We start from the raw sequence: 45,199 nt of genomic DNA, 5'->3' as shown, positions 1-45,199 counted from the left end.
CAGGTTATGCTGAACAATTTGTCCAAAAATTCGGATTAAATTTGCAATCTACCGACCAATTATAAATAAAGTTATTAAGGCGAACTACTTAACAAAATAGAGAAGTTTCTGAGGTTTTTTCAGAAAAGCCGCTGAAACTATCATTTAGATGAACCAAGCCGGGAAAACTGTGGGTATCACGCGGGTTTTTAAAGCAAAATCGCAGCTAAAAGAATGGCAAATTTCTTTTAGCTGCGATTGATTGCTATTTAGTTACTTGTGACGAAGCACCCGTCCGCCCAGTAAGCCTAACAAGAGTCCTAACCAGCCGAACGTCATGGTGAAATTGCTAATTTGAATCAGCCAACCGACGATTGGAAAAACAATAATCATGACGACGCTGAAAAGCATGCTGGCAACACTCAACAAGGTCGCACGTTGGGCGCTTGGAATTAACGCATTGTAATAATTTGAAAGTAACGGCTCAACAATGGCCATTAACATATTAATTAATAAATAACCCATGACTAGTTCGGGCAGCGTTGACCAAAGTGCGGTCACTAAGATGATGGTCAATAGAATCGACAAGCCCCGTAGTAACGCGAGTTGGGGCCATTTTTGTTGTAACCACGGCGTTAGTTGGACGCCAGCGATATTTAGAATTGCCGTGGCGACTAAAATACCCGAAATTAAAGGTCCGCTGAAACCGTGGGCCGTCATGACGGCTTGGAAATAGTAATAATAGGTCGTCCCGATGGCCGTAAAGGTGGCATGGAAAACCATTAAGTTACGCAGTTGCGGTAATTTTTTGAGCCAATGACCAGCAGCTTTGACAATTTGCCAAACTGAACTTTGTTGGGCAGTCGTTGCGGGTGCTCGGCGTGGTTCATGCAAACTAACGACACTAATAATTGCGATGATCGCAGCAATGATATAACCCCAGTAGCTGAACTTCAAATAGCCGTGGATTAACCAGCCAGCTATTAAAACACCTAAAGTATCGGCAAATTCAATGGTAGTGTTCATAGTTTTAGTCACTTGCGGGTATTGGGCGGTGGCGTGACCTTCAGCTAATGATTCGTACAGTAAAGCTTCAATCGTTCCAGATTGTAAATTATAGGCCCACGCTTGTAAGACGAAGCCGAGCGCGAACCACCAAAAACTGTGCGCGGTCAACATAATAGTGGCGTGTAAGATTGCCGCAATGCGGCCACCAATCAGGACGGTTTTGTAACTGAAGCGGTCGGCTAAGATACCCGAGGGAACTTCCGATAAAAAACTTGTTAAGTGGAAGATACTTTCACATAGGCCAATTTCAACTAACGAGAGACCTTGTTGTTGCAAGAAAATGACCCACAAGCTTGTAATGCCAAAAAAGGCTAGCCCGGTATAGGTATAACCGAGTCGTAAATTACGGAATATTATTTTATTCATAACTAACTCCTTCAAGGGTGCTGACGGCACAAAAAAAGACGGCGCCTAAAAAGCGCCGTCTAAAGGCTGTCTTTTAGGTGAGAACATGCAGATAATGATTGGTTAAAAGGGCAGACTGGTCCCCTTGAAGGTTTTTGGTAAAAATAATATCAGACTTGCTATTTAACCAACTGAGCATCATTGTTTGCATGTCGTTCACCACTTTTCGTAAATTTTAATCTTAATTATAGCAATTTCTCATTAATTTGCAAATGGCCGAAATGTTTGATGCTTGGTTTCGTATTCGGTCAGTTGACAAATGCGGCCATCGTGAAAGTCAATCACCGAATTGCCGTCGAAGTTCGTCAAGACGTCAGTTTGGGCTTGAAAGTTCCACGTGACCACGTAACAAGTCGTACTGACTGGTAAGAATCGTTCAATCGTCCAACTGGTAACGACTTGGGTTTGCAACTGGTGTTCAATCCAAGCTTGCAATTCGGGTAGACCATGATAGCGCGCACCGTAGCATTCACGGTAGTCACAATCGGTCGTAAAAAAAGTCGTTAGCGGTGGGAATTGGCGTTGGACCCAGCAGTCGAAATAAGTACGAATTAAGTTTTCAGGAGTCATCAACGGCACCTCATTTCGGAAAGTTTTCTTCAATTAATTTGGTCAAAATTTGAATACCGCGTTCAAAACGTTCAGTCGATTCAAAGGAGAAGCTTAACCGAATATACTGGTTGGGCTTGAAATCATAGATGTTGCCCGGATTAAAGAGCACGTTTTGCGCCGTCGCTAAGTCAAATAGTTTTTTGATGTTAATGCGGTCAGCTAGACGTACCCACAAATAAAAGCCACCGGTCGGCGCATCAAAAGTGGCGATACCGTCATCCCAATAATGATGCAAGATGGCTTGCGCCGCGGTGGCTTTTTGGGCCAGGACCGCCCGGAAGTTCGCCTGATAAGTGTCATATTCCGGATTAGCCAAGATTTCAGCTAAAACGAGTTGCGACAAAGAACTGGCGCCATAATCGGTTTGCATCCGGACATCAGTCAAGCGATCAATCACGGGTTTAGTCGCAACCGTCCAGCCAATCCGCAAACCGGGAGCTAATGATTTTGAGATGCTACCAAAGTAAATGACGTTACCGGTCTCATCAAGGGCTTTCAGCGGCTGAGGCGGTTGTTGGTCAAACCAAACGTCTTGATAGGCGGCGTCTTCTAAAATCGGCATTTGATGTTCTTGGGCGTATTGCAAAATTTGTTGGCGTCGCGCCTGGCTCATCACGATACCGGTCGGATTATTGAACGTCGGAATCGTATACATAATTGCTTGTGAGCCGTTTGTTGGTGGTGTCATTTGCCAATAAGCCATGCCTTGATTATCCATCGGCACGCCCGCTAAATGCGTGTTTGCTGATTGGAAAACTTGTAAAGATTTGACATAGGTCGGTGCTTCGGTATAGATGGTCGCATCTTTGGGGAACAAGGATAACGAAACAAGCTGCAGGGCTTGTAACGAGCCGGAAGTAATCAAGATATTTTCCGGTTGGGTCTGAATGCCGACTTTTTGCAAGTGGCGGGCGATTTGCTCGCGTAATGCTAAGATACCAGCTGGTTCGGTGTAATTTAAACTCGTTAAATGTTGGCCTAAGTGGTCGAAGGCTTTTTGAAATAATACCCGCGGAAATTGCTCGGGGGCCGGTTCACCCGTGCTCAAGCGAATCACGTCATCGGTTTCGAATTGATTGATTTTTTGAATGGCATGACTATTAGGCTTAAACTGGCCGGCCTTGACGTATTGAGACCAGTTAACGTGTTCGGCGAGTAAGCTCGACCAGTGATTACCAGAAACTGCCATCCCAGATCCAGGGTTACTAGTAATCAAACCGACCGCAATCAGTTCGTCGAGCGCCGTAATTAACGTACTACGATTGACACCAAATTGGGGGGCCAGTTTGCGTTGGGACGGCAGTTTGGCACCCATCGGCCAGTCACCGCTGGCAATGGCATGTTGAAAATAATTAGTGATTTGCTGATAAATCGGCACACTGGATGTTTTATCAGGTTGCCAGTCAATATGTAAAGTTGTCATACAAAAACCTCCTAATGGTTGGGCGAAAACATTTGAATTGGTTGGGGACAACGGCAATTGTCTCTATTATAATCATCTCATGAATTAAAGCCAGTTAAGAATGTTAGTTTTTTAATATCGGCAATTGGTTGGATAGTGAGGTTAAAATGGATGCAAGTATTTTTACAAGGATTATTATTCGGAATTGCGTATATCGCGCCCATCGGCATGCAAAATTTATTCGTAGTCTCAACGGCGATTGAACAGCCGCGTAAGCGGGCCTTTCAAGTGGCGTTAATCGTGATTCTTTTTGACACGTCGTTATCATTAGCGTGCTTTTATGGGGTCGGGAAACTATTACAGACGACACCATGGCTGGAACTGGCCGTATTATTAATCGGGAGTTTACTAGTCTTTTACATTGGCTGGGGCTTGATCCGCCAAAAAGAGGTTGCCATGGGGACGATGGATACAACCTTTTCATATAAAGCGGCAGTGATTACCGCTTTTTCAGTAGCTTGGTTGAATCCACAAGCGTTGATTGACGGTTCCGTCTTGTTGGGCGCTTTTCGAGTGTCGTTACCGGCTAATTTAACGCACTTTTTCATGTTAGGTGTGATTATTTCTTCTATTATTTGGTTCATGGGACTAACGGGTCTCATTAGCAAGTTCAAACATTTAATGCAACCCCGGGTTTTGTTGTGGGTCAACCGGGTCTGCGGGGCTGTTATCATCTTATACGGGGTGAAATTACTCGCGACCTTTATCACGAAAATATAGTTGCCAACCATTGCGACAATCGGTATGCTAGTCATATTGGACTTTTTAGTGAAGGGAACGATTCGCAATGGAAATTGCCGGTTTTGGTGTCGAGGCTTGGTTGAATGAATTTGAAAAGACCGCCACGACTGATATTAGTCAAAGCTCGATTGCTGCGCTAACCATGCAGGCGGTGACGGCTTTAGATGGCCAGCAAGGGCAAAAATTTTACGCGCAACTGAATGCGACCCGCTTAGATTACGGCTGGATTGAAGGCTCACCGGAATTTAAGCAGCAAGTTAGTGGGTTATACCAACACGTGCCTGCTGACAATGTGTTACAAACCAATGGCGCGACGGGTGCGAATCATTTAGCGATTTATAGTTTGATTAATCCCGGCGACCACGTCATCGCGCTGTATCCGAGTTACCAACAGCTCTACGACATACCGAAGTCCCTCGGGGCGACCGTCGATTTTTGGCATATTCAAGAAGATCACGCCTGGTTGCCGGATATCGACGAATTGGCCCAGTTGATTCGGCCGGAAACGAAGATGATTTTGTTGAATAATGCGGTTAATCCGACCGGTAGTTTGTTGGATGAAGCGTTATTGAAGCAAGTCGTTACTTTGGCCCGTTCGGTCGGCGCTTACGTTTTGGCCGATGAAGTTTACGAGCCGTTGGACGATACGCCGTTTGTGTCGATTGCCGACTTATATGAAAAGGGCATTGCGGTCAACAGTTTATCCAAAACTTACTCAGCGCCAGGTGTGCGGATTGGGTGGACGGCCACACCATCTGTTGAGATTACGGAGATATTTCGCAAGTATCGGGACTATACAATGATTTGTGGCGGGGGCTTCAATGACCAGTTAGCCGTCTTGATTTTGCAACATCGCGCCGAAATCTTGGCGCGTAACCGTGAAATTGTGCGTCGCAATTTAAAAATTTATACCGATTGGGTCGCTCAAGAACCCCGCGTGACTTTAATTGCGCCGCATGGTATTTCGGTGTCATGTCCGCGGTTGGATATTCCAGTCGATGATGAAAAGTTTTGTCGGGACTTGCTGGCCCAAACTGGGACATTACTCGTACCGGGGTCACGGTTTGACTTACCCGGTCACGTGCGGCTGGGGTATTGTACCGATACCGAAACGTTACAAAGAGGGTTGCACCATTTGAGTCAATTCTTACGACAATATGATGCGGACTAATTAATAGTTATTCAGTTTGCAAGCATATTTAACCGCGCAGTAGGGCGGCTAAATATGCTTTTTTGCGTGTAATCGTAGTTTGCCTGATGAATATTTGCTATAATGTACTCATAATTTATCAGGGAGGTCCCACGAAAATGAAAAAAACGGATCGACAAGCGGCCATTGAACAATTAATTAACCAATATCCGATTGCCACGCAAGAAGATTTGATGGCGCGGCTTAAAGCTGACGGCATTGCGGCGACCCAAGCAACCATTTCGCGGGACATCCGTGAGATGCAGATTGTGAAGTCGCCCGATGAAAATGGGCATGCGCGCTACACAATTTTTAAAGAAAATGGCAAAAATGAACAAGACCGGCTCTACGAAAGTTTGCATGATGTGGTGACCGGAGTGGACCGCGTTGAATTTATGAATATCATCCATACTTTGCCGAGCAATGGGAACTTGTTAGCAGCCATTATTGATGATTTACATTTGCCAGAAGTCAGCGGCACGTTAGCTGGCCACGATACCATCTTTGTGGTCAGTCCCAGTGTGGCAGTCGCTGAAAGTTTCCATGATATGGTTTTGAGTCATGTGCGGACAGAAGATGAACTGTAACATGAAAAAAGTCGTCTAACTAGGCGGCTTTTTTGCATTATGTGCGCGGACAGCTTATAGTAGGTAAGATAAAAGCAGCTGAAAAGGTGGTGAAATCATGAAATATACGAAAAAACGAACGGATCGTAAAAGTCAGTCGAAGCGCGATGCGACTTTTGAAAAATTCCGTAAACAACAAAATGAACTCAATGCGAATCGACGCGGCGTGCGTCGGAAATAAGCTTGCGACCTTGGTCGAGGGCTTTTTTATTTTGAACCAAAATGATTAATCGACAAACCAAAGAAGGCGTCAATCGCTGCGCGGATAGCTAATGGCCAGACATGCAGCGTGTTCAAGTTAGTGCGGTGGTGATGCGGGTGCCAATTAGATTTGAACATGGCAATCACTCCCTTCAACTGTAATGCTAGTCAAGAATAACGCGTATCGCGATAATTTCGACCGTTGTGAGTGACTTTAATGGGTAATGGCAACACTTGGTTGGTTTTTAAATTTTTTGTACATAGTTCAAATGAATCACTGGTGATTTACGTAGTTATTAAGTGTAAGGGTCTTTCCCAATATTGCCGCAATTGGCTGACCGTAATTCCATCGTCCTGGGACCGGCCCAAGCCTGAGAAACGTCTTGAATCGATCTTTTGAGCCTAAAAAGCAAGTCTCAAAAGACGCCCGTGGTGTAAACGGCCCAAAAACGCCCGTTAACGCCATTTTCAGGACGATTCCATTACGGTCAGCCAATTGCTAATTTCATCCTAGCTTCAAAACGACATTAAGCATATGAAACTTTGCCTGAACATTTTCAATGGCAGCTAGTTTAATTAAAAATAGCCGTTGATAACCGACTTGTAAGAAAGAACGGCCAAAGATGTCGGTGGTGTAAGTTTGAAAGAGAAGGCCGCACTAACGTTACTTACACCGCAACTTTCATTGTTGTTGACTCATAACTAAATAGATTTTGCCATCAGAAACGTAGTAACTGCCAACGTGGTGATTAATTGGTTGATCAGTGATTTGGCTGTATCGGTTATGCTAGTTGTAGCGTCACCAATGGATGGTAAGACACTGACGTTTCGTTATTTTTCAGTTTCGCCAGGTAGTACGTTATGATGGTCATACCGCACTTTTTGGGTTTAGCAGCGGGTTAAGTCTGATAAAAACATTGACTCTGAGTGAGGGCAATTTTGAAGATTTCATCAAGCTTCTATGCAAAAAATGAGTAATTTTAAATTTATGATACAATTATCGAAGCTAACAAGTAACGAACGTGGCATGGCTGATTTTAGTGACGGCTAGAATTGGACATTTGAGGGGCAATTGACGCCCTCGCCACCTTCTGAACAAGGGGAAGATTATGCAAAATAATGGTTTTTGGGCCACCATCAAAGATGGCTTACACGTAATCGGCCGCTGGCTCCATCCGTATTGGCAGCGATTTGCGGCCGTCGTCGGGTATCAATGGCATCGCCGGCAGATCACGCGTTGGCTGATTATTTTAATTTTGACGGTAGTCTTAGTCGGTAGTGCTTATTTAACCTTTGAGGCCAAAACGGCCAAAATTGGGAATTTGCAAGCCGAATTAGAAAAAACGACGACCATCTATGACGCTAGTGACAAGAAGGCGGGGTCCCTGTATTCACAAAAAGGGACTTACGTGCATTTGAGTAAGATTTCCAAAAACTTACAAAATGCGGTCATTTCGACAGAAGATCGGAATTTTTACAAAGAACATGGTTTTTCAGTGAAAGGGATTGGCCGGGCCTTTGTGCTCTTGGTCATGAATAAGTTGATGGGCCGCGACTACATTAGTGGTGGTGGGAGTACCTTGACGCAACAGTTAGTTAAAAATGCGTACTTAACTCAGCAACAGACCTTCTCTCGGAAACTGCGCGAAATTTTCTTATCAATCGAAACTGAAAATGTTTATTCCAAGCACCAAATTTTGGCGATGTATTTGAATAACGCCTACTTTGGTCATGGGGTTTGGGGCGCGGAAGATGCCGCTGAACGGTACTTCGGGGTCCACGCATCGCAACTGACGGTCGACCAAGCGGCCACGCTGGCGGGGATGTTGAGTTCGCCAAGTGGATATGATCCGATTAACCATCCTAAAGCTTCCACGGCGCGGCGGAATGTGGTCTTGAACAACATGGTTGAAAATAATAAGTTGACTAAAGCCGAATACACTAAATATTCGCAAGTCACGATGACCCTCAAAAATAATTATCATTATAATAGTGGGTACAATTATCCGTATTATTTTGATGCGGTGATTGATGAAGCGATTAATAAGTACGGGTTGACGGAATCCGACATTATGAACCGTGGTTATAAGATTTATACTTCATTAAATCAAAGTGACCAAACACAGATGCAAGATTCGTTTAAGAATTCTACCTTATTCCCGGCTAACGCTTCTGATGGGACTAAAGTTCAAGGCGCTTCCATCGCAGTCGACCCATCGACTGGGGGCGTTTTAGCCGTCGTTGGGGGCCGCGGGACGCACGTCTTTCGGGGCTTTAACCGGGCCACACAAATTAAGCGACAACCCGGTTCGACGATTAAACCACTAGCGGTCTACACGCCCGCCTTAGAAAGTGGCTACACGTACGATTCGGAGCTCTCTAATAAGAAGCAGAGCTTTGGGGCCAATAAATATTCGCCGAAAAACTATGACAATGTGTACTCTAAAGAAGTACCGATGTATACGGCACTCGCACAAAGTATGAACGTGCCGGCCGTTTGGTTACTCAATAAGATTGGTGTTAATAAAGGGTACAAGTCCGTTAAGAAATTCGGTTTGCCGGTAACGAAGTCCGATGACAACTTGGCATTAGCCTTAGGTGGCTTAACGACGGGGGTCTCACCAGAACAGATGGCGAGTGCTTATACCGCGTTTGCCAATAGCGGTAAGAAAACGACCGCCCACTTCATTACGAAGATTGTGGATGCTAGCGGTAAGACGATCGTTGACAACACCAAGACGTCTAGCAAGCGGATCATGTCGGCCAGTGTCGCTAAAGAAATGACGAGTATGATGCTCGGCACTTACAATAGTGGGACCGGGGCGGCGGCCAAACCATATGGCTACAAGGTGGCTGGTAAGACTGGGAGTACTCAGGCCGATTACAGCACGGGTTCTGGGACGAAAGACCAGTGGATGATCGCCTATACACCGGACATCGTCGTCACGACGTGGATTGGGTTTGATACGACTAATAGTACTCATTACTTGAAGAGTTTGTCGGAAAATCAATTATCGTCACTCTTTAAGAACGAATTGGAAAATATCTTGCCAAACACGAAGAATACGAGCTTTAATACGACCGACGCCGCGACCTTGGCTAATGCCAGTTCTAGCAGCAGTGATAGCTCATCCAGCAGCAGTAGCGGTGACACTTGGAAACAAGTGGAACAAGGGGCTTCTAAAGTTGGCAAGGCGGTTAAAGACACGGCGAAGAGTTGGTTCTCACAAGCCAAGAGTTTGCTTGGAAACTAACGCTAATGCTATTCAAGTAACGGTAAAAATGCTAAAATAATTAAGACACATATTCGAGGAGGAAACTGATGATGGCCGTAAACATCTACGATACTGCGAACCAATTAGAACAAGAATTACGTGAAACGAAAGAATTTAAAGAATTAAAGGCCGCTTATGCGACGATGCACGAAAATCAAAGTGCCTTTGATTTGTTCAAACAATTCCAAGAAATTCAAATGCAATTGTCACAAAAGCAAATGAATGGCGAAGAACTTACGGATGATGAAGTTTCCAAAGCGCATGACCTTGCTGATCAAGTTGGCAATGTCGATGAAATTAAAGCCTTGATGGGTAAAGAACGTAACTTGAACCAATTGATGAATGATTTGAATCAAATCATCACTAAACCGGTCCAAGAATTATACGCCAACTAATTCCTAACTCGGTGATAAGAGGCAATGACGGAAGACTTTTTCGTGATTGTCTCTTTTTTTGATTGGAGGAACCACATGAAATTTTTACACGCGGCGGACCTACATTTGGATACGCCATTTAGTGGGTTGTCGGCCTTGCCAGCACCACTACAGCAACGGCTCATTGCCGCTCCGGCCGCTGCTTTGACTAAGCTCGTGGACTTAGCCTTGGCCGAACACGTCGACTTTGTTTTATTAGTCGGGGACTTATTTGACCAAGCCAGTCAAAGTGTGCAGGCCCAGGCCCAATTATTAACGCAATTAGAACGGTTGAATACCGCCCAGATTCCGGTCGTGCTCTCATTCGGTAATCATGACTTTCAGCCGGATACGGCCAGCTGGCCCTTTCCAGCGAATGTGCATGCGTTTGGGGCCCAAGTCGAAACCGTTACTTTGACGACCGCCCAGCAAGAAAAAGTCGCGATTAGTGGCTTTAGCTACGACCAGCGCTGGGTGACCACGCCCATGATTGACCATTATCCGTTGAAAAACCCCACCGCCGATTATCATATTGGCATGCTCCATGGTCAAGTGGGGGTGGTAGGCGACCACTATGCGCCCTTTAGCGTCAGTGCATTATTAAGTAAGCATTACGACTATTGGGCACTCGGTCATATCCATCAACGACAGGCGCTAAATGAGCAACCACCAGTCGTCTATCCGGGTAATATTCAAGGTCGGCATGCGGGGGAAACCGGCGCCAAAGGGTGTCTAATTGTCACGAGTGATGACCAACGGCGCTTAACCCCAACATTTCACGCTTTAACGGCGATTACTTGGCGCACTTGGACGCCTGACTTGACGGGCGAGTTGAACCGGGCGGACTTATTAACCGCCTTAACGAGTGGCATGACCACTCAAGGCGAGACGGGCTTACAGCTCATCTCCATCACGTTACCAGCGACATTGCAACTAACGACAGCCGCTGAATTAGCATGGACGCAAGGCGCCTTGTTAGCCCAGTTGCAGGCCAACGTTGACAGTCAGCACGTTTGGCCCGTTGCGATTCAAATGGCCAGTGCCCCTGATGCGACACCGTTATTCGGCTTAGATGCAGCGGCCTGGGAAGCGGCTGGGCAACAAGTGGTGACGTCCGAAAAAATTGCAGCGTTAGCTGACCATCTGATTACGACGGAATTTTTAAATACCGCGTTGTTAGAAGACATGTCACCTGAGGCTTGGCGCGCGCAAATTATGCGCTTGCTGGCCGACCAATATCATTTGACCACGGAAGGAGCCGCCACTGATGCAGATTAAACGAATTGAAATCGCCGGTTTCGGCCAATTCGTCCAACAGACGTTTGACTTTTCCGCGGGGTTACAAGTGATTTATGGGGAAAATGAATCCGGCAAGTCGACGCTTCGAGCGTTTATTTTAGGAATGTTATTTGGCTTTCCGACCCGGCGCCATTTAACCGCCCGCTATGAACCCAAGGAAACTACGCAATATGGTGGGAGCATGGATTTGGTCGTTGACGGCACCACGTATCGGTTGACGCGCTTAGGCGACCAACCAGCAACGTTACGCAACCTCACGACTCAAGCGGAACAACCCATGAGTTTATTAGACCATTGGTTGGCCCCATATGATGAAATGCAGTATAAGCAATTATTTACGTTTAACCAGGCCGAACTGACGGCCTTAAAAACGTTGAGTGCGACTGATTTAAATCAACAACTACAACAGGTTGGCACGTTAGGCAGTGCCCCGTGGCGTGCGACCGCGGCCGCATTACGGGCGAGTGCGGATGAGTTGTATAAACCGCGGGGCCGTAAACCGGAGTTGAACCAAGCGTTACAACAATATCAAGCCATGACGACCCAAGTCGCCGCGGCCCGTGCTCAGTACCCGCAATACCAACAATTACAACGAGAAATTCAGCAATTACAAGCGGACCAAGCGCGCCAGCAACGCGACCTCCAAGCGACTGAACAACGCCAACAAACTTTGGCAAATTTGCGGAATCAATGGCCGGTATATCAGCAGTTACAACAATTACGTCCGGCCGCTGCTGCGCAACCACTCTCGTCCGCGGTAGTTGCGCAATATGAACAATTAACGCAAACTCAAACTGAATTGCAGCATACGTTAGCGAGCGCCCGGCAACAGTTAACGCAACAACCAGTGGATACGGCCTCACAAGGAGTCCTAGGCTTTTATTTGCAACATCAAACGGAATTTACGACCTTGCAAGGGCAGTTGCCACAGTTGCAACAAGCGCTGGGGCAGTATCAAACGTTGACACAACAAGTGACGACGGCCCAAGCAACCTATGACCAGCAAACCCAAGCGCATCCGGAGTTAGTTGCTTGTTTGTCACCGAATAAGCAGGCGGCCTTAGATCAGCTGAAAACTAAGTTACGAGCGGCCGCAACTGCATCAACCACGGCGCCCGGATTTACGGCCGATTGGCGGTTGTATGCCGGTGGGATTGGCTTAGTCGCCGGTGTTGTGTTACCGTTAGGCGGTTTCAAATGGGTCTTAATGTTGATTGGTCTTGGCTTATTAGGGTGGTTTGGATGGAACCAGTTAGCGGTACCGAATGCTAACAATCACGATAATTTGACCGATGACTTGGTGGCAGCCGGCTTCGCACCAAATTTGGATCGGACCGCCGCTTTGGAAAAACTTGATTTGGTGGCAGCTTTACAGCGCGCCCAAGCAACGATTACCACCGCGGAGCAACAAGCCGCTGCCCAAGCAAGTCACGTCTGGCAGTTATTGCAAGCCTACGATTTTGCTGCGGCTTGGATTCCGGTAGACCAGGCGCAACTGGTGATTAGCGTGACCCGAGTCACCCAATTTTATGAACAAATTCAGCAACTGCAACAAACCGAAAGCATGTCTGGACCTGATTTTGCCTATGCCCAACGGCAAGTTACCCAGTTAACGGCCCAAGTTCGTGAAATCACGGACCAGTTACAGCAGTTGGCGCAGTCACAGCAATTAGCCGACATCGATGCGTTAGCCGCCGCAATTACCCAGCAGGCCCAACAAACGGCCAACGCGGCCAGTGCCGAACAATTGCAGCGCCAATTAACGGCCGCTGACCAACAAGCCTTGGCGCAATACACCGACATTACGGATTTGCAAGCGGCGATTGCGACACAACGTCAGCAACAAACCACGCAACAAACGCAACTGACGGCGACCACCAGCGCCCTTGTGACCGCCCAAACGCAATTGCAACGCTTAACTGAGGATGGCCGCTATGCCGAGTTACGGCAACACCAAGCCAACCAACAGACCGAACTAACGGTGATGGCCCGGCAATGGGTGACCCGTCAATTAGGGGCGGCGTGGATTGATGAAGCCTTGCAAACCCTCACGAGTCAACAGTTACCGGCAATTTTAACGCAAGCGACGTCGTACTTCGCGCAACTGACACGACAGCGGTATAATGAGATTAGTTTAGACGATGATGAGTTGGTCGTGCACGATGCCGCCAATTTGCATTTTAAGTTGGTCGAGCTATCGACGGCCACCAAAGAACAATTGTATTTGGCGTTGCGGTTAGCGTTAATCGCCAAATTAGGCGACCAAGCGCAATTGCCACTAATGATTGATGATGGGTTCGTGAATTTTGATGATACCCGGCGTCAAGTCGCCTGGCAGCTATTAGCCAAGGTTGCGAAACAACATCAAGTCTTATATTTCACTAATGAAACGGCGGCCTTAACGGAAATGTTAGCCACGGCCGTCCATCACTTAACTTAATGGGGGTCAAACAATGGCAAAAAAATTATTTGATTATCAATTAGATGAACCGGTTGAGGGCTTTTTCTTATTAAAAGATGCTGAAGTTCGGATTGCGAAAAATGGTAAAAAGTTTTTAGCGATTAATTTTCAAGATACTTCCGGTGAAATTTCGGGGAAGTTCTGGGACGCTAACGACCAAGATGTCGAGAATTTTCAAGCTGGCCGGGTCATTCATTTAAAAGGCAAGCGGGAGAATTATCAAGGTAATCCGCAAATTAAGATTCAACAAATGCGTTTAACCCATCCGGGTGAACCGCAAGACGTCCAACAATTCGTTGAACACGCGCCGTTAAATACGGCCAAGATGGAAGAAGAATTGAATCAATATGTCTTCGAGATTACTGAACCGAATTGGAATCGGATTGTCCGGCACTTATTGGCGCAATTCCACGATGCGTTCTTCTCATATCCGGCTGCTAAAAAGAATCACCACGCTTTTGCGGGTGGGTTAGCGTATCACACACTTTCTATTTTACGGTTAGCCAAATCAGTGGCGGATGAATACCCGCATGTCAACCGACCGCTATTATATGCTGGGGCGATTTTACATGATATGGGTAAGACGATTGAAATGTCCGGCCCGGTTTCCACGACTTACACGTTAGCCGGTAACTTAGTGGGCCATATTGTGTTGATTGATGAACAGATTGTTAAGGCTTGCCAACAGCTTAAGATTGATGATCAGGATGAATCCGTGTTGATTTTGCGGCATATGATTTTAGCACATCACGGGTTGTTGGAATATGGGTCACCCGTCCGGCCCCATGTCATGGAAGCGGAAATCTTACATGATTTGGACGAACTCGACGCGTCCATTCAAATGATGCAGACGTCAATCGGGCATGCTGAACCCGGTAACTATACGGAACGCATCTTCGCCATGGACGGCCGCAACTTCTTCCGGCCCACGCACGATGCGACTAAGGGCGATTTAGACTCACAAGACTGATAGTGTGAAGTTGCCGTTGGGCGTCTGCGGTAACTCCAGCGGCTGTGGCGACCGGTTCGAAGTAGTTGGTTATATTGCCGCAATTGGCTGACCGTAATTCCATCGTCCCGGGACCGGTCCAAGCCTGAGAAGCGGTCTTGAACCTCGCTTTTGAGCCTGAAACCCAAGTCTCAAAAGACGTCCGTGGTGTAAACGGGCAAACAACGCCCGTTAACGCCACTTTCAGGATGATTCCATTACGGTCGGCCAATTGCTAGTTTCATCACATTTTCAATACAATATTAAGTATATGGAATTGTGGCTCCCGTTACCGCTGATGCCCAACTAAATTGGCTTTAGATTTAACTAGAAAAATATTGACGACTGGTGAAATTGTAGAATTTCATCGGTCGTCATTTTTTGTACTGTATTAAAAGTGTTGGTTATAGGCTGATCTTTAAGTGTTGATTGATTTACTGATAGGCATTAGCTGGCCAACTTTTGGAATGTATCTAGTTGTATTTGTCACTATACCTATATTTAATTTGTGCGGGGATTGCATTCTTTAAATTATTACTCTGCGAATAAAACAACATAACATCTGTACCAGCAAAATAGAGTAGGGTGATTGTGTTTATTTGAATGATAGGTACATTTTAGCTTTGAATTTTTCTCCAAGTTGGTTATTCCCGCATTGAATTAATGATAATTTATCAACGACCAGCAAAATATCGTCCAAAATAATTGGTGTGGAAACAAGACGATGTAGCGACACCATAATCATCAAACGAAATCAATTTAGCTGCCAGCTGACAGCGGCAACTACTAGCAATCAATCATTTGCATTTGTCCAGACGCAATAAAAAAGGCTCCCAGCAAGTATGCTAGGGGCCTTTTTTAACTTAATTGTAAGTTAGTGCTAATTAGTTAGAGCTTGATGAAGATGATGATGAAGTTGACAAGTATGAAGATAAGATGTCCTTCAAGTCACTATCCTTAATTGAGACGTTCCCGCCTTTAAGCACTTTAGAAACCACGTTATGCAAGACCGTTGAGTCGCTCATATCGTTGCTCCAGATTTGTTCTTTCAAATCTTGGGTATGATCAGACATCTTACCCTTACCAGGGTTCTTGATCATCCGGATGATTTCGTAACCATTGCTAGTCTTAACAGCAGTAGTAGTATATTCGCCGTTCTTCAACTTGAAGGCAGCGGTCAAGAATTTAGATGAATAGCTAGTGTTCGTGTTATCAAAGGCTGATAACTTACCACCATCGCTCTTAGAAGTTGAATCAGTTGAATACTTCTTAGCTAATTTGCTGAAGTTTGATTCTGATGAATCCTTCTTCAATTCTTTAAGAACAGTGTCAGCAGTTGCTTTCTTTGATACTAAAATGTGTTGAACCGTGACTTTAGGTTCGTAAGACTTCCATTGCTTCTTCAAAGCAGCGTCAGTGATCTTAACCTTGTCTTTAACGGCTTGTTCCAATAATAAGTTAGAACGGATTTGTTCCTTGAAGGTCTTAGCAGTCAACCCATTTTGAGTCAAGACGGTTGAGAATGAACTCCCGTATTGAGACTTATAAGTGTTGTATTGCTTCGTAACCTTCTTGGAGGAAACTTTTGAACCGTAGTCTTTTTCGAGCACTTTGTTTAAAATCATTTGTTGTAAGACTTGCTTACCAGATGATGTACCCTTCATACTACTATAATATTGACTTTCGGTGATCTTACCACCAGAAGTTGATGCAACTGTCTTGCTACCACAACCGGCAAGCGTAAAGGTTAACAATACACCGGCGAGGGCAATAAGCCATTTTTTCATTCCTATAACACATCCTATTCTTGAAATAGTTCTGCTCTAGCAGACTTACCAGACTACTATACCATAAGTAGCACGGCTTCTGCAGAGTTGTGGAAATCTTTACAAAATTTTCAGACAATTCACAACGTCTTCATAAATTTTAGCGCAAACTGATGGTTATGGGCAGTATCAGCGCATAAATGTTAGGTGAGCGAAGTAATAATTAGTATCAATAACTAATGCCTGTGTTGATTAACAATAATTTGGTTAGTTTCACCGTTGTGTAAAAACAGTGTGAAAATTATTTTACTATCAGTTTGTTCATGTTCAAACACTTATCGAATTAACATCTCAAAAGCGTTATTTTTCCGATTCGACCTTATAGTGATGACATATTCAATAAGAAGGTGGTCATGATGCTAGTACCAGCCAAGTTCAAAGTTAACTGGTTTTATGTGAGTCGGTTAGATGCGACGCTGTTAATTTTGATGACGTTGTTACAGTTTGGCGCGTTCAAAGTCCGTTCGTTATCGGCTACGCGTACTGCGGTGGTCATTGGCATTTTATTAATTAGTTATTTAGTGGCTGTCAGTTGGGTGAAAGTATTCAAGATACCGCTACCGACGATGTTAGCCATACAAAACGATTTATTGGTGATGGTGCTCATCTTTGCCCTGATGTTTTTAATTGTTCCAACGGTTTTTGCTCCCATTGATTTGCAAACGCGGATAGGCGGGATGGGCGTGTTAATCGCGCTGATTACTTTTCCAATGAGTTATACTGCTGCTAATCCGTGGTATGGGGTGCGTTTTCCGTGGGCACGTTCTCAGACGAATCGCCGGCAAACTAATATATTAGGGGCGCGGCTGGGCGTCTTGGTCGGGGTGCTCATTATGCTGATGAGTACGATAAGTTTGGCGGCGGTTTATGTCACGATAATTGTCGGTTTGATCAGTCTAGTTTTGGCCGTGACTTGGTATACGACCTATTTAAGTCGTCGTGGCGTATGATAAATTAAAACATACTAAGCTTCACTCGAAAATTGGTGCCTAATGAAATTTGAATTTCATCAGGCACCAATTTAGTTTTTTATCATTTTTATTGTCGAAACTAACCGCCTTTGGGCACACGCTAATAATTATTCTTTGGGTGTTAAATTATCGAGCGTTTGTTGTAAATGATCCGCATGTTTTTGCATGATGGCTAAATGCGGTTCGATTTTGAATTGAAATTGATCGACTTCATTTTGGATGTCGGCTAAAACGTCGCTGGCATGTTGCATTTCAACGCCTAAATTGCTAGAAGCGTCGCTGAAATCTTCCCGGGCACTTTGTAAGTGGTCGGCGGCGTCTAAGACATCTTGCACATAATCTTTGATGTCAGTGTAGAGTGCTTTGGGCGTTTTGTGATTGACTAACATGTAGGCCGCTGCGCTCAACCCCACACCAATCAGACTGTTACGAATAAATTTGGCCACGTGGGCACCTCCTAGTCGGCTAATTCACCTTTAATGGCATTCTGTAAACGGGTGTAGTCGGTTTCGTCATATTTTTTCGCGTTATCTTTAAAGATCATCCGGAAATCATCTTTATCGCTATAACGAGGAATCAAATGGAAATGTGAGTGGAAGACGGATTGGTAAGCAACCGCGCCGTTGTTATTGACGATATTCATCCCGATAATACGGTCGTCGGACGCTTTGATAGCGCGGGCGATTTTTGGAATCCGGGCGAAGACGGCACTGGCTAAATCCGTGTCGTAAGCAAAAATGTCAGGAACGTGGGTCTTAGGAATGACCAACGTGTGACCGGGTGTTCCTTGAGAAATATCTAAAAATGCTTTAACCATGTCGTCTTCATAAATCGTGTAGCTCGGAATATCACCGTTAATAATCTTGCAAAAAATGCAATCCGCATCGAGTTTAGGTTCAAAAGCTGTCATCTGATAACCTTCTTTTCTAAAATTTAGTTTCATTATACACTACTCTAATTGAAAATGAGGGCGCTTTAATTTTCAAATCAGGCTGGTGGGCATGCCTGGGCCATCCGTCGGGAGAAGCACGGGCGAATTGCCGGGGGAGCTATGCTATAATAGACCCCACTGATAAAAAACAGAAAGAGGTTAACGCTATGGCATTATCGGTTAGCCATTTAGTTGGCGGCTATTCGCAAATTCCAGTTTTAAAAGATATTAGTTTTGACGTGCAAGCCGGTGAATTAGTGGGGTTGATTGGCCTCAATGGGGCCGGTAAATCAACGACGATCAATCATATTATTGGGTTATTGACCCCGATGAAAGGGTCAATTGCCTTAAATGACGTGACATTGGCTAATGATCCCCAAGCGTATAAGCAACAAATTGCTTATATTCCCGAAACACCTATTTTATATGAAGAATTAACTTTAAAAGAACATTTAGAAATGACCATGTTAGCTTATGGCTTGGACCAGACGGCGACTTGGCAACGGGCGAACGAATTATTAAAAATTTTCCGGCTCGATAATAAATTAGACTGGTTCCCGGCGAACTTTTCTAAAGGGATGAAACAAAAAGTGATGATTGTCTGTGCTTTCATCACTAACGCAAAGTTATTTATTATCGACGAACCGTTTTTGGGGCTCGACCCGTTAGCTGTTCACGACTTATTGAACTTGATTGCCGAGGTCAAAAGTCACGGGGCGGCCGTCTTAATGTCGACTCACGTGTTGGATACGGCTGAAAAATTTTGTGACCGCTTTGTCTTGTTACATGCCGGTGAGATTCAAACGCAAGGCACCTTTGAAGAAATCAAGGCTAATTATCCCGATAGTGGCGACTCCTTAAATGACATTTACTTGTCCTTGACTGGGGTGACCCGGGATGAATGAGTTATATACGACCCGGTTACAACGCCACTTACGGCAAATGATGCATTATTTACGCTTAGTTTTTAATGATCATTTTGTCATCGCGTTGATGTTTTTTGTCGGCGGGCTGGGCTTGGCGTATTCGAATTGGTTAAAAACGGTCAGTCCGCAACAGACTTGGATTGTCGTGGTGGTTGGTTTGATTTTATGGCTGGGGTTGTCGATTAGTCGTGTGGCGACCTTACTTGAGCCGGCCGATGCGGTATTCTTATTACCGCGCGAACATGATTTACACGGTTACTTGGTTAAAGCGTGGCGTTATAGTTGGTGGTTGGCGCAAGCGGTCCAAATTTGTTTAGTGGCGTTAACGATGCCAATTCTCATGTTGGTCGACCGGTTGAGTGGGCTGAGTTTGTTAGCCTTATTAGTGACCCAAGTGGCGTTAAAAGACAGCCAGTTGACGTTATATATCACGCATTTGTACCGGTTAACGCCGCAACAAAAGCGGTGGTCACAACTCTTGAACTGGGGGCTAGCGCTGATTACCATCGCGTTGAGCTTGGCAGTTTCCCCATGGCTTGGGCTGGTGTTAGCCTTAGTTATTGCGGCCGGCCAACGGTATTGGCATGCGCAAGTGTGGCCGAAAACGGTAGTTGCTTGGCGTGATGACATTAAGTTAGAAGCTAATCGGATGCTCGGCATTTATCGCTTCTTTAATTTATTTACGGATGTGCCCATGGTCCAAGGCTCGGTCAAGCGGCGCAAGTATTTGGACTGGACGTTGCAATGGTTACCCAAAGACCAGCAACATGCCTTTGGTTACTTATTCAGTCGCGGGATGATTCGCGGCACCGAATTTAGTGGGTTAGTCGCGCGCTTAACGATTATTGGCGCCATCTTGTTGTATTTTAGCGGTCACGGCTGGTTAGCGATGGCCTTAGACGCGGTCTTTCTTTACTTGATTGGCTTTCAGTTGTTGCCGTTTTATAAGCGATACGATAATATAGTCTTTACGCACATTTATCCGCTAGTCGCTAAACAACGGCTGGCGAACTTCCAACGGCTGTTGACGACGATTTTAACGACGACTGCAGTTATTTTCGTGATTGCGGTTTGGTTAAGCAACGCAACGTTGGCTCAAGTTGGCATTTTAGTGGTCATTAACGCAATTGAAATCTATCTCTTAGTTGCTTGGTATGCCAAGCTGAGATTGCGTTAAAACGTTGATGGCACAACGATTAAAAAGACTTGACGGCGACTGCTTTGGTCTTTAAAATGTGATTGTTAAGTCAATTTGAAATAATGATTTTTAAATAATTTGAGAGGAGTGGGGCTGATGGATTTCGAACTTGATGACGGCTGGGATATATATCCGATTTATGGCAATACGAATAAAGCCTTCATGGGCAAAAAGAATCAACAACGGTTGTTCTTGAAACGTAATGCTTCGCCGTTTTTAGCGGCGCTGTCGATGGAAGAAATTACCCCGCGGTTAATCTGGACCAAACGAATCTCAAGTGGAGATACGTTAACCGCCCAAGAATGGCTGAATGGTCAAACTTTAACTAAGCAACAAATGCAGCTACCTGATGTAGCGCATTTATTGGCACGTGTGCACAATTCCAAGTTGCTTCATCGGATGTTACGTAAGGTCGGCGGCCAAGTCGTGCGACCACATGAATTTATTCAACAATATTTAAGCGATTTGCCAGATGATTTACGGCACCATCCTTTGATGGTCCGGATTTTAAACGAGTTAAAAGGCACGTTACCAACGTTGCCAATCTCGGATTATCGGGTCTGTCATGGTGATTTAAACCACAAGAACTGGTTGCGTTCAGAGTCAGAACAACTTTATTTAGTTGACTGGGATTCCGCGCGTTTTGCGGACCCAGCGTCAGATATTAGTATGTTGCTCTGTGAATACGTGCCATTAGCGGACTGGCAAGCGTGGTTCAGTGAATATGGCGAAACGATGACCCCGGATTTACAAACGCGGGTTGTCTGGTACGCTAAGATTAATCTATTGCTGAATATTAAAGATAATTATTATCGTAATCAGTATCACAAAATGAATCATGAAATTATTTTCTTAGAAGAGTTATCGCAATACGAAGTCTAAGAAAAGGTCACTTAGCCGCGAGTCCCACTCGGAATTCGCGGCTGTTTTATGGAATAAGGAGAAAAATTTATGCGTGTACGGAACAAACCATGGGCGCCCAAGTTAATCAACGCTCACCCAGAATTAATTACGGAAACGCCCGCCGATTTGCGGGGCAAGTGGCAAACGCGTTTTGCCAAGCCGCAACCGATTCAAATCGAAGTCGGCAGTGGGAAGGGTCAATTCATTATTGAGATGGCCAAGCAACATCCTGAAATCAACTACATCGCCATTGAAATTCAAACGTCGGTCATTGCGGTGATTTTACGCAAATTGGTTGAAGAACCCTTGCCAAACTTGCAATTGTGCCACGCCGATGGGCAAGCCGTGACGGCCTTTTTCGAACCGAATGAAATTGACCGGTTATACTTGAACTTCTCCGATCCATGGCCTAAATCTCGCCATGAGAAGCGCCGGTTAACGTATAAGTCGTTCTTGGCAGCGTATCAAGAAGTCTTAAAACCAGCCGGCCAGATTGAATTTAAGACCGATAATCGGGGCTTGTTTGAATTCTCATTAACGAGCATGAATAATTTTGGATTACACTTTGAACAGGTGTGGCTCGATTTACATGCGGTCGTGACGCCCGAAGAAAATGTGGAAACGGAATACGAACAAAAATTTAGTATTCATGGGCCAATTTATAAAATTATCGCCACTTTTCCAACTAAATAATTAAGCGAATGGAGTTGCCTGCGGGGGACTCTTTTTTCGTGTGCCGATTAATGGTACGCTTAATGAACTAATTGCGGTGGGGACCGCAAGACTGATTTAAAGGGGAACGGGGAAATTATGACACAACAATTACCAGTAACGATTAAAAAAGTTTGGCTGAGCAGTGCCATCATTAGTGGCCTAGTTGACTTGGTCATTACTGCTGCACTATGGGGCGCCCAGAGTATTTGGCATTGGTGGTGGTGGCTACCACTAGCCGCGCTGATCTTAAGTATTTTAGATGTCGTGGTCGAACTTGCCTTAATACCATATCGTTATGCCTTTTGGCGATATGCGATTACCGAAAATGAAGTTTCGATTCGCCACGGGGTTATTTTCAAACAAACCATCGCGATTCCAATCAGTCGCATTCAGAATGTCACTTTGAACGCCGGACCGCTGTTACAGCTCAATCACTTACAAGCGGTTTCGATTGCGACCGCGGCCGATAGTTATGATATTGATGGCGTTACGCCCACGGTCGCCAATCAATTGCGCGAAAAAATCATGCAATTAGCGCAGGTGTCAGTCGATGAAAACTAAACATTTGTCAGCATGGGCGTTATTACAATTTTTATATGAGAGTGTCCAAATGGCGTTTTTCCTCGCCGTCGGGGTGTTCTGGTTAACCGGATTGTTGCATCTCCGTGATCGGTACTGGCAAGCCGTGCTTGTTGGCATGGGCGCCTTATTTGTGGTGGCCGTCGTCGATGCCGGCTTACGATATTGGTGCTTCACGTATCAAATCACCGCCACTGGTCTCACGATTCATGAAGGCATTATTTTCCGGGAGGTGCATCACTTACCTTATCGTCAAATTCAAGCCGTTCAGCGTCAACAACGCTGGTTCATGCGACCGTTACATTTAGAGCAAGTCACCATTGCCACGGCGGAACGGGTCGATGATGAAGATGGCATCAAGTTGCCGCTAGTGACGCAAACCGTCGGCGATTATTTGGCACAACAGCATGCAATCGCAGTCACGATGAAAGACCGGCCGGATGAGGCAGTGGAAGCGGCCGCGGTGGATACGAAGGTTGAACCAGTCGCTGCAACCAGTGCGACATCACCAGCGATTGAAGTGGCTTGGCATGATTTGAATTTGTACGCTTTAAGCTCAATTGGAATTATTCCCATCGTCATCGCTTTGATTTGGTTAGTGGGTGAGGGTAGTCGTTGGTTGAATGGCCATACTTGGGACATGGTCAGTGGCTTGGTGGCGCATTTTGAACCGTGGGAATGGGGCCTGCTGCTCGTCAGCGTCGTCATACTAGGATTGGTCGCGTCATACTTGAACGTGATTCAAAAGTATTATCATTTTACCTTGGCGGTCACACCGGCTAATTTAACGGTGACGCACGGCTTTTTTGACCGGAATCAAGCTAATATTCGTCGAACTAAGATTCAGGCCGTTAAATTCAAACAGACGGTCTTACGGCAATGGTTACATTTGATGACCGTGCAAGTGTTATCTGCGAGTCAAGTGGGGGCTAGCGACGACGATGATCAATTATTATTGTTACCCGTAGTACCTCAAAATCAGGCATTAGCCGTTTTGCAACCGGTCATTGACTGGTTACCGACCAAGTTACCACCGTTGACTAACTTAACCGGGCGGGCGAAATTTGCATTGATCCGCAATAATGTTATCGCGTGGTTCGGTGTTTTAGCGGTCTTGAGTGGTGGCTTAGCTTGGTGGCGCCCCGTATTTTTAAAGTGGGTACTCATGAGTTGGCCATTATGGCTAGTTTTGGCGTGCTTGCAAGGCTGGTATGCTGGCCACCAAATGGGGGCGGCCACGCTAAATGCCGACTTATTAGTCTTGCAGACGGGGACTTGGTTTCGGCGTCAAGTTTGGCTGGTGCCCCGCGCTAAAGTCCAAGCGGTTGGGGTCCACCAAAGTATTTGGATGGCAAGAACAAATTTGGCGCATTTGAACGTTTCATTGCGCAGTGGCAATGGCGAGGAATTGGTGGAAGTCCGGTACTTGCCCGCGGTGACCGCCCAACAAATTCAGGCCTGGTATTTAGCACATTAAGGATTAGTGAAGCGATTAGGAAAGCTGTTTCGGTTCAGTGGTCAGGATGGTTTGGGACTAGCACCGCATGCGAGCTAGCCCGATGCTGCTGGGGTCCCACTTCCCAGTATCTTAGTATAATTAACATTAGACATGTGGTTAATTGCAAATACGGACTAACCAATTGGGAAGATAGGTGATTTGTTTGAAACGACACGGACAAATAATGGTGAAAGTTATTGGCGGATTGTTGGTGGTCGTGATGTTATGTTTGGGCGGTCTGTCGCTGTCGCCAACGGGGGCCGTTCGAGTGAATTTGATGACGAGTGGTCATCCGATTTTAGCCAGTACGGTACGTATCACGAAAAATGATTATCAAAAAAATCGGACGCCCTGGACAAAGCGCGGCGATTATTTGATCAACCATCCCATTGTGACGGAGACCGGCGCTAAGATTGATGAGTTTTCAATTCAACAGCATGGTATTTTTTATACGGCGACGCAAAATTACCGGGCGTCATTTTGGGCGCTGGGGTCGCAACAGGGTCTTTCTAATAGTTGGTTATTGCCGCAATTGGCTGACCGTAATGGGACCGGTCCGAGCTTGAGAGGCGGTCTTGAATCTCGCTTATGATGATCTTGAAACCCAAGTCTCAAAAGACGTCCGTTAACGCCACTTTCAGGACGATTCCATTACAGTCGGTCGATTGAGTGGTTATTGGGCCCAGTAATATCAGTAGGTCAATTCAAAAATGCGCGTCTGACGAAGTTAAAACTTCATCAGGCGCGCATTGCTATTTTTACGATTTTTATGGACGAAACGGGTGCCAAGCTAATCACCGGGGCACCCGTTTAAATAATTAAAGTCGATAAATATCTAAAATACTACCCGTATTCGCATCGGCTAAAAATTCGTATTGGACTAGTTGGCCGTCTTCATAGCGAGTGATACCGCCATAGTAAACGTCTGTCCGTAAGGCAAATTTTTGTAACGGGGCTTTTTTCATTTCAATCCATGAACCTTCAATGGGCGCTTCTTTTAAGAAAGCCCGTTTGACTTGGTTCAGAATTTGGTTAGGGGTTGGTCGGCGCAGGCGCTTGAGAAGCCCGCCAACGGAAAAACCACCGGCCAGACCAGCCATCCCAACCGCTAATAAGCCGCCATATTGAATTTGTTTGTGCATGTTGCGTGCTCCTTTCGACCAACTCAACTTGGGATATTTTTAAGTTCAGAAATAGTATACCAATGATTCGGGCAAAAATACAAAAAATTATCATATAATTGCGCCGGATAACTACTTTTATGCGTTCACAATCATAAAAATATTAGCGAGGGTGCCGAAAATTCGCCACTGTTGGTCGATAATGTTGGTGTTAGGCTGCTCAAGTCGGCTGACTAGAACGATTAAAAATGCGGGTTCACTAGGTAAAAGGTGACCGGCGTTTTTTTAGTTGGTCGCAAACTTGTCGGCACATGTTTCTAAGAATCGCGGGGGAGTATGCTAAAATAAATAGTGTGTTTTTTAATGCGTGCTTACTAGTGATTAGCATGAATTTGTTAATTAGGTATACCACCAATACTTTTGATAAAGAAAAGTCATAATTAATCAGTAAGAATTAGTCAAAATAGGCTATAATATTAAATTGAACGCTAAAATGAGAGCAAAGGGGATTCACATGTTAATTACAAGCTACAATCCAACTGAATTAGGCGATACGTTGATCGCTATTTTACGACCAGATACCGCTGACCAAAAAATTGAAACCCATCAAAATGTCACGCGTATTAGTGACACCGCTACTGGTGAAACTTTAGGTTATAACTTTTTTGACGTTTCGAAGACCCTCGGCCAATTAGAAGTGAACGGTCAAGTGCATTTGACCGCGGAACAGGTCGACCAATTAAATCAATTATTAACGGCTAATGATTTTGAAGCGGAACTCGTGGTCGATGATGACCCGAAGTTTGTGGTGGGTTATGTTGAATCCGCTGAAGCCCACCCAAAATCAGACCATTTAAAAGTAACTAAAACCCGGGTCAGCGATACTGAAACGGTCCAAATCGTCAGTGGCTCACCGAACATGGCAGCTGATATTTTGGTCGTGGTTGCTAAAGTTGGTGCGATGATGCCGGATGGCTTAATTATTTGGCCCGGTGAATTACGAGGCATCGAAAGTGACGGCATGATCGTTTCCGGTCGCGAATTGAAATTACCAAACGCACCACAACGTCCGGGCGCTTTAATCTTGCCAGCTGATTATCAACCCGTTGGCGAACCATTTGACTTTAAACGGGCGCAAACGTTGTTTGATGCTTAACCTTATTGATTAGGATGATTGAAATGAACCATTATGATGGCCCGGCTTTTTTCCGGAAATATCCAATTGTAAAACCAAATAAACCCGTTTCGGCCGCCAGTCAATCAACCAGTGCGGCTTCGGCCGCCACTAGTCAAGCCCAGCCGGTCGTCTCACAAGCGGTACGGCCCGTCTCGTCAGCCGCGCCAGTTAAGCCGCAAACGACTCCGACCAGCGCCACTAGCCAGGCGGAGCTCTTTAACAGTGGCACGCATGGCAGTTTCCATCCGTCGCAAATTCCGGCTCAAATCAGTCCGGCGTTAGCAACCGGTGGGGTGATCGTGGACAGCGACCAGACGAACTACTTGGAAGTTGAAGCAAGCTTACATAAAGCCCCCGACAGCTTCTTTTTGATGGCTAAAGTTACCGATGATCATTTGGAACTAGTCGACTTGGCCCACCCTGAATTAAGTCAGGCGGCCACGGCGGCAGAACCCACGGTCACCTTTGAACCGCAAGCCACCGCGACGACGGCCGCTCCAACCGAAGTGATTGCGCCGCAAACGACCGTTCAAGCAACGGTTGCTTCGACGACGGCCCCAACTGAAGTGTTGCAGCCGCAATCAGCAGTTGCGTCAACGACAGCTCCGACTGAAGTCATTCAGCCGCAGTCTTCTGCTGCGTCAACGGCAGCGGTCACGTCAACGACGGCCCCAACTGAAGTGTTACAACCGCAGTCAGCTGCTGTAACGACCCCGGCTTCTGCCTCAGCGAGTCGCGCACGATCAATCCCGACAGCTACTGAAACGACTCAAGCAGTGGCAACTGAAGTCTTTACGCCCGACAGTGTTGGTGCTAAAGCGGCGCAACAGTCGATGGCCGCTCTTCAGCATCCGACCACGGTATTTGAACCTGATGAAGCGGCAGTAGCGGCGTTACAAACGTCATTGGCTGCGCCTAGTTCGATGCCGGCCCAAGTCGCTAGTTTAGCGGCGATGGCCGTGGCTGATGCTGAAGCGGAGTCAACTGCGCCAAGCACGGCGCCAACGCATGGCTTAGGCTTGTCGTTAGGCGATATTATGACCGAGGAGCACAATGCCCAATCTGATTTGGCGTTATTTAAGGATGCGCCTAAAGCGGAGGAGGGGAGTGTGACGACCGCGGCTACGGTAGAAAATACCACGACGCCAACGACTACCACGGTGTCACCAACCGCTACTACGTCTGCGCAAGCTGAAGAACCTTATCAACCGGTTGGCGCGCAACCACGCGTGCAACCAACGCCGGCCCCGCGCGCAATTACGCCCGCACGGCCAGTTAGTCCGACGACCACGGCGCCGATGCCGGTAGCAGCAACGGTGGCGCCAACTAGTGCGCCCGTAGAAGCACCCCATAATCCGGATTCGGCCGCACCAGTGCTCGATGATAAAGCTTTGGCGGCGTACCATTTGCCACCATTAGACTTGTTAAAAGCCCCAGTTGTGCCGGATGAATCTGAAATGGATGATTGGATTGAAAGTAAGGCCAGCGCCTTAGACGAGTCGCTGGATGCCTTTGGTGTGGATGCTAACGTGGTCGATTGGACTATTGGACCGACCGTCACGCAATTCCAAGTGAAATTAGCCCGCGGGGTCAAAGTCAGCAAAATCACCAATTTGAATGATGATTTGAAGTTGGCCTTAGCGGCTAAAGATATTCGGATTGAAGCTCCGATTCCTGGTCGTAACACGGTCGGCATTGAAATTCCGAATAAGAAGTCGCGGCCGGTAATGTTGTCGGAAGTTTTAAACTCCGAAAAATTCAAAACAAGCAAATCACCATTAACCGTGGCGCTAGGGGTCGACTTATTCGGCCAACCACAAGTGACGGACTTGCGGAAGATGCCGCACGGTTTAATTGCTGGGGCCACTGGCTCTGGTAAATCGGTGTTTATTAATAGTATTTTGGTATCATTGCTGTATAAGGCCAATCCGCAAGAAGTCAAACTCTTGTTGATTGATCCGAAGGCCGTTGAAATGGCACCATATGATAAGGTGCCACACTTGATTGCGCCAGTGATTTCAGAACCGAAAGCCGCTTCGGCTGCGTTGAAGTGGGTCGTGGATGAAATGGACAATCGCTATGACAAATTGGCGGCTGGTGGCGCGCGGAATATCGAGCAATTTAATCAGTTAGCTGAAGATCACCATGAACCAAGCTTGAAGATGCCATATATCGTCATTGTCATCGACGAATTGGCGGACTTGATGATGGTCGCTTCCAGTGAAGTGCAAGATTATATTGCCCGCATCACCCAAAAGGCGCGGGCTGCCGGAATTCATTTGTTAGTCGCCACGCAACGTCCTAGTGTGGATGTCGTGACTGGCTTGATTAAAAATAATATTCCAACCCGGGTCGCCTTTATGGTCGCCAGTCAAATTGACTCACGAACGATTTTAGATGCCAGTGGGGCCGAACGCTTACTTGGTCGTGGGGATATGTTATATCTCGGAAATGGCCAAAGTACGCCGATTCGTCTGCAAGGGACGTATGTCGACAGTGAAATTGATGACATTGCCCAATATGTGCGTGATCAAGCAGCGCCGCATTACGAATTTCAACCAGATAGCTTGATGAAACATGAAGAAGCGGCGAAAAATCAAGATGAATTAATGCCCGAAGTGTTAGCTTATTTAGCCGAGGAAGACACCGTGTCAACGTCGAAGTTGCAACGGAAATTCTCGGTCGGTTATAATCGTGCAGCTAATATCATTGACGATTTAGAAGGCCGTGGCTATGTTTCACCAGCTAAAGGGTCGAAACCACGCGATATTTATTTTAGTGCCGATGATTTAACTAAATTACAAGCTAATTCATAATCAAAAAATTAAACGATTCACCGTTTTTGGGTCGAATTGCAAACATGGGAGATTAGTACAACAATGGATAAAGACACAGTTTACTATTTTGTAGGTATTAAGGGTTCTGGGATGAGTTCCTTAGCCTTGATTTTGCATGATAAGGGCTTCCAAGTTGAAGGCTCCGATATTGAACAATACACGTTTACGCAAAAAGGGTTAGCCGCAGCCGGCATCAAAATGTTACCTTTTGACGAAGCCAATATTCATGAAGGCTTGACCGTGATTGCTGGGAACTCATTTACCGATGATCATCCTGAAATCAAAAAAGCCCGGGCGATGGGCTTGCCCGTTTATCGTTACCATGAATTTTTAGGTAAATTGATGGAAGGCTACACGAGTATTGGGGTCGCTGGGACCCATGGTAAAACGTCAACGACCGGCTTACTTTCCCATGTTTTAAGCAATATTGCCCCAACGAGTTATTTAATTGGTGATGGGACCGGGAAAGGCACTCCGGATGCGCGCTTCTTCGTCTTTGAAGCTGACGAATATCGGCGTCATTTCTGCGCTTACCATCCTGATTATGCCATCCTGACGAATGTCGACTTTGACCATCCTGATTATTATAAAGATTTGGATGACGTGCGGTCGGCGTTTGCGCAATTCGGTAGCCAAGTCAAAAAAGGTATCTTTGCCTGGGGCGACGACGAAAGTTTGCGTGAATTAGATGTTGAAACGCCAATTTATTATTACGGGACGAAAGACCGGGATGATTTCCAAGCGGTTAACATCAAACGGACCACGAAGGGTTCTTCGTTTGAAGTCAAATATCACGATGAATCTTTAGGTGAATTTGAAATTCCATTGTTCGGTGAACATAACGTCTTGAATAGTACGGCCGTTATCGCGGTATCTTACTTTGAAAAAGTGGACTTAGATGAGATTCGCAAAGAATTGTTGAACTTCAGTGGGGTTAAACGCCGCTTCTCAGAACATGCCGTGGGCGATATGGTCATGATTGATGATTATGCGCATCATCCATCTGAAATCAAAGCGACGTTAGATGCCGCTCGTCAAAAGTATCCCGACAAAGAAATCTTAGCCGTTTTCCAACCGCACACTTATTCCCGGACGAAAGCCTTAATGGACGGGTTTGCGGCTAGCTTGAGCAAAGCGGACCATGTCTTCTTGACGAATATCTTTAGTTCCGCGCGTGAAAAGAGCGGCGATGTTTCTTCGAAAGACTTAGCAGCCAAGTTACCAAACGGCGGCGAAATCATTACGACCGATGATATGAGTGCATTAACGGCTTATCATGATGCCGTAGTCGTCTTCATGGGCGCCGGCGATATTCAAAAATATGAAAAGATTTACGAAGATCAAATGAAATAATTGTTTGATGTGAACACACTGCAGTCTTGATGAGGCAGTGTGTTTTTTGTGTATGTGTGAACGATATGATTGACTACAATTGTATTTTTGGTTAATATAGGATAAAAGATAACTCGGGAAGGAATAACACTGGGTCCCAAATGGGGTAGGTACAATTATGTACTGAGCAATTCCTATGTGCCTGGGGTTATCTTTTTTTTGCGCCTTAAGACTTGCAACAAATGTGCTAGGATTTCTTGCAATCTCGCTCACGATGAATTCAACAAAACCTTGAGAGTAAGTGTAACTTTGTTGTTTTCCAATGACGTGTTGAAAAGCAAAGCTAGGATTCTGTTTTACGTTGTAAAAGTCAATAATCATTTTCAAAATGTATTGGTTGAAGCCAGGTGTATAGTCCAATATTATTTTCTTTTTTACTAATCGATTTTGAACGGCACTAATCACTGTATTAAAGGAGTATTTATGAGTATCAGATGGATCCTTTATTTCTTTGACTATGGCAACTTTGTTTTCTGATGTATTATCGATATTAATGGTGAAATCAGCTGCTCCTTTTTTTCGAGAGATGTAAAGATTTTGCCTGATATTGATTGAAAATTTATCTGAATCATATTCCCGACTCAAGACGTCAATTTCATTTGCTTGAGTAATGAATTTTTCTGCGATTTCAGGTGGATATTTCAATTTAATTTGTTCGTCAGACAGTGGTTCAAATCGAGTGGATATTGTTAAAAAATTCTGTGGCATGTATTCCGTCAGGTCAATGTCATGAAATTTTCTGATTTCGTTTGTGAAGTTTAAGACACATGCCTGAAACAATGGCGCATACTTAACTTCATAGTCTTCAGTGATATAGTGAGTGCTTAAATTACGAAGTTCAACTATTTTTTCAAGATTTAGTCGGATCCTCGTATTTTTATCCGTGTAGACTTTGTTAATAATATTCGTGATATTAAGTGTTCTTGAAGGTTGGTTTTTATAATAGATATTGATGTTTTGCTTCAGCAACTCGGCTTTCAGCATCAATTCCCAAGCATTGATTACAAAAAACGAAAAGCCCTCAATTCTATAGCGAAGAGTAGGCTTGTTATAAATTTCGATACCCATGATAAAGGCTTCGATGCTTTTTTTAACAAATCTTTCGGATAGCTTTTTCACATACCTCACCTCTTGTTTAATATGGATAAATAGGGTTTGCTGAATGCTGTACAAATCATTTTTACTATGCTAAAAGTAAGAATCAATGAAGTGGCTGGAACATGTCTACACTTTATATTTACGTAAGGTCTGTCAAATCTATTTAGAGAGATTAAAAAAATTTCCAAAAGTAAATGTGTAATTGAATAGTCGTTGATACTAAAGTTAAAAATGGCATCGCTTTCTTGAATATAAGAAATTCTTATAGAATTCACATGTACAAACTGTTTTACCTTCCCTGACTAATCTGATACACTAGATGTCAAGAAAGTTGAGGTGACTGATTGAGATGTTAATTTTCGACCACACAATTGAAAAACTAGCGTGAGGTTGGTCACTGACCCAGCGTTAGTGACGGCAATGATTGCCACTCAATTAGTGCTTTGAACTCAGATCAGGAGTTTGTATTCAAGTTTTAGGTGAAAGAGGGATTCTATGAATAATTTTCAAAATGATCCGCAACCCCAGACGATTAATACCCAAGTCGGCTTGCGGAGCTTCTTAACTAAGATGTACGGTTTCATGACGTTAGCCGTTTTAGTTTCAGCGATTTCAGTCGCATTATCCATGACGGTTTTCCAAGCGCAAATTAATGCGTTGTTCAGTACCCATCCCATGATTATGTTGATTATCTTTATCGTCAGCATGTTTGCGATGATTGGTGGGATTCAAAAGAATGCGACGCGCAATCCCGCGGCCAGCTTTACTTTATTGATGCTGTTTGCCGTGATTTTCGGGGTTGAAATGTCCGTTACCTTGGCGTTATACACCAAAGCTGTTTTAACCGGTGCGTTCTTTGCCGCCGGGGCCGTCTTTGGGACGATGGCAGTCATCGGGTTAACGAGCAAGCGCGACATGTCCAAGCTAGGCACGCATTTATTTGCCGCTTTAATTGGATTGCTGGTCGCACAAATCGTTAACATGTTCTTACAAAGTGCTGCGATTAGTTACGTCTTCTCATTTATCGGTGTTTTGATTTTTGCCGGGTTATCAATGTGGGATTCTAACAACATGAAGAACATGTACTTGAAATATGGTGACCAAGTTTCGTCAACCGGGTTAGCCGTTTCCGGTGCTTTGCAACTCTACTTGGACTTCGTTAACTTGTTCCTATACTTCGTTCAAATCTTCGCTGGCTCAAGCCGCGATTAATTTAAAATTCATGCAAGAGTTCAGCTATGGCTGGGCTCTTTTTTTTAGGCTGACTGCTAAAACGCTGACGATTTAGGAGCTAACCGCCGAAACTACCACTAGTTGGCGTTTTTTTGGTACAATTAAGGAAATACTTCGACTCAAGGGAGCGCAAATTAATGGCAAAAAAATTATTATTGATCGATGGCAATAGCGTCGCGTTTCGAGCGTTTTTCGCGCTGCATAATCAACTGGATCGTTTCGTTAACGCGGATGGATTGCACACCAATGCCATTTACGGCTTCAATACGATGCTCGACCACATGATTAAAGCGGTTGAACCAACGGATATGTTAGTGGCTTTCGATGCCGGTAAAACGACTTTTCGGACGGCAATGTTCGATAACTATAAGGGTGGCCGGGCCAAGACCCCCGGCGAATTTTCTGAACAGATGCCCTACATTGAAAAATTATTAGATGCTTATGGCATTCAACATTACAAGCTTAAAGACTACGAAGCCGATGACATCATCGGGACCTTGGCGGGTCAAGCCGATGCGGCCGGATATACGACGACTATCGTTACCGGGGACCGTGATTTAACGCAATTAACGACCAACCATACGACGGTCGCCGTGACGGTCAAAGGGGTCTCTGAAGTGGAACGCTATACCCCCGAACATGTCCAAGAAAAGCTCGGGATTACGCCCGCGCAAATTATTGATATGAAGGGGCTCACTGGCGATACTTCTGATAATTATCCCGGGGTTACCAAAGTCGGTGAAAAAACGGCCCTCAAGTTACTCAAAGAATACGGCTCAATTGAAGGTGTCTACGAAAATATTGACGGCATGAAAAAGAGCAAGATGAAAGAACATTTAATTGAGGACCATGACTTGGCGACGCGCGCGAAAGTCTTAGCGACCATCAAACGCGATGCGCCGATTGCCGTTGGGTTAGCTGATTTAGCTTACGAAGGGCCCAACATTGAAACGTTGGCTGAATTTTACACGGAAATGGATTTTCAATCATTTTTGAAGAAGTTGAACGTGCAGTCCGCTGAACCCGCGGCGCCGATTGAATATACCGTTTTAACCAAAGAAAATTTGGGCGATTTGGCGCAATTCAAAGATCACGTTGATTTTTACTTGGAAATGCCAACGCCTAACTACCACACGTCGGCGTTTGCGGGTTTTGCGCTAGGCTTTGACGGCCACTGGTACATTAGTCGTGACGTGGAATTATTGATGACACCAGCGGTCGCCGACATTTTGGCTAGCTCGACGATTCAAAAAGATGTCTTTGACATGAAACGGACGATCGTTGGCCTGCACCGGTTAGGCTTGACGCTTAAGGCCGTGGACTTTGACTTGTTGCTCGTTTCATACTTGCTGGATACGAATGATAACAGTAATGATTTAGGCAACTTAGCGGAACAACACGGTTATACGGAATTGCCAACCGATGAAACGGTCTATGGCAAAGGCGTCAAACGGGCGATTCCCGACGATGATGATATTTTCTTCAGTCATTTAGCCCGGAAATTAGCAGCGATGGCGGCATTGAAGCCCGAACTATTAAAGAAGCTCGATGAGAATGAACAAACACCGTTATATCACGATATTGAAAAACCAATGGCTTTAGTTTTGGCTCAAATGGAAATGGCTGGGATTAAGGTCGATGCCGATACCCTTAAAGCGATGGGGAGTCAATTCAAAGAACGCCTAGCTGAAATCGAACAAACGATTTATAACGAAGCGGGCGAGGAATTCAACATTAATTCGCCCAAACAACTCGGGCATATTTTATTCGAACAGATGAAATTACCCGTCATCAAAAAGACGAAGACCGGTTATTCAACAGCCGTTGATGTGTTAGAAAAATTAGCACCGGAAGCACCAATCGTTGATAATATCTTGAAATATCGTCAAATTTCAAAAATTCAATCGACGTATGTGGAAGGCTTACTCGACGCCATTCACTCGAGTGACCAAAAAGTCCATACTCGGTACTTACAAACGTTGACGCAAACGGGGCGCCTTTCATCGGTTGACCCGAACTTACAAAATATTCCGGTACGATTAGAAGAAGGGCGTAAGATTCGTCAAGCCTTTGTGCCGAGTCATGATGGTTGGCAAATTTTCTCGTCAGACTATTCGCAAATTGAACTGCGGGTCTTAGCGCACATTACTCATGATGAGAATATGCAAGCGGCCTTTAAAGAAGGCGACGACATCCATGCGGCGACCGCGATGCGCATCTTTAATTTGGACTCGCCAGATAAAGTAACGCCCAATATTCGCCGGCAAGCTAAAGCGGTCAACTTTGGGATTGTGTACGGGATTAGCGATTACGGTTTGTCACAAAATATCGGAATCACCCGGAAACAAGCCAAAGCGTTCATTGACTCGTATTTCCGAGAATATCCCGGCGTCAAAGCGTATATGGATGAAATCGTCAAAAAAGCGCACGACCAAGGCTACGTGGAAACGATTGCCCATCGGCGTCGGTACTTGCCAGACATCAACGCCAAGTCTTTCAACGCACGCTCTTTTGCGGAACGGACGGCGATGAATACGCCAATTCAAGGGAGTGCCGCGGATATCATCAAGATTGCGATGATCAACATGCAAGCGAAACTCAAAGAAGCCGGTTTACAAGCGACGATGTTATTACAAGTGCATGATGAATTGATTTTTGAAGCACCGGCCGACGAAATCCCCGTCTTGGAAAAATTAGTACCAAGTGTTATGGATTCCGCGGTGCAATTGGAAGTGCCATTAAAAGTCGAAAGTCATTTCGGCAATACTTGGTACGATGCAAAATAGGAAGTGAACGTATGCCAGAATTACCAGAAGTTGAAACCGTTCGGCGCGGGTTGAACCGACTCGTTAAGGGCGCCACGATTAGCAGTATCGATGTTTACTGGCCAAAAATTATTAATAACGACGTTGAAAGTTTTAAGCAACGCTTAGCTGGCCAAACGATTCAAAAAGTCGACCGGCGGGGAAAGTATTTGTTATTCCGCTTCGGCAATGGGCTGACGATGGTGTCACATTTGCGCATGGAAGGTAAATATAATGTCGTGCCTCAAGATGAGGGGCGTACTAAACATACGCACGTCGTCTTTCATCTCACCGATGACCGCGACTTACTTTACAATGATACGCGCAAGTTTGGCCGGATGACCTTAGTGCCAACCGGTGAAGAAGTCACGGTGGCCGGGCTCAAAACGATTGGTCCCGAACCAGTGGCCGACCAACTGACCATCGCTTATTTGACGGACATTTTCGCCAAGTCAAAAAAGATGATTAAACCGCTAATTTTGGATCAGAGTAAAATTGCCGGCATTGGCAATATTTATGCTGATGAAACGCTTTGGATGAGTAAGATTCATCCGATGCGCCCCGCTAATTCATTAACTGACGACGAAATTGCGACGTTACGCCAAAATATCATTGATGAAATGGCGATGGCCATCAAGGGTCATGGGACGACGGTGCATTCGTTTTCCACGGCATTTGGTGAAGCCGGGCAATTTCAAAATCAGCTGCACGTGTACGGCCGCGAAGGCGAACCGTGTGAACGCTGCGGGACCTTGATTGAAAAAATCAAGGTCGCCCAACGCGGCACCCATTTTTGTCCACACGAACAACAATTGTAGGTGAGTAGTAAATGACGCAACTGATAGGCTTAACCGGTGGCATCGCCACTGGAAAATCGACGGTTTCTAACATATTGGCGCAGGCAGGACTGCCAATTGTCGATGCGGATAAAATCGCTTGGAAAGTTGAGGGACCCGGTATGCCAACGACCCAAGCAATTGCCGCGCATTTTGGGCCGCAAGTTTTACTGGCGGATGGCAGTTTAAATCGGCCGTGGCTTGGACACTTAGTCTTTAACGATGCCACTAAGCTAGCCGAATTAAATGCGATTACCCGGATGCCCATTCAACAGGCAATTCTAACGGCCATCGTGGCTGCCGGAAAAAAAGCTCCGCGCGCCATTATTTTAGACGTGCCGCTATTATTTGAAGGTGGCTGGGACCATATTTGCGACCAAGTCATCGTGGTCAGCGCGCCGCCAGCCGTGGTATTACAACGATTGATGGCCCGCAACCACTTGGATGAAGCCGCGGCGCAAGCGCGGATTGACAGCCAATTACCGTTAACCACGAAGGCCCAGCGCGCCGATGTCGTCATCGATAATGGACAAAACGTTGATAAAACAAGAACCGCCGTGTTAAAATGGCTGAAAACTATTAATTAATAAATATTTGCGGGTACTTGCCGCGCTTTGCCAACTGAAGTCGCGCCGTGGGGCAGACCTGGGGCCAAACAGCGGTCCCCAGGGCGGTTAGTAGCCTTACAAAACCCGTAAGTCTACTAACTCGGCCCATGTCTTAACCGAGCACAAAACGCTCGCTAAGGACATCGACACCGCGCGACTTCGGTTGGCAAAGGGCTCGTACTACGAATGTTATAAATGGGTATTCATACTAATTGCTTATGGTAAACTAGTAGTATCAATGATTGGTACATGCGTCGTAATTGCTGTGTAGTTTAGCAACGTATTGAATTGCCAATTAGTGGTTTAAAATAATTAGTAATCGAATGATTAGTGATGGTTCGGGTAACCGGAGTTATTTTTATTATGGGTCACTTATGAAGTGAACCGTATCTAGCCGAGAGGGCGGGCCGCACAATGCTCAGTGGTGAAATTTCACTTGGTGAGTGTTTTGGGCTCGCCTAGTGAAAGGCCAAGCTTTGAGACGCGGGTTTTCGGCTCAAAGTTGTGCCCGCCACGTTCCAGCATTGTGCGGCCCAACCGGCAGGCGGCAATTAAGTCCCACGACTGCCTGATCACTACCAAAAATCGCAAAGAAAACAGTCAAAAATGAGGTGAGAAGTCTATGCAATGTCCACACTGCCATCATAATGGTTCGCGCGTTGTTGATAGTCGGCCAACTGATGATGGTCGCGTTATTCGGCGGCGCCGGGAATGTGAAAACTGTGGCTTCCGATTTACGACCTTTGAACGGGTCGAAGCAACGCCATTGTTAGTCATTAAGAAAAACGGCGCCCGCGAAGAATTTAACCGTGAGAAGGTTTTACGCGGGATTATTCGCTCGGCCGAAAAACGCCCGGTTAGCATGGAAACCATGACCGGTATCGTTGATGACGTCGAAAATAAAGTCCGGGCCTTAGGTGAAAATGAAATTTCGAGCCAAGTCATCGGGGAATATGTCATGGAAAAACTAGCGGATATTGATGAAATCTCATATATTCGGTTTGCTAGTGTTTACCGGCAATTTAAAGATATGCATGTCTTCTTAAATGAACTCCAAGATATGATGGAACGCGACAAAGTCAAGGCGGCTAAGCCCGCCCCGAAAGCGCGCAAAGCGCCTGACAAGTCGTCGAAAAAAGATGAATAAAAAAGAATGGTGAACAAGATGCCGAATGCGGAACCAAACTTAACGCCCAAAGTTGGGCTAGTTGTGCCGCGGGCGCTGGCTTTAAGTGCGGCGCAACAAGCCATTGTGGCGGAATTGTATTTACCATTAATTGGGCCGCTTGCATATAGTTTGTACGCGGCTCTCCGTAGTTTACAAAGTCCTGAAAATGAATTGAGTAATCGGCGCAGTCATGCTGAATTACTCGGCATTTTAAATGTTGATTTACCCACGGTGCTAACTGCGCGGCGTAAGTTAGAAGCGACGGGGCTGCTCAAGAGTTTTTATCAGCACGACGAATTAGGTGAGCTGTATATTTATCAGCTGCAAGCACCGATGAGTGCGGACCAGTTTTTTGCCGATGACTTATTAAGTGTCTTGTTGTTAGATACTGTGGGTGAGTTGCGTTTTCAGCAACTGGCTGAACAGTTTGCACCAACGCAGTTAGATTTAAAACAGGCATCCGAAGTTACGGCCAATATTTTGGACGTCTTCCATGTCGATGCCCAAAAGGTAACCCATGTCCCAACGCAAGTCCAAACGGCTCGCGCGGAGGTGGCGAGTGCCGCACCAACGGGTAATGCGACGCCAATTTTGACTGACGATGGATTTGACTGGCAATTGCTCGGTCAAATCTTGCAACAAAATTACGTCGACCTAAAACAAGTTGCGAGCTCCCGGCAATTGATTATGACGGAAAGTCGGGTCTACGGGATTAATGAAGTCGAAATGGCCAAGTTGATTAGTGAAGTCGCTAGTTTAACGACCGGTCAATTTGATGAGAGCCAGTTAAAACTGTTGATTGCGCGACGTTACGAACGACCAGCGGCGATGCCCACGGTGGCACCAACGACTGAAACTGCGTCAACCACTTCAGCGGCGCCGGCCACTAAGACGACCGGCCAGTTGACAGCGCCCGAACAACAATTGATTGATTTAGCCAAGCAAACGCCGCCATATGAATTTTTGGATGCGCTCAAAAAAGAAAAGCATGGTTTTGTGACTAGCGGTGAAAATCGCTTAGTGCATGATCTGGTTAATGGCGGGATTTTACCGAATGCCGTCATCAACATGGTGATTTATTACTTGTTACAAAATCGCGAGTTAGCAGCGCTTAACCGTAATTTGTTAGAAACCGTGGCCAATGATTGGCGGCAACACGATATTGCCACACCGGAAGCGGCTTTGGCGTACTTGAAACAACGTCAACAACCTAAGCAGCCGGCACGGAAAAACAACCGCCGTAATCAACGGCCAACGCGTAAAGAAGTTATGCCGAAGTGGGCCCAAAAACAAAGCAAACCGACGAATGCTAAAAGTGGCACGAATCAGTTGACCGAGGCTCAACGTAAGCAACTGGCAGAACGGGTTGCCAAGTTAGATTCAAATACTGATAAGGAGGGCTAAGGATGGAGAATATTTCTGATACTTTAAAAACGTTAATGAACCAGCGTAACTTAAATCAACGTTATGATGATTTGATGGCGGCGGTTTATCAAGATCCGGACGTTCGCCAATTTTTAGCTGCTCATCAGCAAGAATTGTCGAAAGATGCGCTGCAACGTAGTGCGGCCAAGCTTTATGAATTTTGCGAAGAGAAACGTAAAGTGGCACGCCACGAACCAACGCAAGCGCCGGGGTATCAACCGACATTGATTATGAGTAATCATTTAATTGATATTGCCTATCAACCGACGCCGCAATTACAAGAAGCCCAAGCCGAACGGGAACTAAAACAAAGGGTCCGTTCGATTAGTATGCCTAAGAGTATTCAAACCGCGAACTTATCATCGTATGACCAAGATGGAGACCGGGCGACCGCGCTAATGTCGGCGTTAGACTTTATCGACGCGTATACGCAAGCCCCCAAACGGTTCCATCGCGGGCTGTACTTTTACGGCTCCTTTGGGGTCGGGAAGACTTACTTGTTAGGTGCGATGGCCAATGAATTGGCGGCTAAGGGTTTTCAAACGACTTTGATTCATTTTCCAAGTTTTGCTGTGGAAATGAAACGCTCGATTAGTAACAATACGTCGGCAGATAAAGTCGATGCCATCAAGCGGTCGCCGATTCTAATGATTGATGATATTGGCGCGGATGCGTCGTCTACCTGGATTCGTGATGACGTCTTAGGCGTTATTTTGGAATACCGGATGCAAGAAGAATTACCCACGTGTTTTTCATCGAACTTTTCGATGCAAGAATTGCAGGATGGTTACTTAACGATTTCACAAAAGGGGGATGAAGAACCGGTCAAAGCGTCGCGTATCATGCAACGGGTGCGGTTCTTAGCCACCGAAATCGAAATGGTCGGCCGCAATCGCCGGTTGAATCCTGATGAATAATGTTGACTTTTAACTAAAAAGTGGTTTAATGAAAACAGATGCAAAAGACACGCTCTAATTATCATGGATTACAGAGACTGCGACCTAGTTCTGGAAGTTGCGGACCGGATTATTAGAGATACCACTTTTGTGAACATGCTCTAATGAGCCGGAACGCGTCCGTTATTAGCGCTAATGAGTCAGTACGTTTAACGTGCTGAAAAATCGGGTGGAACCACGTCAATCACGTCCCTAATGCTAGTTTAGTCTGGCATTAGGGACTTTTTTGTCGTCCCGGCGCGGTGTTTTGGTGAGTGGGTAAATTTTGAAGGAGTGAAGTATTTTATGGCAAGTATTAATGTTAAGTTCCCTGATGGCGCTGAAAAGCAATTCGATGCTGGCGTTACCACTGAAGATATTGCAAAGTCAATCAGTCCCTCATTGGCCAAACGGTCAGTTGCTGGGAAGTTCAACGATGTCGTCGTTGATTATCGGCAACCACTTACTACTGATGGGTCAATCGAAATCGTTGCTGCTGACAGTGACGAAGGGTTAGCCGTTTTACGTCAAACTGCTGCGCAAGTATTAGCTAACGCGGTTAAACAATTATTCCCGAAAGTTAATTTTGGGAGTGGTGCTGGTAACGAAAACGGGTTTTATTTCGATACCGACAATCCTGATGAAGATGGCAAACAAGTTAGTGAAGACGACTTGGAAGCTATCAGCTTGAAGATGCAAGCTATCATCAAAGAAAACTTACCAATTACGCGTGAAGTATTATCCAAAGATGATGCCTTAGCGTTAGTTGGCGATGATCCTTACCAACAAGACTTAGTTAACGACCGCGCCGCTGAAAATGATGGCCAAGTGGTTGTTTACAAGCAAGGCGACTTTGTTGATTTATCGGATGGCGCGCAATTAGCATCCACTGGTAAAGTCAAAGTATTCAAGTTATTGTCCGTTGCCGGTGCTTACTGGCAAGGTAAATCCAGCAACCCAATGTTGCAACGGATTTACGGGACAGCTTTCTTGAAGCAAAAGGACTTAGATGCTGACTTGAAGCGGCGTCAAGAAGCCCGTGAACGCGACCACCGGGTTATCGGGAACGAACTTGATTTGTTCTTCGTTGATCCTAAAGTCGGGAACGGCTTACCTTACTGGATGCCAAATGGTGCCACGATTCGTCGTCAAATCGAACGTTACATCATCGACAAAGAAGTTGCCAATGGTTACCAACACGTTTACACCCCAGTTTTAGCTAACTTGGATGTTTACAAGCAATCTGGTCATTGGGACCATTATCGTGAAGATATGTTCCCACCAATGGACATGGGTGATGGCGAACAATTGGAATTACGGCCAATGAACTGCCCATCACATATCCAAATTTACAATCATCATATTCGCTCATACCGTGAATTACCATTGCGGATTGCCGAATTAGGGATGATGCACCGTTACGAAAAATCTGGTGCCTTGACTGGGTTATCACGGGTTCGTGAAATGACCTTGAATGATGGTCATACTTTCGTGGCTTTAGATCAAATCGAAGAAGAATTCAAGAAGATCTTGTCCTTGATGGTTGAAGTTTACAAAGACTTCGATATTTCAGATTACCGGTTCCGTTTAAGCTACCGCGATCCACAAAACAAGGAAAAGTACTTCGATGACGATGCCATGTGGGAACGCAGCCAAAAGATGTTGAAGTCCGCTATGGATGACATGGGCTTGGAATACTTCGAAGCTGAAGGGGAAGCTGCTTTCTACGGTCCTAAGTTGGACGTGCAAACGAAGACGGCCCTTGGCGGCGAAGAAACGTTATCAACCATCCAATTAGACTTCTTATTACCAGAACGCTTCGACTTGAAGTACGTTGGTTCTGATGGTGAAGAACATCGTCCAGTGATGATTCACCGTGGGTTAGTTTCAACGATGGAACGTTTCACCGCTTACTTGACGGAAATCTACAAGGGGGCTTTCCCAACTTGGTTAGCGCCTAAGCAAGTAACGATTATCCCAGTTAACAACGGTGCTCATGGGGCCTACGCTGAAACGGTTCGTCGCCGTTTAGCTGAAAATGGTATCCGGGTCAGCATCGATGACCGCAACGAAAAGATGGGTTACAAGATTCGTGAATCACAAACGAAGAAGATCCCATACTTGTTAGTTGTCGGTGACCAAGAAGTTTCAAACGGTTCCGTCTCTGTCCGTAAATACGGGGAAGAACGGACCGAATCAGAAGGGGTCAACATGTTTATCAACGCGATTACTGAAGAAGTTAAGAACTACAGTCGTGGCGCAAGTAAATAAATCCCTTGACACTATTTTTCAATTCTGATATAGTATTGGAGTTGAGAAAAAAAGCAGAAGCACCCGCTTCTCGCCTTGGTAACCATTGTTATCGGGCAGATGAACGATGAATTGATTCCCATTAACGGGGTTGAGCGGGCGTATTATGCGCCCGCTCTTTTTGTGAATTTCTCTAAATTTTACGGAGGTGAATTACCATAGCTAAGGATTCGATGGTTAATGACGGCATCCGCGCTCGTGAAGTGCGTTTGATTGCCAGTGATGGTGAACAATTAGGTGTCAAGTCACGACAAGATGCAATGAAGATTGCCGAAGATGCAAGCTTAGACCTTGTATTAGTTGCGCCGAAAGCTAAACCACCCGTAGCCAGAATTATGGATTATGGGAAGTACCGCTTCGAGCAACAAAAGAAACAACGCGAAGCCCGTAAGAAACAAAAAGTGGTCAGCATTAAGGAAGTTCGCTTGAGTCCGGCCATTGACACTAATGACTTTAACACGAAGCTGAAACATGCTGAAAAGTTCTTGTCAAAAGGTGACAAAGTTCGGGTCTCCATTCGTTTCAAGGGCCGTGCCATTACCCACAAGGATATTGGTCGCGAAGTCTTGAATCGAATGATTGAAGCCACTAAAGAATATTCAACGGTTGAAGCCTATCCTAAGATGGACGGCCGGAGCATGTTCTTAGTGCTTGCACCAAAAACTGAGAAGTAATTTCTAGGAGGATTATTGATTATGCCAAAACAAAAGACAAACCGCGCTGCAGCAAAGCGTTTTAAAGTAACCGCTAAAGGTAACATTAAGAGCGCCAACGCTTTCACTAGTCATCGTTTCCATGGTAAGACTAAGAAACAACGTCGCCAATTACGTGGTACGGCTGTGATCGAAAAGCCAATGGTCAAAACATATCACAAGTTATTACAAAAATAATTAACACGTTTTAGTTAAATCTAGGAGGAAATAAGATGGCTCGAGTAAAAGGTGGAACTGTAACACGCAAACGTCGTAAACGTATTTTAAAATTAGCTAAAGGTTACCGTGGTGCTAAGCATATCCAATTTAAGGTTGCTAAGGACCAAGTAATGAAGTCATACGAATACGCCTTCCGCGATCGTAAGAAGCGTAAGAGTGACTTCCGTCGTCTTTGGATTGCCCGTATCAACGCGGCAGCTCGTTTGAACGACATTAGCTACAGCAAATTAATGCACGGTTTGAAGCTTGCTAACATCGACATGAATCGTAAGATGTTAGCTGATTTAGCTGTTAACGATGCTGATGCCTTCAAGACATTAGTTGAAGAAGCTAAAAAGGCTTTGGCTGCATAATTAAATAAATCCTGTTCGCTTTGCGAAACGGTATGAAGCGCCCGCTATCTTGGATAGGGGCGCTTTTTTTATACTTTTAGTCGTTGGTTATTGCCGCAATTGGCCGACCGTAATTCCATCGTCCTGGGACCGGTCCAAGCCTGAGAAACGTCTTGAACCTCGCTTTTGAGCCCTAAAACCAGGTCTCAAAAGACGTCCGTGGTGTAAACGGGCAAAAAACGCCCGTTAACGCCACTTTCAGGACGATTCCATTACGGTCAGCCAATTGCTAATTTCATCACAGTTTCAAAACAATTTTAAGTATTTGAAACTGTAGCTGAATATTTTCGATGGCAGTCGTAATATTAATTGGGGAGGGGTCAATTATTTGGCAAGGCGAGCGTTGATAATGTTTCGTAGTTGGAGATTGTGTGAGGAGTAGTCAGTAATATTAATTGAGGAGAGGTTGGGTTGTCGTGAAGAAGATTGCCAAAAATTACGACTTAAAAAACGGAGATTAATATTTTGACGATTTTTCAATTGAAATTGTCATACTGCCACGGTATGATGTGCCCAGTAGCAGTACGATATAGCTTAGTTGGTTTTTATTATCGCGATTATGCCGCATATTAGTCCCAAATTGTCACTTTTATAAGTGACTGGATATTTGGATATGGTAGATTGCAAATTTAATCCGAATTTTTGGACAAATTGTTCAGCATAACC

39 protein-coding genes, 1 pseudogene and 1 other annotated feature are annotated in these 45,199 nt (G+C 45.4%); of the genes and pseudogenes, 31 read left to right on the top strand and 9 right to left on the bottom strand.

What is annotated here, in order from left to right; all coding sequences use genetic code 11:
• Positions 1-252: 252 nt before the first annotated feature.
• The 3 genes from DY78_RS02655 to DY78_RS02645 all read right to left on the bottom strand — a co-directional run bounded on the left by DY78_RS02655 (position 253) and on the right by DY78_RS02645 (position 3,487).
• Complete coding sequence (locus DY78_RS02655) at positions 253-1,413, bottom strand: MFS transporter (RefSeq protein ID WP_024623762.1); 1,161 nt, start codon at positions 1,411-1,413, stop codon at positions 253-255.
• Between the two features lie 240 nt (positions 1,414-1,653).
• Positions 1,654-2,022, bottom strand: a complete 369-nt coding sequence (locus tag DY78_RS02650; protein WP_024623763.1) for a nuclear transport factor 2 family protein — start codon at positions 2,020-2,022, stop codon at positions 1,654-1,656.
• A 10-nt stretch (positions 2,023-2,032) separates the two neighbouring features.
• Positions 2,033-3,487, bottom strand: a complete 1,455-nt coding sequence (locus tag DY78_RS02645; protein ID WP_024623764.1) for an aminotransferase-like domain-containing protein — start codon at positions 3,485-3,487, stop codon at positions 2,033-2,035.
• Positions 3,488-3,637: 150 nt separating this feature from the next.
• On the opposite strand from DY78_RS02645, the gene DY78_RS02640 reads away from it, so the two are divergent.
• The 4 genes from DY78_RS02640 to DY78_RS16730 all read left to right on the top strand — a co-directional run bounded on the left by DY78_RS02640 (position 3,638) and on the right by DY78_RS16730 (position 6,263).
• On the top strand, positions 3,638-4,246 hold the full coding sequence (locus DY78_RS02640) for a LysE/ArgO family amino acid transporter (protein WP_024623765.1): 609 nt from the start codon (positions 3,638-3,640) through the stop codon (positions 4,244-4,246).
• 67 nt (positions 4,247-4,313) lie between these two features.
• Positions 4,314-5,438 carry an aminotransferase gene (locus DY78_RS02635; protein ID WP_056993490.1) on the top strand — a complete coding sequence of 375 codons (1,125 nt, stop codon included), beginning with the start codon at positions 4,314-4,316 and terminating at the stop codon, positions 5,436-5,438.
• 137 nt (positions 5,439-5,575) lie between these two features.
• On the top strand, positions 5,576-6,043 hold the full coding sequence (gene argR / locus DY78_RS02630; protein ID WP_024623767.1) for an arginine repressor: 468 nt from the start codon (positions 5,576-5,578) through the stop codon (positions 6,041-6,043).
• A gap of 97 nt (positions 6,044-6,140) precedes the next feature.
• Positions 6,141-6,263 carry a hypothetical protein gene (locus DY78_RS16730; RefSeq protein ID WP_156093425.1) on the top strand — a complete coding sequence of 41 codons (123 nt, stop codon included), beginning with the start codon at positions 6,141-6,143 and terminating at the stop codon, positions 6,261-6,263.
• A gap of 26 nt (positions 6,264-6,289) precedes the next feature.
• On the opposite strand, the gene DY78_RS16725 is transcribed toward DY78_RS16730, so the two are convergent.
• Positions 6,290-6,421, bottom strand: a complete 132-nt coding sequence (locus DY78_RS16725; protein WP_268872492.1) for a hypothetical protein — start codon at positions 6,419-6,421, stop codon at positions 6,290-6,292.
• A gap of 971 nt (positions 6,422-7,392) precedes the next feature.
• Here DY78_RS16725 and DY78_RS02625 point away from each other — a divergent pair.
• The 5 genes from DY78_RS02625 to DY78_RS02605 all read left to right on the top strand — a co-directional run bounded on the left by DY78_RS02625 (position 7,393) and on the right by DY78_RS02605 (position 14,701).
• Positions 7,393-9,537, top strand: a complete 2,145-nt coding sequence (locus tag DY78_RS02625; protein ID WP_024623768.1) for a transglycosylase domain-containing protein — start codon at positions 7,393-7,395, stop codon at positions 9,535-9,537.
• Positions 9,538-9,608: 71 nt separating this feature from the next.
• On the top strand, positions 9,609-9,953 hold the full coding sequence (locus DY78_RS02620; protein ID WP_024623769.1) for a YlbF/YmcA family competence regulator: 345 nt from the start codon (positions 9,609-9,611) through the stop codon (positions 9,951-9,953).
• A gap of 75 nt (positions 9,954-10,028) precedes the next feature.
• Positions 10,029-11,249, top strand: a complete 1,221-nt coding sequence (locus tag DY78_RS02615; RefSeq protein WP_024623770.1) for a metallophosphoesterase family protein — start codon at positions 10,029-10,031, stop codon at positions 11,247-11,249.
• The gene (locus DY78_RS02610; protein WP_029778779.1) at positions 11,239-13,710 is read left to right on the top strand and encodes an ATP-binding protein; all 2,472 of its coding nucleotides are present in this window, start codon (positions 11,239-11,241) and stop codon (positions 13,708-13,710) included. The genes DY78_RS02615 and DY78_RS02610 overlap by 11 nt, the downstream gene beginning before the upstream one ends.
• A 13-nt stretch (positions 13,711-13,723) precedes the next feature.
• Entirely contained in the window at positions 13,724-14,701 is a 978-nt protein-coding gene (locus DY78_RS02605; protein ID WP_024623772.1) for a 3'-5' exoribonuclease YhaM family protein, read from the top strand.
• Between the two features lie 902 nt (positions 14,702-15,603).
• On the opposite strand, the gene DY78_RS02600 is transcribed toward DY78_RS02605, so the two are convergent.
• Positions 15,604-16,506, bottom strand: a complete 903-nt coding sequence (locus DY78_RS02600) for a peptidylprolyl isomerase PrsA (RefSeq protein WP_024623773.1) — start codon at positions 16,504-16,506, stop codon at positions 15,604-15,606.
• 392 nt (positions 16,507-16,898) lie between these two features.
• Here DY78_RS02600 and DY78_RS02595 point away from each other — a divergent pair, with 392 nt between their 5' ends.
• Positions 16,899-17,495: an SdpI family protein gene (locus DY78_RS02595; protein WP_156093426.1), complete on the top strand. Its 597-nt coding sequence runs from the start codon at positions 16,899-16,901 to the stop codon at positions 17,493-17,495.
• 128 nt (positions 17,496-17,623) lie between these two features.
• Here the strand turns inward: DY78_RS02595 and DY78_RS02590 are convergent, their stop codons facing one another.
• Both DY78_RS02590 and DY78_RS02585 read right to left on the bottom strand, forming a co-directional pair.
• On the bottom strand, positions 17,624-17,962 hold the full coding sequence (locus DY78_RS02590; protein WP_024623775.1) for a membrane protein: 339 nt from the start codon (positions 17,960-17,962) through the stop codon (positions 17,624-17,626).
• Between the two features lie 11 nt (positions 17,963-17,973).
• Positions 17,974-18,426 carry an HIT family protein gene (locus DY78_RS02585; protein WP_024623776.1) on the bottom strand — a complete coding sequence of 151 codons (453 nt, stop codon included), beginning with the start codon at positions 18,424-18,426 and terminating at the stop codon, positions 17,974-17,976.
• Between the two features lie 188 nt (positions 18,427-18,614).
• Between DY78_RS02585 and DY78_RS02580 the strand changes: the two genes are divergently transcribed.
• The 7 genes from DY78_RS02580 to DY78_RS02550 all read left to right on the top strand — a co-directional run bounded on the left by DY78_RS02580 (position 18,615) and on the right by DY78_RS02550 (position 24,857).
• Complete coding sequence (locus tag DY78_RS02580) at positions 18,615-19,352, top strand: ABC transporter ATP-binding protein (protein ID WP_024623777.1); 738 nt, start codon at positions 18,615-18,617, stop codon at positions 19,350-19,352.
• Positions 19,345-20,550, top strand: a complete 1,206-nt coding sequence (locus DY78_RS02575; protein ID WP_024623778.1) for an ABC transporter permease — start codon at positions 19,345-19,347, stop codon at positions 20,548-20,550. Before DY78_RS02580 ends, DY78_RS02575 begins: the two co-directional genes overlap by 8 nt.
• 117 nt (positions 20,551-20,667) lie before the next feature.
• A complete protein-coding gene (locus tag DY78_RS02570; RefSeq protein WP_024623779.1) occupies positions 20,668-21,453 on the top strand; it encodes a phosphotransferase family protein in 786 nt (261 codons plus the stop codon).
• Positions 21,454-21,522: 69 nt separating this feature from the next.
• Positions 21,523-22,167 (top strand): tRNA (guanosine(46)-N7)-methyltransferase TrmB, encoded by a 645-nt coding sequence (gene trmB / locus DY78_RS02565; RefSeq protein ID WP_024623780.1) that lies wholly within the window; start codon positions 21,523-21,525, stop codon positions 22,165-22,167.
• Between the two features lie 117 nt (positions 22,168-22,284).
• Entirely contained in the window at positions 22,285-22,749 is a 465-nt protein-coding gene (locus DY78_RS02560; protein ID WP_029778780.1) for a PH domain-containing protein, read from the top strand.
• Entirely contained in the window at positions 22,739-24,244 is a 1,506-nt protein-coding gene (locus tag DY78_RS02555; protein ID WP_024623782.1) for a PH domain-containing protein, read from the top strand. Before DY78_RS02560 ends, DY78_RS02555 begins: the two co-directional genes overlap by 11 nt.
• A gap of 289 nt (positions 24,245-24,533) precedes the next feature.
• Positions 24,534-24,857: a hypothetical protein gene (locus DY78_RS02550; RefSeq protein ID WP_156093427.1), complete on the top strand. Its 324-nt coding sequence runs from the start codon at positions 24,534-24,536 to the stop codon at positions 24,855-24,857.
• A gap of 226 nt (positions 24,858-25,083) precedes the next feature.
• Here DY78_RS02550 and DY78_RS02545 read toward each other — a convergent pair whose 3' ends face one another.
• On the bottom strand, positions 25,084-25,407 hold the full coding sequence (locus DY78_RS02545) for a PepSY domain-containing protein (RefSeq protein WP_024623783.1): 324 nt from the start codon (positions 25,405-25,407) through the stop codon (positions 25,084-25,086).
• 493 nt (positions 25,408-25,900) lie between these two features.
• Between DY78_RS02545 and ytpR the strand changes: the two genes are divergently transcribed.
• The 3 genes from ytpR (at position 25,901) to murC (ending at position 30,753) form a co-directional block, all read left to right on the top strand.
• Positions 25,901-26,542 (top strand): YtpR family tRNA-binding protein, encoded by a 642-nt coding sequence (gene ytpR, locus DY78_RS02540; RefSeq protein ID WP_024623784.1) that lies wholly within the window; start codon positions 25,901-25,903, stop codon positions 26,540-26,542.
• Positions 26,543-26,565: 23 nt separating this feature from the next.
• On the top strand, positions 26,566-29,379 hold the full coding sequence (locus tag DY78_RS02535; protein WP_024623785.1) for a DNA translocase FtsK: 2,814 nt from the start codon (positions 26,566-26,568) through the stop codon (positions 29,377-29,379).
• Between the two features lie 63 nt (positions 29,380-29,442).
• Positions 29,443-30,753: a UDP-N-acetylmuramate--L-alanine ligase gene (gene murC / locus DY78_RS02530; RefSeq protein ID WP_024623786.1), complete on the top strand. Its 1,311-nt coding sequence runs from the start codon at positions 29,443-29,445 to the stop codon at positions 30,751-30,753.
• A 195-nt stretch (positions 30,754-30,948) separates the two neighbouring features.
• Here the strand turns inward: murC and DY78_RS02525 are convergent.
• Positions 30,949-31,911, bottom strand: a pseudogene (locus DY78_RS02525) (DUF3644 domain-containing protein); the annotation flags it as partial.
• 474 nt (positions 31,912-32,385) lie between these two features.
• Here DY78_RS02525 and DY78_RS02520 point away from each other — a divergent pair.
• The 11 genes from DY78_RS02520 (at position 32,386) to rplT (ending at position 44,494) form a co-directional block, all read left to right on the top strand.
• Positions 32,386-33,102: a Bax inhibitor-1/YccA family protein gene (locus tag DY78_RS02520; RefSeq protein WP_024623788.1), complete on the top strand. Its 717-nt coding sequence runs from the start codon at positions 32,386-32,388 to the stop codon at positions 33,100-33,102.
• A gap of 158 nt (positions 33,103-33,260) precedes the next feature.
• Positions 33,261-35,909 carry a DNA polymerase I gene (gene polA, locus DY78_RS02515; RefSeq protein ID WP_024623789.1) on the top strand — a complete coding sequence of 883 codons (2,649 nt, stop codon included), beginning with the start codon at positions 33,261-33,263 and terminating at the stop codon, positions 35,907-35,909.
• Between the two features lie 11 nt (positions 35,910-35,920).
• Positions 35,921-36,745 (top strand): bifunctional DNA-formamidopyrimidine glycosylase/DNA-(apurinic or apyrimidinic site) lyase, encoded by an 825-nt coding sequence (gene mutM / locus DY78_RS02510; protein WP_024623790.1) that lies wholly within the window; start codon positions 35,921-35,923, stop codon positions 36,743-36,745.
• A gap of 11 nt (positions 36,746-36,756) precedes the next feature.
• A complete protein-coding gene (gene coaE, locus DY78_RS02505) occupies positions 36,757-37,350 on the top strand; it encodes a dephospho-CoA kinase (RefSeq protein ID WP_024623791.1) in 594 nt (197 codons plus the stop codon).
• A gap of 643 nt (positions 37,351-37,993) precedes the next feature.
• A complete protein-coding gene (gene nrdR, locus DY78_RS02500) occupies positions 37,994-38,518 on the top strand; it encodes a transcriptional regulator NrdR (RefSeq protein WP_024623792.1) in 525 nt (174 codons plus the stop codon).
• Positions 38,519-38,536: 18 nt separating this feature from the next.
• A complete protein-coding gene (locus tag DY78_RS02495; protein ID WP_024623793.1) occupies positions 38,537-39,943 on the top strand; it encodes a DnaD domain protein in 1,407 nt (468 codons plus the stop codon).
• A gap of 2 nt (positions 39,944-39,945) precedes the next feature.
• Positions 39,946-40,881 (top strand): primosomal protein DnaI, encoded by a 936-nt coding sequence (gene dnaI, locus DY78_RS02490; protein WP_024623794.1) that lies wholly within the window; start codon positions 39,946-39,948, stop codon positions 40,879-40,881.
• 324 nt (positions 40,882-41,205) lie between these two features.
• Positions 41,206-43,170: a threonine--tRNA ligase gene (thrS, locus tag DY78_RS02485; protein ID WP_024623795.1), complete on the top strand. Its 1,965-nt coding sequence runs from the start codon at positions 41,206-41,208 to the stop codon at positions 43,168-43,170.
• Positions 43,171-43,215: 45 nt separating this feature from the next.
• Positions 43,216-43,339 (top strand) — a sequence feature (ribosomal protein L20 leader region).
• Positions 43,340-43,382: 43 nt separating this feature from the next.
• A complete protein-coding gene (gene infC, locus DY78_RS02480; protein ID WP_024623796.1) occupies positions 43,383-43,883 on the top strand; it encodes a translation initiation factor IF-3 in 501 nt (166 codons plus the stop codon).
• A 21-nt stretch (positions 43,884-43,904) separates the two neighbouring features.
• Entirely contained in the window at positions 43,905-44,099 is a 195-nt protein-coding gene (rpmI, locus tag DY78_RS02475; RefSeq protein WP_024623797.1) for a 50S ribosomal protein L35, read from the top strand.
• A 35-nt stretch (positions 44,100-44,134) separates the two neighbouring features.
• On the top strand, positions 44,135-44,494 hold the full coding sequence (gene rplT / locus DY78_RS02470; protein ID WP_024623798.1) for a 50S ribosomal protein L20: 360 nt from the start codon (positions 44,135-44,137) through the stop codon (positions 44,492-44,494).
• Positions 44,495-45,199: the final 705 nt, after the last annotated feature.

Origin of the sequence: Lactiplantibacillus fabifermentans DSM 21115 (assembly GCF_000498955.2) — a bacterium.
Lineage (GTDB): Bacteria > Bacillota > Bacilli > Lactobacillales > Lactobacillaceae > Lactiplantibacillus > Lactiplantibacillus fabifermentans.
Note: the sequence above shows the minus strand (reverse complement) of the source record. Positions and strands in the feature narration are given on the sequence as shown.

What these genes read in the sequence shown, in the direction of transcription:
- argR (WP_024623767.1), top strand. Translation starts at nt 5,576, where the DNA reads ATGAAAAAAACGGATCGACAAGCGGCCATTGAACAATTAATTAACCAA.
- DY78_RS02640 (WP_024623765.1), top strand. Translation starts at nt 3,638, where the DNA reads ATGCAAGTATTTTTACAAGGATTATTATTCGGAATTGCGTATATCGCG.
- DY78_RS02645 (WP_024623764.1), bottom strand. Translation starts at nt 3,487, where the DNA reads ATGACAACTTTACATATTGACTGGCAACCTGATAAAACATCCAGTGTG.
- infC (WP_024623796.1), top strand. Translation starts at nt 43,383, where the DNA reads ATGGTTAATGACGGCATCCGCGCTCGTGAAGTGCGTTTGATTGCCAGT.
- dnaI (WP_024623794.1), top strand. Translation starts at nt 39,946, where the DNA reads ATGGAGAATATTTCTGATACTTTAAAAACGTTAATGAACCAGCGTAAC.
- DY78_RS02575 (WP_024623778.1), top strand. Translation starts at nt 19,345, where the DNA reads ATGAATGAGTTATATACGACCCGGTTACAACGCCACTTACGGCAAATG.
- DY78_RS02595 (WP_156093426.1), top strand. Translation starts at nt 16,899, where the DNA reads ATGATGCTAGTACCAGCCAAGTTCAAAGTTAACTGGTTTTATGTGAGT.
- polA (WP_024623789.1), top strand. Translation starts at nt 33,261, where the DNA reads ATGGCAAAAAAATTATTATTGATCGATGGCAATAGCGTCGCGTTTCGA.
- DY78_RS02495 (WP_024623793.1), top strand. Translation starts at nt 38,537, where the DNA reads ATGCCGAATGCGGAACCAAACTTAACGCCCAAAGTTGGGCTAGTTGTG.
- DY78_RS02555 (WP_024623782.1), top strand. Translation starts at nt 22,739, where the DNA reads ATGAAAACTAAACATTTGTCAGCATGGGCGTTATTACAATTTTTATAT.
- DY78_RS02585 (WP_024623776.1), bottom strand. Translation starts at nt 18,426, where the DNA reads ATGACAGCTTTTGAACCTAAACTCGATGCGGATTGCATTTTTTGCAAG.
- mutM (WP_024623790.1), top strand. Translation starts at nt 35,921, where the DNA reads ATGCCAGAATTACCAGAAGTTGAAACCGTTCGGCGCGGGTTGAACCGA.
- DY78_RS16730 (WP_156093425.1), top strand. Translation starts at nt 6,141, where the DNA reads ATGAAATATACGAAAAAACGAACGGATCGTAAAAGTCAGTCGAAGCGC.
- DY78_RS02610 (WP_029778779.1), top strand. Translation starts at nt 11,239, where the DNA reads ATGCAGATTAAACGAATTGAAATCGCCGGTTTCGGCCAATTCGTCCAA.
- DY78_RS02625 (WP_024623768.1), top strand. Translation starts at nt 7,393, where the DNA reads ATGCAAAATAATGGTTTTTGGGCCACCATCAAAGATGGCTTACACGTA.
- rpmI (WP_024623797.1), top strand. Translation starts at nt 43,905, where the DNA reads ATGCCAAAACAAAAGACAAACCGCGCTGCAGCAAAGCGTTTTAAAGTA.
- DY78_RS02620 (WP_024623769.1), top strand. Translation starts at nt 9,609, where the DNA reads ATGGCCGTAAACATCTACGATACTGCGAACCAATTAGAACAAGAATTA.
- DY78_RS02570 (WP_024623779.1), top strand. Translation starts at nt 20,668, where the DNA reads ATGGATTTCGAACTTGATGACGGCTGGGATATATATCCGATTTATGGC.
- DY78_RS02635 (WP_056993490.1), top strand. Translation starts at nt 4,314, where the DNA reads ATGGAAATTGCCGGTTTTGGTGTCGAGGCTTGGTTGAATGAATTTGAA.
- DY78_RS02655 (WP_024623762.1), bottom strand. Translation starts at nt 1,413, where the DNA reads ATGAATAAAATAATATTCCGTAATTTACGACTCGGTTATACCTATACC.
- DY78_RS02650 (WP_024623763.1), bottom strand. Translation starts at nt 2,022, where the DNA reads ATGACTCCTGAAAACTTAATTCGTACTTATTTCGACTGCTGGGTCCAA.
- ytpR (WP_024623784.1), top strand. Translation starts at nt 25,901, where the DNA reads ATGTTAATTACAAGCTACAATCCAACTGAATTAGGCGATACGTTGATC.
- DY78_RS02615 (WP_024623770.1), top strand. Translation starts at nt 10,029, where the DNA reads ATGAAATTTTTACACGCGGCGGACCTACATTTGGATACGCCATTTAGT.
- DY78_RS02535 (WP_024623785.1), top strand. Translation starts at nt 26,566, where the DNA reads ATGAACCATTATGATGGCCCGGCTTTTTTCCGGAAATATCCAATTGTA.
- DY78_RS02520 (WP_024623788.1), top strand. Translation starts at nt 32,386, where the DNA reads ATGAATAATTTTCAAAATGATCCGCAACCCCAGACGATTAATACCCAA.
- trmB (WP_024623780.1), top strand. Translation starts at nt 21,523, where the DNA reads ATGCGTGTACGGAACAAACCATGGGCGCCCAAGTTAATCAACGCTCAC.
- DY78_RS02580 (WP_024623777.1), top strand. Translation starts at nt 18,615, where the DNA reads ATGGCATTATCGGTTAGCCATTTAGTTGGCGGCTATTCGCAAATTCCA.
- rplT (WP_024623798.1), top strand. Translation starts at nt 44,135, where the DNA reads ATGGCTCGAGTAAAAGGTGGAACTGTAACACGCAAACGTCGTAAACGT.
- DY78_RS02605 (WP_024623772.1), top strand. Translation starts at nt 13,724, where the DNA reads ATGGCAAAAAAATTATTTGATTATCAATTAGATGAACCGGTTGAGGGC.
- DY78_RS02600 (WP_024623773.1), bottom strand. Translation starts at nt 16,506, where the DNA reads ATGAAAAAATGGCTTATTGCCCTCGCCGGTGTATTGTTAACCTTTACG.
- coaE (WP_024623791.1), top strand. Translation starts at nt 36,757, where the DNA reads ATGACGCAACTGATAGGCTTAACCGGTGGCATCGCCACTGGAAAATCG.
- DY78_RS16725 (WP_268872492.1), bottom strand. Translation starts at nt 6,421, where the DNA reads ATGTTCAAATCTAATTGGCACCCGCATCACCACCGCACTAACTTGAAC.
- thrS (WP_024623795.1), top strand. Translation starts at nt 41,206, where the DNA reads ATGGCAAGTATTAATGTTAAGTTCCCTGATGGCGCTGAAAAGCAATTC.
- DY78_RS02545 (WP_024623783.1), bottom strand. Translation starts at nt 25,407, where the DNA reads ATGCACAAACAAATTCAATATGGCGGCTTATTAGCGGTTGGGATGGCT.
- nrdR (WP_024623792.1), top strand. Translation starts at nt 37,994, where the DNA reads ATGCAATGTCCACACTGCCATCATAATGGTTCGCGCGTTGTTGATAGT.
- murC (WP_024623786.1), top strand. Translation starts at nt 29,443, where the DNA reads ATGGATAAAGACACAGTTTACTATTTTGTAGGTATTAAGGGTTCTGGG.
- DY78_RS02560 (WP_029778780.1), top strand. Translation starts at nt 22,285, where the DNA reads ATGACACAACAATTACCAGTAACGATTAAAAAAGTTTGGCTGAGCAGT.